This is a genomic window from Spirosoma endophyticum, from assembly GCF_900112365.1.
Lineage (GTDB): Bacteria > Bacteroidota > Bacteroidia > Cytophagales > Spirosomataceae > Spirosoma > Spirosoma endophyticum.
Genome location: NZ_FOLQ01000012.1, coordinates 1 through 50,681, shown reverse-complemented (window position 1 = coordinate 50,681; position 50,681 = coordinate 1). Strand labels below are relative to the sequence as shown.

Genomic DNA, 50,681 nt, shown 5'->3' with positions numbered 1-50,681 from the left:
ACTCTTCAGCCTGTTTTTATACGACCTGGTGGCTACTAAACGAATTTCCTATATTATTACTAAAGTAGCCTCATTACTCAGTATTGGTGTCTTGTTTAGCGTATTTCCCGACTCCCATAGCGATGTTCGATTGGTTGGGCTCATTAGTTTATGTGTTGCCCTAACTCATTGCATCCTGATTTATCAATCGAGTGAGTTTGAGGCCTTCTATCTGCGTTTTGCTCGTAACTTTCCCTATCATCGGTGGCAGTTGTACGCTCAACAAGTAGCCTTACTCAGTGTGCTATTGTTACCTGAGGGCGTATGGTTGATGGTGGCCGGAGGGTTAAAACGAGGTTTTACTGGGGCATTAATGATAGTCAGTATTTCGCTCTTATTCCGTACGCTTCTCTACCGATTGGGCCAGCGGATGGACACTTATTTACGAATTGTATTCGGCCTGTTCACTTTTTTTCTGGTATTGATCTTGTTCAGTGGCACCGAGGTGCTTATCATAGGAAGTGGCGTGGGGGCTTGGATGCTGTTGTCTGGCTATCAAAATCCACCGGTAGCATAGTTCCTTGGCTCAGTCTAGGTTGTTTGCCCTAATTCGTAGCCGCCTGGTGAATAGCACCACGCAGGCTACGAATTGAGCCTCGGTGGCTGACAACTGGACAGCTATTAATACCAGGGTTTCCTAAGACAGTGCTTTTTTACTAGTTGTCAACTTCTGTACGTAGATACGGTAAACTTAAGGATATAGAGGGCAAATTACCCCCTTATTTTGTCGTAATAGAACTCCCTCCAGTACGCCAAAGACTCCTAGATTTACGCTGGTTAACAAAAAAATGCACGACCTCTACACCGCAGTATGCAAAAACTAATTCTTCTTGACCTGTTAGCCCAAAACCAGACGACTTGTTCATTTGCCTTCGATCAGATTACCCCCCAAAATGCCCCGCTTAGACTCAATCCAGATACAGCTTCGATTGGCTTTATCTATCGGCACAAGGGCGAAATGATGAATCTGTTTGGCTTGTTTTTTGGTCTTCCTGTAGAGGTGCAAAATACGACCATGGGTCACACCGATACGGGTCAAGGGCAGGATACCGAACTTAGTAAGCGATTGGTCGAAGAAGGGTATCACCTGTTTGAAGCCTATATTGAGACGACTGCTGAGGATGCCTGGCAGGATTCAATTGAAACGCCTTTCTTCGGAACAGTCTCCCGAACCAGACTGTTGGGTCATGTGCTGTTTCACACGGCACATCATGCGGGGCAGATCTCTTTAACCTTACGTAGAGGCCAGAAATTTGACTAAGGCTTGTCGAAGGGGAGTGAGCTGTGTGCGACTGGCAGGAGTTGACCGATCGTAAACCATCCGTGTTTGATACCCTCCGAGTATAGCCGCAAATACAGGTACGGCTCTTCGTCTCATGTGGGAGCCTTTCATGAGAATTCTCTAAGAGAAGAGGTATGATTCCATAAACCAATTAATTTCACCTCAATAGGTTCGTTAATTAGTAGTCTAAGCTTTTTGAAGGAAATAACTAGAAATGTAGATGAATAGGCGTCCAACTACCTAACTATGGGCATTGGCCCTAGACCGCTCGCATATAGCAATGGTTGGTGCGCAGATAAATGTTCAAGCCGGATCCTGGTGACTGTCCATGGAATACGAATTAAATGGACCATGTTTTCACAACCGCTTGCTTTCCTCTTCCGAACTTGTTTTGCGCTGACGTGCCCCTTTAACCTGGGTGCTCCCAAAACTATAGGTGAAATTAACGCGCACCTGGCGACTTTCATAACCGCCACTCGCCTCAATGTACAGGCCGCCGAACTGACTAACACCCCGCCATTGCTGACTGTTAAACGGATCGGATACGGTGAGGATTAAGCTACCGCGTTCGGCAAGTACTTTGCGCTGCAGACCAATCGTACTACCCCAGTAGCGTCTGTTCAAATAGGTGCCCCCCCAAACCGATGGAGATGTATAAAAAGCTGAGACTTCCAGCCGCCATCCGTGTGAGAAGGTTAAGGTATGCTGCATATACAAACTAACTACGTTGGCCGTTAAGCCAATCTGTTTGCCATCGCCAAAATTGGCCCGGTTCGCCGAACGGTAAGCACTGGCATTGGCAAATCCACTCCACCATTTGGCAATGGTGAATGGGTAACTGAAGCTGAGCGAAATGACCTGCTGACTGGCCAGATTGCGCGTAGTCATAAAGCTGCGGTTGCCTTCGGTGGTGTCGGAAATCTGGACAAAAAAATCCTGCGTATCACTGAAGCTGAGCGAGGTAGTTAGTTTCTGCGCGTAGGTGTGGGAAAGCTGAACGGTATTGGTGTACTGCGGACGAAGAAACGCGTTCCCTTTCTGGTAGGTCAGCTCATCCAGTTTCGACTCAAACGGGTTAAGACTTTGGTAGGTAGGTCGGTCAATACGGCGGCTGTAGGTCAGCGACATTGAGTTTTTGGCACTGTATTTATACGTTAGCCCAGCGCTGGGAAAGGCGTTGACATACTGCCGAACCACATGGGCGTCGGCCTGCTGCTGAAAGCTGACTAACTGCCCATCGGATTGGGTGCGCTCCAGCCGCAGGCCAGCCTGTCCCTGCCACTTCTTCCCCCAGCTTTTCTCCAGCGATACGTAGGCAGCCTGGATGGTCTCGGTGTAGGTAAACTGGTTGGTGCGGTTCACATTAATCCGGTTAATGCCCTGCAATACGTCGAAAAAGGTAAAGTGATTGTCGGTCTGAACGCTCGATAATTTAAAGCCAGCGTTCAGTTTTCCACCCCAAAATCGTTGGCTATAATCTGCCTTAAAGGTTCTGAGCGTAATATCGGTTCGCGTTTCCATCCGGTAGGTTCGCTCGGATAATACCTCACCCGTTGTGGGCTGGACGTAACGATTCGGTTGCGTAGTATTGCCACCCGTCTGAAACCGGCCTAGATCGGCATCAAGGCTCAGTTCGTGCCCAGACGTATCGACAAACCGATAATTGACATTCGCGTTTCCATTTGCCCGGCTACTTATACTCTGATTATCAGCCAGTAGTAAACTGTCCGGGCCTTTAGTCAGCGTACCAATGGGCGTGCGTCCCTGAGTCAGATAATCCCCTCCATTTATTGTTCCATCCAGCAGCAAACCCAAGGTACTGCGTGAACTTAGCAGCCAGTCGGCGCCCAACCGCGCTGTGTGCGTCACTGTACGCGCCGTGGTTTCGCTTTTCTGATCGAAATATTGGCCATTTTGTTGGCGGTATAGGCTCAAAAAAGAACGATCGCGCGCATTTCGCTCGCTATAGTTTGCAAACAAAGCCAGCTTGGCCGTTCGATGGTTTAGCGAAAGGGATCCATTATATTTTGGATAATAGGCACCCAGGGCAAACCCAAGCGTACCAGTTCCGTTCGTACCACGCGTGTTGGCACTCAAAGACGGTCTTTTTTTGAGTCGGATGTTCAAGATCCCGGCGTTACCTTGTGCATCGAAACGGGCGGAAGGCTGGGTAATGATCTCAATAGCATCGATATCCGTGGCCTGCAACGAGCGTAAGTACGCGATCAGATCGGCCGGACCCAACGGAGAGGGCTTGCCATCAATAAAAATACGAACGCCATTCTTACCCTGTAGGACAATATTGTCGGATGGGTCAACCTGTACGCCAGGCGCTTTATGAATGAGTTCTAACGCCGAACTGCCTGCCGCCGTCAAGCTACCCTCGACGTTAAGAACGATTTTATCCGGTTGTACATCAATCAGGGGGCGAGTCGCCTTTACCTTTACCTCGTTTAGCGAATGAGACGCTTCCGTCAGTACGGCTGGCGGCAATAAACTCGTTTGGTCAAGTGCTAGTATCGTTGCGTCGGAGATCCAGTTGTTGTAGCCAACGCCGGTCAGATGGACTTTATAGGAGGCTGCTGGCAGGTTCGTAAATTGGAACATGCCTGCCTGGTCGGCCACGGTGGCTTTGATGAGTGAAGAATCCGCGGCCGAATGAAGCGTTGCTGTGACAAACGGAACCGGTTGTCCGGCAGCGTTCACCGCCGTTCCACGAATTAGGGCTTTTTGGGCCATGGCCGTACCGATGCTCAACAGCCAGCAAATGCTTATAATTCTGATCATGGACTTGAATGGTTGATGGTTAAAAGTAGCAGGAGCCTACATCGGGTCGGAGCCCTAATCGGTGAAGCGTCGAATCCATCGCCCAACGGCTAGGCATAGCATTCATCGACGCATTTGACCTTTCGTCGGAAAAGGGCGGGAGGTAATCTGGTATGTACATATATTTAGGGGTATGAATTGGTATCGAATCACCCACCTGGGAATTACCTATCGTCAGATCGTCCTGGTAGCGGTCTTGTACGGCGTCTCCATTTTACTCTACGACGGCGCCATTACTATTAGCGGACGCATATGGTCGAAACAAAGTGCGCTGGCTGATTTCATTACCGGTGTCCCCCGCATCCTGGTCGATTATGGCGTCAAGCTTACGTTCACCATTCCAATCTGGTACTTGTTGTTTGTGCGACTACGACGATGGCCGCTCATCAAACGCGTTAGTTTACACTTTGTGCTGTTACCATTGTTCGTGGTGATTTGGCAAGGGATATGTTACGCTATATCGGACACGTTGAAGATTGGCCGCCTGCGTGGCGATGCTCAAATCTGGGATACGTACATCAGCGCACTATTTTACCTAGTGCAGTTCGGTGTTTTTCACGCGTATGCCTATCACCGGGATCTGCAGCGCCAGTACATGCTGGAAGCGGAACTGCGTCAGTTAGCGCTCCAAAGCGAACTGTCGGCGTTGAAGGCCCAGCTAAATCCGCATTTTCTTTACAATGTCTTTAATACGATCAGTGCCTCGGTGCCTCCCACGCAGGAACGCACCCGGGAATTGCTGGCCGAGCTGGCCGATTTGTTTCGGTACCAATTACAGGCCAGTCGGCGGGATTTAGTGCCCGTACGGGATGAATTGGCGTTTGTGCGCAAATACCTTCACCTGGAAAAAGCGCGTTTCGGGAAGCGATTACAAGTTACGGTTCAGGTCGGAGCGGGGGTATTAGATTATCTGATGCCCCCCATGTTGCTGCAGCCACTGGTCGAAAATTCGGTTCGTCACGGTATTGCTCCGCTCATCGAAGGCGGGGAAGTCTGCATTCGAATTGAGCGTCGGCAGGAGCATCTTCATCTGGAAGTGTTAGATACGGGCGTGGGCATGAGCGGATCGGAAGCGAATAGTCAGGGCGTTGGGCTAGCCAATACCCGAATGCGGCTTTTCAAAACCTACGGGAGCACGTTGCAGCTAACGGTTAATCAACCGCGTGGCGTCCAGATTGCGTTTGACATTCCCCTCATTGAACCACCTAGCGCCGAGTGTCCAAGGGAAGGTAGATCGGTACTACTAACCACCTAAGGCCGATGCAGAAAGTGATCCTTATTGATGATGAAGCCGCAGGCCGTACGCTGATCCGGGAGTATTTGGAGCTATACCCGAATCTAATCGTGGTGGGTGAAGCCAACAATGGGGTGGACGCGGTACAGCTTATCAATGAGTTCCGACCGGATCTGATCTTTCTTGACGTCCAAATGCCGGGTCTGTCGGGTTTCGACGTGCTCAAATACCTGGATGAGATTCCTCAGATTATCTTCTCAACGGCCTACGATCAGTATGCCTTGCAGGCCTTTGAGGTGCACGCGGTGGATTATTTGCTCAAGCCCTACACCCGGGCGCGTTTTGCGCAGGCCATCCTGCGCGTAACGAACTCCCGGATGGGAAACCTGCAGAAGCTTCAACCCCTAGCGGAAAGTTTACTGACAACGGCTACCTTCCCCGAAAAAATCCTGGTACAGACTGGTAACCGGCTCATCACGGTAGCCGTATCGAGTATTTTACGCATCGAAGCGGAAGGCGACTATGCCACCCTGGTGACGACGACTGGCCGCCATTTAAGCAATTACGGGATTAGTGCTCTAGAGACGCGGCTGAACCCCCAGCAGTTTCTACGGGTCCATCGGTCCGACATGATTAACCTTCATTACGTTCAGGAAATTCAGAAGTACCCCTCCAGTTACGACGTGATTATGCAAAACGGGGATGTGGTACGGGTAAGTCGGTCCTACATGGATAAGATCAAAGGATTAACGTATTAAATGCTATTAAATACAGTCGATGCCATGCCTATAAAATTGGTTTGCTTCTTGCTTTTGGCGGCCACCACATGCGGTGGTCAATCGATACATGCCGGTATTGGCCGTTTCAAAATTGGTAAAACTCCGTCAACCATCCTCTACGATTTATTAAGCGAATCCAGTGACAGCCTACATAAAATTATCAGCTTGAGACAAGTCCAGTCGGGTGATTTTACGGTTTATGAGCTACTCAAAGACAACGAATCGCTGACCAGCTCTGACCCGTATGGCACGTACTGTCCAGTGGCTAAGATCCTATTGCTCAATAAGTATCTGCTGGATAATATCTCATTGACTAACGTAGTATTGTCTTTCTACAACAACGTGCTGGTTAGTTTCCAGTGCGATTACTCAGCCGCTCTAGAACGGGCTTTAATGGGAAAATATGGTCAGCCATTTACTAATAGCCAATCGAACAATAGTAACTGCGATAGCCAACTGGATGTGGTTCGTACAATGGAGTGGAGCAGCGGCTCGTTGCTAGCTACTATTACTTACCGAATCGCTTATGACCCAGCCTGTTCAAAGCAGACAACTGGCCAGTTCCGAGTCTGGGATACTGAATTAGTCAAACAACTTATGGCCTGTAGCGATTCCGAGCAGCTTAAACGGATCAACCAGGTAAAGCCCCGCTAGACCCATTTTTGGACGGATTTATGAAGTCATTCTGTTGGAAAATTTTAGGGAGATTTTAGCCTGTGGTAACTCGACCGGTCCGCCGGCGCGGTTAAATTCATCCGGGGCCGCCCATGCGGTCGTACTTCTGGTTTTCATGCCGGTCCGCCGGGCGGTTCAATAAGTTAGACCATGCTTAACTTAATGTCTAGTCAAAAATATAATTTACAATTTCACGGGAGAGATAATTTAGACAAGCGAGCAAATTGTTGTACTGTAGACCACGAAAATAGCTCAGAAAATGCCCGAATTATAGATACTCCCCCATCTCATTTTGGAGCGTTTAATGATATAGTGAGTCTACTCGCTTACTGCCCCTAGTTTTTGCAGGAGTTGGACTATTTCAGCGATTGACAAAGCTGACGATAAGCGGGCGCCTACAAAGCCGTCGGGTCTTACCAGTAACGCATCCCCAGTAATGGTCGAGGTCAGCGTCTGCCAACTGTGCATTTCTTGTTCATCGGCAAAGCTATAGACCGGCAAAAGTAGGCCCGTCTCACGCGTGCATTGCGCGGTGATTGCGTCCCAGGTGCTCAAGGGGCCGCTGACCACCAGAATAAACCGGCCCTGTATCCAGTCCAAAGTCGATTGCTGCTTGGTCTCGTCCAACCATTGATGCGGTAGCCGGGTGCCCGGCTGACCCGTAAAGTAAGGTACGTCTTGATCAGCAACTGGCTTCCCGCTAATAGCCTCACTGGTATAAACGTAATTAGGCAAGCCAAGCAGGTTTGCCACTTGGCCTACCATCTTCTGCTCATCGACGAGGCCGTCAGGGGCGGCCATCTCACCTGACAACCGGGCATAGAAGGCCCCAACCGACTGTCGCTCAGTTTGATAAGTGGTTAAGAGTCGCTTATCCCCCCCATCCAGCAGGACGGCCCTTAGCTTCCAGGCCAGGTTGTGCACATCCTGTACCCCCGCATTGGCACCCTTGCCGGCGTAGGGGGTCATCGTATGGGCAGCATCGCCAGCCAGGAAAATGCGTCCGAATTGCATTTCCTCCGCCACGCGTACCGCTAAAGGCCAGGGCAGCACGCTCAAAATGCGAATGGATAGATCCGGTAAGCCAATCAGCCGCTTCAGTAGGGCAACAAGTCTTGCTTCGGGATAATGGCTTACCCCTTCGCCTAGTTCAGGATGAAACTTTGAGTGAAAAGCCCATCGGGTACTATTGTTAATCGATAATAAAAAGCCGGTTATCTCGGGCTCTCGTACCAGAAATTGACTGAATTCTCTACCCTTCACCAAGTCGGCCAGATCGGCCTCAAAGTAGATGTTGAGGAAGTTGGCGATCGTGCCAGCCCCTGTAAGGGAGGCATGAAGTGTCGTCCTAACCAGACTGTTTGCGCCATCAGCGGCAACCAGATAGTCGGCAACTACGGGCAAGTCCTGGTCATTCTCTCGGTTACGGATCACCGCCAGTACATGCTGATCCGTTTGGGTAAAGCGGATCAGCTCATGATTAAACCGTAGATCACCCCCTCGCTGAATGGCAGTCTCAAACAAGACCGCCTCACTAATGTCCTGAGTACAGCGGCAGATGGATTCAGGCGAACCTGCCGCCCAAGGCTGCAGCTGAGCTAGCCCACCCAGCCCGCCCGGGGGCGCTTTTGCGGCTGAGGCCCGGTTATTTAAGGCATCGACTAAAGTGGTCCCCTGTAAAATACCCCAGGCTTGAGCCATCGCTTTTCCCGCATCGCGCAGCGTATGGCTCAAGCCCAACTCCCGAAACAGTTCCATGGCCCTGACATCGATGGTGCGTGATTTGGGCTGAATGGCCGTGGTGCGATGCCGCTCGACCAACAGAAAGGGAATACCTTGTTGTTGCAAAAATAAAGCCGCTGAAAGGCCAGTAATACCTCCACCGATCACTAAAACGGGAATTCGGATGGCGTTCAAATCGTTCCTCAAGTCAACCATGTTGTTCCAGGGTAGTTTACTTGTTTTGGGCAAATGTAGCGGCGGATGAGCGGTTGGCTGGTGCATAAAACGGAGTAAAACCTACCCGATCGGGAAAAACGTAACGGCGAAAAGTTTACTATGAATCAACTTAAGCAACTCCCTATTGACTCCCTGTATCAGTATGAGCCAGGGTCTGAGCAGTTACTGGCTCCCTGCTTTGGCCAAAGGAGAGGTGAAGTTCGTCTTTTTAGGGGCGAGCAGTTTACCGTGATTGATACGCGCTTCCTGGCCCAACCCGGATCTGCCCGTTGGAGTCATTACAATCAGCGCCCATTGGTCGAGCTGAACTTTGTACTAGGGGGCTATCTGGCGCAAACTCACTCGGGCTTACTTCAGCGGCAGGCCTACGTCACCGGTTATCATAACTGCTTGTTCAATCCCGACTCGATGGAAGAGAATGAATTAGCCTGTGATAAAGCCTTTCAGATGCTGAGCATCCAACTCGAACCCGGTGAAATGATGCGCTTATTAATGGCCTACGCGCCAGAGCTGGAAACAGTAGCGCACAAGCTGGCCAAACGCACCCCGTTTGTCTGCCAATCGCCCATCCTTGACTTGCCCGAGCCCATTAAGTACGCATTAAGAACGATATGGCAAAGTCCCTCTAGTCCAGGGCTGAAGCAGTTGCACTTTGATTCGGTTATTTTGCGGCTGCTTGGTTACCAGTTTGCCCAACTGTTGGGAACTGAACAAGCGCTGGCCCCAGCGGTTTTAAGGCGGCGTGAAACAGACAAACTTTATTACGCCCGGGATCTATTACTGGAACAGTTAAGTGCCCCGCCCCGGCTTTCGGAGCTAGCCAAGGCTTGTGAGCTGAATGAATTTAGCCTGAAAAAGGGCTTCAAAGAACTATTTGGGACCCCTGTTTTTGGCTTTGTTTTGCAACAGCGGATGGCGGCCGCTCGTATAGCGCTTACGAGTGGGGAGAAAAACATCAGTGAACTTGCGTATGAGCTGGGTTACGCACACCCCCAACATTTTACCCGGGTCTTCAAAAAGTACACCGGTGTCACGCCTAAAACATTAAAAAAGAGCTAAAAGCGGTCAATCAGCCTGCCTCATAAAATGCCCGATTTTTAAAGCAGATACATGAAAACTTCCGTCGTCTCACCTGGAGGGTTTATATAGTTTAAGTCAATAAACATCTGCTGGTTAACAGGCTAACGATTTTTCGCACTTTACTTCCCAAAGTACGAAAGCTATGTAACTAGGCTAGATAAAGTTGGTTGAATTTAATCCAGCCCTAATGCTAAATATGGCCTTAATTCGTTACAATATCCAACTGAACATGCACTATGAATCGCTCCTTGTTCTGGCTGGCATTACTGATCGTAGCGGCTCCCACTTGTTTCGCCCAACGGGTAATTTACTCGAGCCAACTGATTTCCCAATCCTACCAGGGACCTGCCATCAAGAAAATTCGTCCCCCTGGACGATTTTCCTCAACCCTTACCGTCAAGTATACCGATGGCCGCAAACAGGTTGTTCCCAGGGACAGCATCTGGGGCTATGAAGACGCGCGCGGTCGGTTGTATCGCTATTACAAGCATGAGTTCTACCGAGTAACGGCAGTCAGCGACTTGGTTCGCTATGTCGTCACTCGCTCGAATGGCCGGGGGGTAGTCAATACCCGTTATTTCAGTCGAGACTTCGACAGTGCGCTGTATTGGGGTAAGGCCAAGGCTCGCCGTGATTCGAGCCAAGCTCATTAATGGCTATCCCACGAAAACCCATTCACTTGGGGTGTTCTTCTTTCGAAGTCTGTTTCGGGCTCGTTTGGCCTTACTAACCTTCTTTAAACGTACTGTTTCAACAAACGCCCCATTTAAGAAGCATATTCATGAATGTTGCTTCGGAGCGATTAATTGAATTCACAAACTTCGACCTTTGCTGACCTGCCTTTTTTGTGCCAGCTAAAATGGTCGAATTCTATTTATTCCGCTATTTTACCATCGCTAGCGGCCAGCGGTTGGATTCGCTTTTACGTCTTAGCCAGTAAACCTTACTAAGCATGAAAACGATCCGAATTATTACCCGACTAATACTTCTACCTATTGGCCTCAACTGGCTGAGTGCGGGCTGTGGCACCCAAAAGGATGACCAAGTGAGGGCGGCCAATGACTGCCGCATTCAGCATTCAGCGAGCTCTTTTCACAGCCAAGGCAATGAGGGGACGATTCAACTCGATTACGCCTACGATGCTCAGGGGAAGCTGACCAACAAAACCAAGATTAGTCAGAGCAGCTCCTCGACGGTCGCTAGCGACAAAACGACCACTACCGACACCTATACCTACGATGCGGCTGGTTTTCTGACCCGTTCGGTGACGGACATCCAGCAGCAATACATGTTTGTCGGAAAGCCATCCGAGTATCACTACGTATCGACGAAAACCTATTCCTACACCAATGAGCGGTTGGCTGCCTACGCCCAGACAGATGTCACTTATGATTCCCATATCACCAGCGGTCCGCAGCCACAAACCAGTGTCATGACGACTTCGTACACCTATGATAGCTCGGGCCAGCTGATCAAGCAAACCAGCAGCAATGAGGAAAGTATTACCTATCAGAATGGGAAAGCCTTTACCCTGACCAGTGGCTATCTGTTCGAGCGACAAGATGGCCTGGTGGTCAAAGCGACTTTTCCTGGAACGGATAGTCGTGGAGCCGTCCGCACGCTGGTGCAGGTGAATGAGTACGATACGCACCGACGCTTAATGAAGCACCAGGAATACATCAATGATAGCCTGAGCACCTATTACACACAAGAATGGCAAACGGGCCAGCCGGCTGAATCAAGCCTACCCACTTTTAAAGGACATCCTACTGTGTTTTCGCTCTTCGGGGAGCCGGGTTTGTTGACGCGCTACCGGGCTTATTCGGTCAATAACCAACACCAAATCGTCCAGTATACTGAGCAAACATTCACGCATCAACTCAACGCAGCGGGCTACATTATAGGCACAAAACAGATCAGCCAAGCTTTAACCAACGGGCCGCAACAGCCTGATTTGAGTACGATTAGCTATACCTACACGGGTTGTCAATAAACACGTGGGGAAAAGCGGTCATCAGGTATGTGGGTACAAAAAACCAACCTAATTAGACGTTATAAAACGAACACTATCCTGAAACTGATCCATTCAGTAAGCAACTATAGAAACACTCATTCGTCTCAAGGAGGAGGGTTAGGTGAGACGGATGTAAGCATTTGGTTCCGAGCCGGTTTTCGTAGTACACTACATAGCAACCTGATCCTGCAATCGCTAGATCATTTATTCAACCGTAACCACTAGGATAAAAAGCTGACCAGATCCGTACACATAGAGTGGAATACGGATCTGGTCAGCTTTTAGTTAGCCTTTTCAGCAGCGTCCTCTGATCGGCATTCTACGGCTGGTCAAACTCCAACCGGTTGGGTATAACCGGCCAGTTATAGGGTTTTAGCTGCCGGGCACACCACACATCAAGGGCCGTAATGGCCACCACCTTGGCCAGCGAAAACCCGACCGCTTTCCGAGTGACCGGGTTGTGCTGATAGGTCAGGGCCAGGGCCACCATGTCCAGGGCATCACCGCCCACCCGCGCCCACAGCCAGGGGGCGGTGGGCTTATTCAGCAGCAGAATACCTAGCCTAGCTGCCAGTTCACGGGCCCTAAACGCCCGGATAAGATTCGGGTGGGAGGTCCCTAAAAACGTCGCTACAGGGCGGGGGGCCAATACTTCGACCAGGCCCAGGCCGATACTAAACCAGCCCAGGCCACGGGCTACCTTTTCTTCGTTCATCAACTTCGTTCGTTTACCATCCATCTGCTTATTCCTTGGCGGGGCTCACCCGTACGACAATCGATTTGGAGATGGGGGTGTGACTTTTCTCGGCCATCTCATCGATGGGAATCAGCACGTTGGTCTCCGGGTAATAAGCGGCCATACAGCCCCGGGGAATATCGTAAGGCACCACCAGGAACCGGTGGGCACTACGCGTCACCCCATTGTAGCGGCTGTGCAAATCCACGGCCTGCTTTTCGGCTAAGCCCCGCTGGGCCATGTCGTCAGGGTGCATGAAGACCACCCGCCGTTCTTTGTAGACCCCCCGGTAGCGGTCCTCGTTTTTGTAGACCGTCGTGTTGAACTGGTCGTGGCTGCGAATGCTCATTAGCAGCAGTTCATCCGGCTGCAGCTCATGATGGGTCGGGGCGTTGACCGTAAAGTGGGCTTTGCCGTCACTGGTTTTGCTGAAATCCCGCTTTCGGGGGCCATTGGGAATATAAAAACCGCCGGGCTGGCGAACTTTTTGATTATAGTCCTCAAAGCCTTCGACGGTCTGGGCAATCAGGTCTCGAATCCGGTCGTAATTCTCCGTCAGGCTTGCCCAGTCCACGGTCGATTTTTCCCCCAGCGTGGCCTGAGCCAGCCCGCACACAATGGCTACTTCGCTTTTCAGATGGGCAGAAACGGCCTCCACGACCCCGTGCGACTGAGCCACTACCCCCGTGGTACTTTCGCAGCTCACAAATTGCGGGCCCGAGGCCTGTACGTCCTGGTCGGTGCGACCCAGGCAGGGCAGGATCAAGGCCGCTTCCCCGTGAATCAGGTGGCTACGGTTGAGCTTGGTGGAGACGTGCACCGTTAGTTTACACTGGCGCAAGGCTTCACCCGTATAGTCCGTATCCGAGACGGCCATAGCAAAATTACCCCCCAGCCCAAAAAAGACCTTTGCCTTTCCATCGTGCATGGCTTTCACCGATTCGACCGCATCGTAGCCCTTCTCCTCCGGCACGCTAAACTGGAACACACGCTCCAGCGCTTCCCGCAACTCGGGTTTGACTTTCTCCCAGACACCCATCGTGCGGTCGCCCTGCACGTTACTGTGGCCGCGAATGGGACTGGTCCCGCCCCCTTTGATGCCGAAACTGCCCTTCAAGAGCAGCAGATTAACCAGTTCCTGAATGGTAACCACCCCGTTTTTATGCTGGGTCAGGCCCATTGCCCAGCAAATAACCAGCTTGGGGGTGTATTTAAATAAATCGACGGCCTCTTGGATCTGGGCCACGGTCAGCCCGCACTGAGCGGCTAGCTCGTTCAGCTCAAACTGGTCCAGGCTCTTCACGAACGCTTCATAACCTGAAGTATAGGTAGCAATGAACGCCTGGTCGAGCACTTGGCCCGGTGTTTTTTCTTCTTCTGCCAGTAGCAGCTTGCACATCGCTTTCAGCAGGGCCAGGTCCGAGTTAATGCGTAGCTGCAGAAATACGTCGGCTAGTTTGACGCCCCCCAACAGCATATCGCGCGGACTCTGGGGATATTTAAAGTTCAGTAGACCCGCTTCGTGGATGGGATTGACGGCAATGATTTTGCCGCCGTTACGTTTCATTTCTTCCAGGGGTGTCAGCATCCGGGGGGCCGTAGTGCCCGGATTCTGGCCCATAATCATCACTACGTCGGCTTTTTCGTAGTCCTCGTAGGTGACTGAGGCTTTTCCTAAACCCAGCGTATCCGTCAGCGCCACCGTAGTCGACTCGTGGCACATGTTGGAGCAGTCGGGCATGTTATTGGTGCCAAACATCTTCACAAAGAGCTGATAGACGAAGGCGGCTTCGTTGCTGGTGCGGCCCGAGGTGTAAAAGATGGCCTCATGGGGCGAGTCGAGCGCGTTAAGCTGGTCGGCAATCAGCCCAAAGGCGTCATGCCAATCGATGGGTATGTAGTGAGTGGCACCAGGCCGAAGCACCAGGGGCTGGGTCAATCTTCCTTGCTGGCCTAACCACAAATCGCTTTTTTTCGTTAGTTCAGCCACCGAGTAGCGCTGAAACAGCACCGGCGACGCTGTGTGTTTGGTCATTACTTCGTCGGCGACTGCTTTAGCTCCACTTTCGCAGTACTCGGCGATTGGCGAGCGCTGACCATCGGGGTCGGGCCAGGCGCAGGAGGGACAGTCGAAGCCATCTTTCTGGTTCAGATTGACCAGCGCTTTCCAGCCCCGGGCCAGGCCCGTCCCCTGCAAGGTATGCGCAAAGGAGTCCACAATGGCGGTCATCCCAGCCGCCGTAGTTTGGGGTTTCTCAATCGCCAACTCACTGGTCAGTTCTTCAGGAGGAGTATTTTGCTTCATGTCTTGCTAAACGGTTAAAATTACTCAATAGCCCTACCGCCCCCCTGACTAGGGGGGCAATAGGGCTATAAATACGCACGGGACGTTTCGATTAGTTTACGTCCTGAGGATTCTCGGCTGCACCATACATGTTTCGTCGAAACTGAGCCGAGGCCTGGTAGGTGGTATTGCGAGCCCGCTGAATGGCCCCCAGCGGCCGATGAGCCGAAAGGCCATGCCAGGGGCTGAAGAACATCTTATCTTCGACCACCGTCGTCTTCTGGTCGCCCCAGGCAGCCTGGGACGGAATCGTCAATTTGCCCACCGGCAGGTAAGGACTTTCGGCCTCGGGCCACTCTACCGAAGCATCTTCCACCGGCATCTTGTCAATATTTGTGCATAGCTGCACGCCAAATTCCCATTCTCCCCCCTGAGTGGCAAAAAAATCCTGCAACAGATGGCGCAATGCATTCTCATCGCTGTCAATGTCGATGGGTTGGTCTTTGAGCGAGGTCAGGTTCGGCGTGTTGGGGGTTAGCGAAAACTTGGCCATGTACAGCCCGTACAAAAAAGCGCCCTGCGAATAGTAGGTATCGCCCATCGGGTGGGTCGCCAGTTGGCCTCCCATGCCGGGCATCACACCCTCAACGGAACCCGTCACTTTTTCGACCACTTCGCCCACGGCCCGCAGCGTTTTGGAAATGCCTTCTTTGAGACCCTGGGCTTTATTGGTCAGTAAATCGAAGCGTTTTAGACCACTCAGGAAATCCTTTAACTGCTGGGGGAAGATGGGGCTGTTGACCAGAATAAAATCCTGAGTCGTCAGTTCATCGGCCCCGGGCAGGTGCTCGCCCTCCACACCGGCTACTTTGATGGAAATACCCCGGGGCGTCGAGACGCTGTCGGGCAACACATCCCCGGGCTGGGTGGAAATACGGGCCACGATGGAATAGGTGCCCCCTTTGGCAAAGAAGCCCTGAGCCAGGTAGGGTGGTAAATCATCATAAACTTGCAGTTCGCCTTTCAGAATGGCATGCCCCTTCGCGTGCACGCTCCGGATGGCATGGCCCTGGGCCTGAAAGGTTTTCTGTTGGATCTCGGCCATGGTGTCGATGATCTCTTGAATGGTTTGGGCCTCATCGAGCTCGGGCGCTTCATATAAGGGATCATAGCGCAGTGGGTTGAAATTAGCGGGCACTTGGGTCATGGGATACTAGTCAGTAGGTTTAAGAAAACTGATTTAGAACGAAGACGGGGAGTAAACTAAACTGGCAATAAAAAGCCTGTATACATACGCTTCCAACCGCCAATAAGATTCATATCCATCGAATAAATAGATAAACCTAAATCCATCCTGACTTCAATGCCTCGTACCCCCATGAGCTGCAAATGGTCTTTGCTGACCACGCACAATCAGGGGATGTTTTAAATTGGCCGGTTAACCCGACCAATTCATGGATCAACTTAACGTTGGAACGATTAGTGGCAAAACCTTACTATAAACTCGTTCGACTGAAATCTACCCTGACGGCCATTACGAATCATAATGTTTATAACTAGTGACGCAGTGAGAATTTATCGGCACCGCGACGGCATGCCGTACGATTCGGCACCGCGACCCAACGTTGGATTAGCGGCAGGCAGCTACTCAATTTTCAGCCGGAGTACTTCGTAAGGCCCTTTACGGGTGGACTTGCCACCATTGTTCTTGGCCATGTGCTGAATGTGCGAGGTCGTCAAGTACAAATACCCGTTGTAAATAGCATAGCTGTCCGGCCACATTAACCGGTTTTTGTCCGTCAGCAGCACTTGTTTGGTTGGTCTAAACGGAGCGGGCGATAATGCTCCCGGCACCCGGTAAAGCGTGTAGGCCTGATCATCGCCCAGGTATAAGTTCCCCTTATCATCGGTAATCATGCCATCCGTCGACGCGAGCCGGCCTAGATCCTCTACCTTAGCGGACAGTTCTTTAGGCGTCAACGCGGCGTTACGAAGGTGTTCGGTGTTGATCCGATACAGTTTATTGTCACTAAGGGGCTTATAATACAAATAGGCAAAATCGGGTGTAAGCGCCAGCCCATCTGACTGGAATCGGACGGGGCCTAAATTGTCACGCAATTCGCGACCGTCAATGATGAATGTATAGCTCGGATCAGCCTTTACCGATGGGGCATCCTTGAGTACTAGTCGCGCCTGACCGCTTTTGAGGTCAACTACTACAATACCCCCCAGTTTTGATTCGGTCAGGTAAGCCACCTCGTGGTTCGTGTCGACCCGAACATCATTGAGGTAACTGTTTGAGCCCACAATGCCTTTCATGGGAAAAACCTTCTCGACCTGATTGGTCGCCAGGTTAATACAAACCAGTCGATGCGCATCCCCCACAACACCATTTTGCTTAGGACTGGCCGCGTCAACGACCCATAACCGGTCTTTGGCATCCACGTGCACGGATTGGACGCAAATCCATTGATCAGGACTAACGGGCTGGCCTTCCCGCCAGGTGTTGTATGGCGCCGTCGGGTAGGGTTTTACGGAACCGTCTTTGCCTACTTCGGCAACGGCATACCGGTAGGTGTCCGTCCAATAGGGGTAATTCACAAACACCCGCCCCTGTTTGGAAACCGCCACACCGGTTATCTGATAGGTGTTATCCCCAAAGACGGGCTCCAGCCTGGGAGACTGGGCTAAAGCTAATTGACTTAGTAAGAGTAGTAAGAAACTAATTTTGTGTATCATTTTTCGGCAGAATAGGAGCGGCATAAATTGGCTATTGTCGGTGATTGATTAGGACTGCTCCACTTAACCAGTCTGGTGGCTTTTGGTTGCTAAAAACAAGGCAATGATCGTCAGGTGCCTACGTCAATTTCCCCGATTTCCATCCTTGCCTAAACATCCTTCACTATCCCTGGTTATTCAGCATTAAACCACAAATCAGTGTTGATGAAAAAACGCGCTACAATTCCATTAAATCGCTGGGTAGCTGGCACGTTTCTGCTGGCCGTCTTTAGTTTGTCCGCCTGTAACCAGAGCAAAAAATCGGAGGCTGGTGAAACATCCGATACGACCCAGACCTCGCTGGTGGGCGATAGCGCATCTGGTGGCCCGGGTGATCTGACTCCCAAAGGCGCTAAACCCGCCTGGGCACCCGATATCACCCCGTCAATGCAGGTTGTCATCGAAAAGCTGGGCAGCTATCAGGCCAAGCCCATTCCTCAGCTGTCGCCCAGAGAGGCCCGGATGAATCCTACGCCCACGATGGCGGTCATGGCGGTTATGAAAGACTACAATATCGCTATGCCGGAGCCCAAGGTAGATACGACCGGACAGGCAATTCCGGTGGGCGGTGGCCGGAGCATCCACGCCCGTATTTATACCCCCAAATCGGGCAGTGCCCCCTTTCCGGTCATTGTCTACTACCACGGTGGCGGTTGGGTGATCGCCGATATAGATACCTACAATGCCTCGGCACAGGGCATGGCCGAACAAGTGAGTGCGGTGGTTGTCTCGGTAGGCTATGACTTGGCTCCAGAACACAAATTTCCGACCCAGCATAACCAGGCGTTTGCCACCTATGAATGGGTGCTCAAAAATGCCGCGTCAATCAAAGGGAATGCGAATAAGGTGGCCCTCGTTGGCGAGAGTGCGGGCGGAAATCTAGCCGCGAATGTCAGCATCATGGCCCGCGATAAAAAGATAGCCATGCCCAAGCATCAGGTGCTAGTATATCCGATTGCCAACAACGATATGAGGAGCGAATCATACACCAAATACGCGGCTGCCAAACCACTCGATAAACCGATGATGGGCTATTTTGTGAAGCAGACGCTACCCAGCGAAGCGCAAAGTAATGATCCGCGCATTTCGTTGGTGAAAGCCAACTTAAAGGGGTTGCCTAGCACGACGCTGATTGCGGCCGAGTTGGACCCCTTGCAAAGCGAAGGGAAACTACTGGCCGATAAGCTGCAAGCGGCCGGTGTTTCGGTTACGTACAAGCTTTATACTGGGGTGACGCACGAGTTTTTCGGTATGGCGACTGTGCTCCCTGAAGCCAAAGATGCCCAGGCATTAGCGGCTGACGAACTAAAGAAAGCACTGAACTAATCGTCTCGTTACCAATTACCTGAATAACAAAACAGCCACCACGTATCTCGCATAGTGGCTGTTTTTATGGATTATGCGATCTTTACCAACAGATGGATCGACTAACGCTGGTAAACGATCTCACTGGTTTTCTGATCAACCCGCAAGCTGTCGATTTTAGTGTCTTCGACCAGCGGCCTGCCGCAGCGGTTGATTTTCTCGCAAGGCAATCACAAGAACGAGACAATCAGTGGTTTAGATTGGCTAATTTGAGGTGAAACCCTCTATCAGATTGCTGTAGAATCGACTCGTCAACCTCGTCGAAATTTCAAATTAGCCACTTTCTTCCGTCTCATTGAGGAGCGTTTGGTGAGAATATGTAAAATAAGGGTTGCTAAACAAATACGACCAGTACAGACTCGATTTTTTATGATTAATTAAGCCACTCCTTGATTCGTTGAGCGGTTGCCAGTGGCTCTTGGGAGGTGATATCAAGCGTCAATAATGGCTTTTGGCCTAATTCACCTTCCCGCGTATTCATCCGATAATTCGTCTCAAAGTAGAGTAGCGACGATTCCGACGAGGCAACATCTCGTTTTGAGGGCTTACAGGCTAACCGATGCGCATCTCGATTTCGCTTCAACCGTTCGGATAGATCGGCTTTTAGTTCGACATAGCTCACGGCGGCTCCTTGCTGACGAAACACGTCAGCCACTGTGTCTATGTAGTCTGTATCCGCTGGTTCGTTTAAATCCCAGACATAGGTAAAGATCAAGCCATCCAGATCACTGGTAGCTATTTCCTCAAAGAACGCAAAACGAATCCGCCGATCCAGTCGCTCGAAAGCGGGGGTGCCAAAGTCAAAAAACTGATGGACCAGATCTAAAGACATATGATTGTGAAATAACCGTAACGTCGTTATTTTTTCTAGTTCCTGGCCAACCGTCATTTTGCCCACGGCGGGTGGTCCGAAGAGAATGACTAGTTTCATAGCAAGTCAATGATGCATATACTACTTGATTCACAATCTATTTACTCAGCTTCAGGAGAGTTCATACGGTAAGGCCACGATGGGGTCTAGTTACCCATGAATATTTCCCTACGGCAATCATGTTTAGTCATTTTTAAGAGCATTGACGGGATTCATCAAAGCCGCTTTTATACTCTGATAGCTCACCGTCAGCATCGAGATACTTAGAGCCCCCACGCCCGACAACACAAAAACCCACCCTGAAATTTGGGTACGGTAGGTGTAGCTTTGCAGCCATTCATGGAGAAAATACCAGGCAATAGGTGAGGCCAGCACACAACCCAGCAAGACCAGCCCAACAAAGTCTTTTGCCAGCAAGGCCCACAAGGTCAGCACCGTAGCGCCCAGTACTTTTCGAATGCCGATTTCTTTTCTACGCTGCTCAGCCATAAACGAGGCCAGCCCAAACATACCCAGACAGGAGATAAAAATGGCCAGGCTGGCAAACAGCGTAGCTAGTTTACCAATCCGCTCTTCGGTGCTAAACTTTTTACGGTATTCCTCATCCACAAATTTGTAGGCGAAGGGCGTCGATGGATCATACTGCTGGAAGATACCGGCAATCTTAGTCAGCGCGTCGCTGATAGCCATCGTCGGGGTGAGTCTAAGCGTCAGCACACCCGCCGAAGCATCGTATAAGACAAAAAGCGTAGGCTGAACATGCCCGAAGGGGCTGTCCTTAATCATGTCGTTGATGATGCCAACTATGGGTAGATCACGACCGTTCCAGTGGATCATCGAATGCAGGGGATCTTTCAGACCCATCAGTTTCAGGGCGGACTGATTCACCACCACCGCTAACGAATCGCGGCTGAAAGCGGTTGAAAAGTCACGTCCAGCGCTCACTCGCCAGCCGATAGTCCTGCCAAACTGGTGTGACACTTGATTGGTCATGAATAAGGGATGTAAATCGGGTGATTTGCCGGGCCAGGAGACGTTGGTCACCCCCGTCTTATCCGCCGTTACGGACATGTTAGAAATGGCCATCTCCTGGATTGCCCCCGTCGCCAGCAAATCGGTTCGCAAGGCGTCGAAATGGCCCATCAAGGCTGGTGTTCGCATAGGAATCTCCAGGAGTCCCTGACGGCTATAGCCAGTTGGACGATTTTTGGCGTAGTCAATCTGGCGCAGCACAATGCAGGTGCCAATGATGAGTGTCACCGAGACCGTAAACTGGAAGACGACCAGTGCTTTACGCGGCAGGCTGCTCTGTTGACCGGCGCTGAAGGAACCTTTTAGGACGCTGATAGGCTGAAAGGAGGACAAATACAGGGCGGGGTAACTAGCGGCAATCAGACCGGTGATCAGGCTAAACCCTACCCCGATTGCCCAGAAGTAGGGATTAAACCACAGAATAGTTATTTGCTTGTCAGCAAGTTGATTGAAGAAGGGCAAACTAAGCTGCACCAGCCCGAGCGCCACGACGAAAGCCAGACTGGTGAGCAAGAGGGTTTCTCCCAAAAACTGGGTAATTAACTGGCCGCGTAGGGAACCCACCACTTTGCGTAGGCCTACTTCTTTGGCCCGCTGCTGGGAGCGGGCCGTACTCAGATTCATAAAGTTGATGCAGGCCAGCAGTAGCACAAACCCACCAATCAAACTAAACAGCCACACAACTTGAATCAGTCCGCCCGTATTGACTCCATTGTCAAAGTTGGAATACAAATGCCATTGGGTCATCGGATGCAGGAAGAATTCAGGCTTATAAGGGGGTGGATTCTCCTGCTTCATGCGAATGTCCTTAATCTTGGCCGAAGCCTGTGCCAGGGAAGCCCCCTCCTTTACCTGAGCGAAAACTTGATAGGAATTCTCATCCCAATTATCTCGTGCGCTCTTGGCGCCTTGATCGATGCGCAGAAACAATGGCCAGGGGGCCAGATAGTGTATGGTGTTGAAGCTACTGTTGATCGGAAAATCCTGGTAAACGCCGGTTACCCGAAGGCTCACCTTGTTATCGAGCCGAACCAAGTGGTTCAGTGGATCTTCTGACCCGAAGAGCTTCGTTGACAATGACTGAGACAGGACGATCGTGTTTACATCCGTTAAATTCTTGATTGGACCCGTTCGCATCCGGACGGACATCATGGGCAAAAAATCAGATTCGACGAAGCGGCCCGTTTGGGTAAACCGGTTTTCACCCGTCGCTAACACAGCCTCCCGCTCAGCGGTCGCGAGAGCTAGCCGGTCAAAGTCAGGATAGTGGCTCCGCAGTTCCTGAGCCAGGGGAATCGAGGCCACATTGTAAGCGGCCTTCTGTCCATCAAACTGAACGATCTGCCACACCTGGGCAATGTGGTCCGACTCTTTAGGCTGTCGATCAAATGACAACTCATCATAAATCCAAAGCCCAATGAGCATGGCGACCGCCATTCCTGTAGCTAATCCAACAATGTTGATGGCTGAGAACGCTTTGTAACGCAGCAGATTGCGCCAGGCGATTTTGAGATAGTTGCGGATCATAGCCGGTTGCCAAGTTGAGTGTTCAGAATAATTATGTGACTGTTTGTTTATCGAGCTGGTAAAAGGTCGAATTAGCCGCAGAACCGCTAGCGTATACCGCCAGCGGGCTCTTGAGGGACCAACGGTCTTTACCCAGTAAGTATGCATCTCCAGCAGGTCACCTTGCAGCTCATCTTCTAAGCCGACTGGACTGAACCGGTTTAGCAACCAGTTGACCCAATGGGGCGGATATGGGTTGCCCTGCCTACCCTCGGTTAAGCGCCCCATAGCTGTTGGATTGGGGTTGGAATCTGCGCCCACAATTGAGCCCGAACCTGCCGACTCTCGATCAGGACCCGGTGGCCAGCGGCTGTGACAGAGAATAGGCGTTTTTGGCGGCCTCCCCGCTCGGCGGTGGCTCCGCCCATCTGCGAAGCGACGAAGCCTTTCTCTTCGAGTCGCTGGAGAGCGGTATGGACCGTGGGAAAGCTGATGCTTCGTCCCATTTGCTGGTCAATAGTCTGGGTGATTGAAGCGCAGTACGCCCCTTCTTGCAGCGCGGCCACCGTCAGTAAGACGACCTCTTCCAACTCCCCTAGAAAGCCTCGTTTCATGGCGAAAAGTGCCGGATTCCCGGTGTTATAATAATTAGTATAGCTTTTGCCGTACAAATACCTAACCAATTTTCAAAAAGTGACTTATTTAGCTAAATTGGGGCATGGTGAGGGGTTGGCCAGCGCTATTTTGTCCAAAAATGGACAGACTCAAGTACAGAAACGGACAGTGTTTTAATCGCTTCTTAAACGCCCTATTTACGGATCAAATCAGTTGGTCCGTCTCAAGTAGGAACGTTTTACTAAGACAGTGATTTTTACTATCTCTCCAGTGGTCCCCACCACTAAGCGCGGTACCCCCGCAACGGCCGGTACGCCGGAGCGGAACCTTGCCGGGACCAGTAACTGAACCGGTTACAATAATAAATTATACAGACGCTGCCGAGCGTTATAAAAGCCAAAAGCCCACTTGATGAGTCAATTACTTGGTCGAGCGGCCAATAAGTTGATAGAAATGGTCTCGATACGTGTTGGAGATTGGGATCAGGACTTGCCCTATTTTTAGGCGGTCCCGCTCAATGGAATCGATCTTATCCAGGGCTACCAAATAGGACTTGTGAACCCGGCAAAAGCCATGAGCTGGGAGTAATTGTTCCAAGTCGCCGAACGTTTCTAAAGTCATAATCTTTTCCCCCACCAGATGAATACGACGGTAATCACGCATGCCTTCAATGTATAAGATCTGATCCAGGTCTACCTTTTGAAGGCGATACTCGGTTTTGATAAATACAAATGAGGGATCCGCTTGAGCTGACACTGTGTTCAGCACCGACTGAGCGCGCGTCACCGCTTGCAAAAAACGCTCGAAGCTGTAGGGTTTTAAAAGATAATCGGCCACCTGTAAATCAAACGCTTTCAGGGCATACTGGTCGAAAGCCGTCGTTAAAATAACGGCGGGTCGTCGGGGTAAAGCCTCTAGTAATTGGAGCCCCGATAAACCATCCATTTCTATATCTAAGAATACCAAGTCAATGGATTCACAGTGCAGGATAGGGATAGCCTCTACGCCGTTGTCGACCGCATACGCCAGCGTGAGAAATGGAACCCGCTCGACATAGTCTTTTAAGCGCAGCATGGCTAAGGGTTCATCTTCAATCAACAGACAGCGCATGGGATGGTAGCGATATAGTTAAGGAAACGGAATACAATCGATCCGTAGACTCAATAACTAAGGTGTGAGTATGGGGGTACAGCAAAGCCAATCGTTGTCGTAGCAGCTTTTGACCTAGGCCCCCGTATTCATACGATACCCGTCGATCCGGATCAATCACATTCACACAATGAAAGTGAATCTGAGCCTCATCAATCCGAAACTGAATACGGATCGCCTCCGTCACTTTCTTGTTGGTGGTATACTTAAAGGCATTCTCCAGGTAAGGCATAAACAACATCGGCGCAATGAGCACGCTTCTCGATTGACCCTCGATCTGCAGGCTTATATACTGCTCATTGGGTGTTCGAATCCGTTGCAACTCCACATACTTCTCGATACTGGCTAACTCCTGGGATAAGGGGATCTGATCGGCCTGAGTTTCGTACAAACTAAACCGCAATAAGTCGGATAATTTATTTAAATACAAGGACGCCTTTGCCGCATCCCGCTCCATCAGAATATCAATGTTGTTCAAGGTATTAAATAAGAAGTGAGGGTTGAGTTGGGATTTCAACCAACTTAGCTCGGTCTGTAAGGCTTGGTTGGCCCTGCGTTCTCTGAGATGAATGTCCGTATACCAGGTGATCGCTCCCCGCATCGCCGTGCCGATCAGCCCATTGATGATCGCCAGTAAGCTGAAACCAACGGTCAGCATGAGCTGATCCTGAAGTTGAAAGAAGAGGAAGTGCGTTTGATGCAGCGTCAGGTAGAGCAGGATCGTGGTAGCTAGTGACAGGAGCAGTGTTGAACAGATGGCTAGGCTTATACTGATCAGAAGACCCAGGGCAACAAAGCGCCTGACGCGCCGAGTGGTTAGATAACGAGGAACTAACCACATATAGAAAGCATAAAAGCTGCTGAGTCCGATGAGCAGAGTTCCCACTAACATAGTCACCCAGTCATCCCAATCGGCAAACACCGATTGGTCGGTCGATTGCGATAGGATAAACAGAAAACTAACCAGAAAGCTGTAGAGCAGCCAATAACCCAGGTGTAGCAGGCGGATTATGGCTTTGTTCATCGCTTTATGGCTAAAAAATAATTGGCAATCGTTTCGAGTTCCGGCAAGTTAATACGGACGCCACTCATATTCGCCGTGATGGCGACGACCAGATCCTGAGCGGGATACACTAACAGGAAGGTTCTTCCCCCATCAATTAGTCCCCCGTGGTGGATGATCGTTCGCGCTTGGTGGTCCCTACCCACCCGCCACCCCAGTCCATACTGCGTATTGGTGCCATCCAGCAACCGCTGTGGGGTCAGCAGGATGGCTACCGTTTCTTTCTGAAGCGTAACGGGATGAATCAGCTCCGCGCCTACCTTAACCAGATCCATTGGCGTGGACAAAAGACCACCTCCGGCCCACTTATAACTATTATCGACGAAGGCGGCATTCACCCATTTCCCCTGTCGGTGTTCATAGAAGCGAACGCGATTGAGGACGATGCTGTCGCTATAATCGGCACCTGTATCATTCATCTTCAAGGGCGTGAAAACGGCTTGCTGCAGGTATGACAAGTAGTCGGTATGGCTTGCTCCCTCGATGACCGCGCTCAATAAGGAGTAGCCATAGGTGGAATACTGGTAGGCACTTCCCGGCTGGAACAGCAGACTATCCTGTTTAAAAATGGTTAGTCCCTCCTGCACGGTGGCATAGCGTTTAGCACAAGCCAGGGGGTCCGTATCCAGATAGTGGCGAATCCCGGCCGTATGAGTGGCTAACTGACGTGGGGTAATCGTGAATTTTTTTAGGGGGAAGCCTGGTACATACTGCTGAATGGGCGCATCCAGGTCCAATCGATGCTGTTCCACTAATCGGCCAATGGCCAGCGAGGTGACGGATTTAGAGACCGAACCCAGCCGGAATTTGGTGTGAATGGTCACGGGTAATCGGGCTTCCAGATCGGCGTAGCCAAAGCCTTGGGCCCACAGGATTTTATGCGTGGTGCCCACACAAACCGATAGGCCTGGAATGTCTTGACGGGCTTGAAGCGAATCAAGATAGCGTTGGGCCTGCCGAATGGCGTTTAAATAGGCTTTATCCCGGATTGCCTCAGTAATGTGAGGGGGGATGGGTTGGCTAAGGGCTGGAAACAGATAGAGTAGTCCTATCAGCGTAAGGAGATAGTGCATAAATACCAAGTTTGATAAATGGTTGTATCAAAATTGGTCTAGCCAGCTGTAAGCCAGAAAAATAGTCTGCCAACTGGGTCATGATGTCTGCCAAAGGGGTAGTTTGATCGATATCATCCATTGAGTTTTTAGCCCGTAGGCACCTTCTCGATACGACTCCAAACTCCGTGTATGCGTATGCAGTTCGTCGTCCTCGGATCAACGTATTTTGTCACACGATAAACTATTGTTTAATTGGTACTGCCATTCTCCAACGTTACAGTCGATCATACTAAGACGAAAAGCGCCAATGGTGCTCGAAAGGAGCGTTTTGTGCGAAACTACATACTGGCAATTAACGATACGTTTTGTCAAACCAAGGTTAGGTACCGCTTTTCTTTTGGTCGGCAAAATCGGTATGGTATAGTTTGTTGGGTTTGAGATAAACCACATTCTTTTGAAAATCTAAAACCGTATTAAACCCTTTTAAAATATCGTTGCCTAGAATATGGATGTTCAGTCCGTGCATCGGATTCGCGTGTTGCATGACTTGAACCGGGACATGTTCCAATGTAAAACTGCCAATTTTCAACAGGTCTAAATCAGACGTAATAACCGGAACTTCATTGCCACTAGCTCCATGCATGATGACTGTATTGAGCACCTTCATATCACGGGTAGGAAAGTGCGCTTCTTTCAATAAATCACTATCAAGCATAACTGTTCTGGTATACCCTAAATCAAACAGAAACCAGTTTTTAGCTTTGGTTCCACTTTGCTGAAGTTCACTTTCTATAAACGGCTTATTGTCGATATAGCGCATTTTAAAGGTCTGGTAATCCTTATCGTGTCGAATTTGCTTCGGCATTTTAGAATGAACAATCAGTTTATGGTCGTCATAATTAAGCTCGACAATCATGCCGTCAAAGTTGTTCCACCCCAACAGTCCGTCCGTCTCGTGGCCGGCCATTTCGATGTCATGAACTTTACTTGTATACAGTTTGCTACCGATTTGTAGGGTATAATCCGTATTGTATAGCGTTGGCCTGGCTCTAAATTTACGCTTCAACGCATCATTGGTAAGTGCTACCTCATTTGCCCCGGTATCAAAATTAAGGACAAGTGAATCCTTGCGGTCAAAGATGACCCTTAAAAAATTAGTGTTAAACTTGTTGACAAAGAAGGGAATCGAATCATGAATTTCAGGCGAGAGCTTAGCTAAGTTCTTTGTTTCAATATTCTGAATTTGTGTGACACAAGAATCTTTGTCATTGAGCAGCACAACAAACTCCCTCCTCTGTCCGGGTTTGATCGTAAAGATGAGTGAATCACTATCGGTTTTAAATGTCACCGTTGTCGGTTTGGTCAGTTTACCAACCGTAAACACATCTCGTTTTACTTTCGGGTTGATGTGCCATCGATACACGGAATTACGTTGATCGTATTTCACGTAAATAGTTGCTTGATTAGAATGTGCCTTAATAATTGGTGTTGCCTTTTGGGCAAAGCAAGCACAAGCGTTTAGGGCAAGAAGCAACGTCAAAATTGTCTTCATATAGGTAAGGTTATTTTAACTATCATCTACCAATTTCGGGTTGTCGCCGGTAGGTCGTCTAAAAATAAGCGAATAGACGTTGTATATAGCTTATAAGTCCTATACTAGCTCTTCGCTTACGTGAGCCATTAACGAAAATTGTTTTATGATGACCATTTGCGGGGACATTTTGTACGCCTGTGGGTTTCCCCATCGCCAGTTATCCCCCCTATTCGCTTGTGCTTGGATACTCGGATAGCTAGGATAACGTAATCAATAATCCGTGTCATTAAACGCCCAGTAGTGGAGGCATAGGTTTAATTTTGTAGATTATCTGAGATTAAGTAAATTGACAATGACAAAATCGGTTTGGGTTTGCTTTAGGTGTCAACTCAAGTTGTGCCTTATATTGATCACCTCCCCTTATTCGCTTTTCAATGAGTTGACTGGAATCGTCAGCGCAGCTTTAACGCTTTGAAAACTGACTGTCAGTAGAGCAATACCAATGGCCAGCAAACCTGCTCCGACAAATACCCACCACTCCATCTCAATCTTATAGGCAAAGTCGGCTAACCATTGATTCATTGCATACCAAGCCAGGGAACTGGCAATGACAACGGCGATCACGATCAGTTTGAGAAAGTCTTTTGACAGTAGAGCCACTAGACTGGCCACCGATGCGCCCAATACTTTCCGAATACCAATTTCTTTGGTCCGTTGCTCAGTAGATAGTAATACAATTGCAAACAGGCCCATGCAAGAGAGCAATATAGCAATACTAGCTGCAATCCCGTACATCTGGGATTGGCGTTCCTCCTGTTGATACCAACGATCCGTATTTTCGTCTAAAAAGGAAGCCATAAACACTGATTTGGGCGCAATCTGTCGCCATGCGTCTTTAAGCGTTTCCATCACGGGTAGCATTCTCTGTGGTGTGGTCCGAATTAGAATATACTGAATCGGGTTGCGGGATTGCAAGTGCAACGTCATCGGTTCAATTCGATTTTGTAGCCGGTACAGATGAAAGTCATCAATAACACCGACAACCTGATACGGATTGTCATTTTCGCCTGCTTTGAAAATCATACCAACTGGGTTGACCGACCCTAGTTTTTTGGCCATCGTAGTGGTAACTAGGACGGCTGATGTAGAATCGGTGGCAAAAGAAGAGGCGAAATCGCGGCCAGCCCGAAGGCGTATACCTAATGTCTTCAGATAATCATAATCGACCCGTACCCAATCAGTAACGATCTCCTTACCGTTGAACATGAAGCCCATACGGCTCTGTGACTCACCTCCGTCCAGACCACTACCAATGTTTATGGCCGTACCGCTGACCGCTATAACGTTGGGATTACTAACCAGCCGATTGCGGAGTTGAGCTAAGGCAGCAGCTCCGTTTATATCATCACCAACGGGGAGACTAATCACTTGCTCCTCAATAAAGCCTAATGGCTTCTCCCGCAGGTAATGTAGTTGCCGAAGCACAACGAACGTACAGATGATCAGGGTACAGGCTATCGAAAATTGAGTGATAATCAAACTGTTTCGCAGTCCACTTGCCTTGCCACCGGTAAAGACTCCCTTTAGGGTATGAACCGTCGAAAAACTGGCTATCCGCAGGGCTGGGTAGCCGCCTGCTAGCAATGTAATGAGTCCTAATCCGGCCGTTATCGCCAGTATCGTTAGTGGGTTAGTTAGTAGAGCCAGTGAAAGTTTGGCGTTAAACAGCGTATTGAAATAAGGCAATAGCCAAGTCGCTAGCCCTACACCCAACACTAAGCTTAGGCCACAAATCAGTAAGGCTTCACCCCATAATTGCACGAACAATTGACTTTTCCGCGCGCCCAGGGATTTGCGTACCCCCACTTCCCGAGCTCGAGTGAATGACTGGGCGAGCGTAAGGTTGATAAAGTTGATCGCGGCAATCAATAAAATAACTACACCAATAGTTAACAGTATGTATAAATATCGCCTACCAGTCTGCTGACCGGCTGTTAACTGCGTGTTGAAGTGAACATCGGTGAGCGGTTGCAGCCCCACGGTTACCACACTGCCTCGTTCATCCGGTCGGGCTCCATTTTTTGTCAGATCACGAATCAATTCCTGAAAGTAGGCGTTGGCAAAGGTCCGGAGCCTTTTGTCAATCGTTGTAGGGCTAACGCCTGGCTTTAAACTTACATAAGCCGTGTGGTTTCGATTATTCCATTGACTTTTATTTTCGGCATAATTTGGCTGATTTTCAATGCGGATAAAGGCATCATATTGCATGGATGCGTTTGGGGGAGCATCCGCCACAATGCCCGTAACGATGAACGTCTTAGGATCCCCAAATCCTTTAATCAGTACGGATTTGCCTATTGGATTCTCTGTTCCAAAGACATCCTTTGCCATAGTTTCACTAATGACTATGTTACTTAGGTTGTTGAGCGCCGTGCTGGGGTTCCCCTGTCGCATTGAGAACGAAAAGAGCGTAAGTATATCTGGATCGGCACAGCGAATGTCTTTAGTTAATTCTTTAGTACGGTAGTATATCTTGCCACGGGATGCGATGTAGCGAGTTGCCTGATTGATCTCGGGGAACTCCGCTTTCAGGGTGGGTAGGAATGGATAAGGGAGGGATGACGCTTTATAAGTGCTTTCAGCCTCATTAAATACTAGGTAAGGTCGAAAGATGTAAGCAGCATTTTTATAGAAGCGGTCATAAGAATACTCGAAGTAAGCCGACAGTAAGAGCAGTATACTAGCGGCAAATGCCACCGACATACCTACCAGATTGATTGCCGTGTGGTTTTTTTGCTTCCTAAGATTTCGCCAGGCGATTTTGAGGTAATTGCGGATCATAGCAGACTGAAGAGTAGGTGGTTGAGAATAATGACAGGCATGTTTGGGCGTCGAGCTAGTGAAGGGACGAATCAGCCGCAGCACGGCTAGTGCATATCGCCAGCGAGCCCCCCTTAAGCCGATGGTTTCGACCCAGTAAGCATACATTTCGAGCAGGTCACCTTGTAGCTCATCTTCCAATCCGGGTGGGCTGAACCGGCCCAATAAACCCTTAGCCCAAGCGGGAGGTTCAGGAGGACCGACGTTCGATTTCTTTAAGCGCTCCATAACTGTACGATTTCGGTCGGAATCTGCTCCCAAAGTTGCACTCGAACTTGTCGACACTCTAGTAGGGCCCGCTGGCCCGCGGCCGTAACGGTGAATAAGCGTTTTTGACGACCGCCCCGCTCGGTGGTGGCCCCGCCCATCTGAGAAGCGACAAAGCCTTTCTCTTCCAAGCGCTGTAGCGTGGTGTGGACCGTAGGAAAGCTAATGCTTCGGCCCATTTGCTGGTCGATCGTCTGGGTGATCGAAGCACAATAGGCGAGCTCTTGTAGAGCCGCCTCTGTGAGCAAAACAACCTCCTCCAACTCGCCTAAAAATGCTCGTTTCATAGCCGAAAGCGCCGGTTAGCCGCTGCCTTTGTTATTAGTATAGCCTTTGTCGTACAAATATCTGACCAAACTTTAAAATATGGCTTATTGAGCAAGAAAGGGGTATTATGAGTGTGCAGCCGGTGATGGTGTGTCCACTTTTGGACATACACCCGTACAAAAACGGACAAGGTTTTAGAGAGACGATTTTTGAATAGGTGTCACTTCACCTAATAACCCACGAATTGATGGCAGTAATATCGTGAACTTAAGCTCTTAGTAGCTTTAGACCTTGTGCTTCGTAGAAGGGAAAATTGCCATCGTGGCTAATCAAGATCAAACGCTCAGTAATGGCCTGACTAATCAGAATATGGTCGAAAGGATCATTATGTACTGGTATCAGGGCTTCCAGTTTCGCTAAGTGGACGATCCGTGATGGGAGTAGTTTCACCCCTAGCGTTTCGCGTAACGCATTGGCAATTTCGGCTATAGTAACACCATTTAATTGGAAGTCAGCCCGCTTTAGCTTAGCCTTGATGATAATCTCATGCAGGCTTTCATGACTGACGTAAAATTCATTCGTGCGGTTTTGGAGAATAGTTCTGATGGAGGCTGGTAAGTCTGGCGAATCGGTTAGCCACCAGATAATAATATGTGTATCCAGTAAATATTTCTTCATTTCTTAATCGTCACCCGCAGGTCATCTTCCCAAGCCGATGACTCGCTGACGATTTTGTCCTTAAATAGCCCTAGCCCTGCCTTCATATTAGATTTGGTGCCCAACTGGCCACTGGCAGAAGACTTCTTGACCGAGGTTTTAGAAACTTTTGATTCTGTTGCCATCACGTTTAGGGTTTCTTGACAAATATAACGTTTTTGAACCGAAGTAAAGTTTTGCAAACATCGGCGCTTTTTAGACCGGTCCACCCCCACATGCTCAGATAATGGCTTTGACGAATGTATGTCTACCCAAGACATACTGACCATTTCGGCCTAAATTAATGAGGGTATAATGAAATGGAACACATTCGAATATTTAGCCTAAAGCTATTCGTTTTATAAGTTCAATAGCTGTCCAACTCAATTAGTAGCATACATAGTGGCAACTACCGAGCAAATTCAAAATTAGATATAACTACCTGCTTTTCCGGGCTTTTTATGTTCCCTGAAGCTGAGGTGCCAATCTCAAAAAACTCAGAATAAGCCGTACGCCGTTTGGGTAAACCCCGTTGGTCATACTCGTAGGTATAGGTCGTTATTTCTTTATAGCCACCAGTTGGATAAGTAAATAGTAAAGTCTCCTTAACTAGAAGGTTATAACTTGGTTTACCATACAGATTTTGATACGGATCAGGTATGTTTGGTTTCGTCAAATCGTACTCATATATCACTAGACTTGTAAAACCTAGGTTGTTACTGCTTTTTACTTGAATAATATTGTCATTCAAAATAATGGCTCCATTAGTCCGGTGCCCATTCTGGTCATATGTGTTACCGTTAGCAATATACCCCTCTGAGTTTAACCTACTAGGTTCTAATGGATATCTATCTGAGTGTGGGGTTACTGTTTGAGCAGTGTATGTGTACGTTGTTACTGCGCTACCGCCACCAGTTTCAGTAGAATGAATAGAATCTAAATCAACCCCTTGACTTTTGACAATCCGTTTTTGATCATCGTACTCGTAGGTAGTTTGAGTAATACGCGTAGGATATAAAGTAGTATTCAGAAAAGAAATGGAATCAGGGGTTGGGAAAGTAACATGATTTGATACTTTATACTCCCCGTAAGAAACCGATGTCGATTTTAACAATAGCAGGTCAATACTGGCTACCTTAGGTAAGGGAGCCTCCTGATTACACGACAGTAGACTAATCAGCAGAAGCAGTGTTATGGGTTTAAAGGGGCCTATCTTGTTTGCCAAGTCACTCATACCTGTTGTCCAATCACGCATAGGTTGCCAAAGTACGAAACTTCAAGCTAAATGCTGTTTCTGAAAACGCCCCAATTTTGGAGCAGATACATGAGACAACATTCATCTCACCTAGTAGCGTTTATATAAGACAATACAGTTTTTTATATCTGTCAAATATAATCCGTCGCATACGATTGCCAGCCAGTATGGCATGCCTGCACACGATAACTTTTATTCATTTATCGGCACTCGGCATCTGGGCGATTTCAGAGGAAAGTCTGTTGTTTTTTCACAACTTCAAGATTGCTTCAGTATCAGGAGGTAAGTTTAATGCGTAAACTAGGCTAATGTTCCTTAATGAACAAGACTTTATTGGTGAGCGCTCTGGCATTACTGGCTTTGATCAATGTAGATCGAAAAGCGATTGGTCATGCACTTGGAATACTTATCCAACTGTGCTATGAACTGACATTGAGGTGCCAGAGGCTACCAACGTGTTAGTAGCTAGTTTCTTTCCGAGCGTAAAAAAGGAGAGAAAGAAGACCGAAATGATGCAGGACTGACCCATACTAGAAAGTAGTTGTCTTTGGTCATCGACGTCAAAGGTAATGTTCCAGGAATGGAAACCACTCTCAGGGCATCAGTGTTGGCCGCAGCTCTAAAGGATTTTGTTGCCAAACACCACACAGGAGAGAAAATTAATGAGGTCGCCGAAATTATTGATGCGAAAGTCATGAAAATTTACGAAGCAGAAGTCGATGAGAAAGACTTAGTAGCCGGCGCTACGGATCTTTCGATTCAGTAAATCAAGTTAATGATCTGAGTCATGGCCTGCCAAACTAGGCAAAATAAGCAGGCCAAGCCTTTGTATTTAACCAGCTAATAAGGGCATCCACCAGGCCGGCAAGGGTATTCAGTCTATTTGTTTTTTATTCATCAACGTCCAGCACCATGTTTAGGCGATCTGGCAACTTCAGTTTTTCATTTTTACGGTATGTGGCTTAAAATTACGGTAATTCTTCTTTTGTCAACCTCAGGAATGGTGTTGGCTCAGTCACCTGTCGGAGCACCTGCTCAATCTAGTGACCCATCATCCACCTCAATTGGGGAGATTGGCCAAAAAGGTAATGCAAAAATTTCAGGTTATGTCGTAGACTCCACGTTGACTAGAGCGGTTGAATACGCCACTATCGCTGTTTATAATTCGCTCACTAACAAACTCATTGATGGCACTGTAACGGACGATATGGGTAAGTTTACGCTCATCAAATTAGCGCCGGGTACTTATAGAATTCTAATTTCCTTTTTAGGCTATAACGCCAAACCCATTGACAACCTGGTGCTGGCCAAAGGGCAGAGTAAAGACCTCGGTGTTGTCAGGCTTAGTACCAGCACGCGCACACTGGGTGAGGTTACCGTAGCCGGTAAGAAAGCCCTGGTGGAAGACAAGGTTGACCGGCTAATCTACAATGCCGATAATGATGTAGCGGCTAAAGGGGGGGATGCTATTGACATTTTAAGAAAAGTGCCGATGCTCTCGGTCGATCCGACGGGTAACGTCTCCTTGCAAGGTAGTACTAGTGTGCGGGTGCTGATTAACAATAAACCCTCCTCCATTCTAGCCGGTAATCTAGCCGATGCCCTACGGCAGATTCCGGCGGATTTAATCAAAACGGTGGAAGTTATTACGTCTCCCTCCGCCAAGTACGATGCGGAAGGAAGCGGAGGAATTATCAATATCATCACCAAAAAGAACACGCTTCAGGGGCTGCACCTCGATGTGGACGGTGGAACAGGTAACCGCAATTCAACGCTGGGAGTAAATGGCAGTTTCCGAAAAGGAAAACTGGGCCTTAATCTTAACGGCAATGGTCGAATCATTTATAATCCGTCCGCATCTGATCTTAATCAAACAACCTTCTTGGCATCCGGAGCCACACCGGTTCAGACCCGTCAGCGAATCGACGCCTTCGACAAAGGCACCTTTGCGCAGTATGCCTTAGGTTTGGATTATGATTTGGCGAAAAATCAATCGCTAACGGCCGGGGTCCGGTTGGGCATTCGTAATTTAAGCCAGGATCAACATCAACGAACCAATATACTCTCCAGTGAACGCATCGCTGCTCCTTCTAAACGGGATGTCAATACGCAGAATCTATCCAATTCAATTGACGTCAACATTGACTACCTGCATACCTACGAGGGATCTTCGAAAGAGTTAAGCTTTTCAACCCAGTATAGCCGAAATAATTTGACCAACAACTTCGAGGCAAATAATCTGGATACCCTAGGGCTTATCCAGACCCGGCAGCAAAACCTAAATGATGCGACCAACCAGGAATTTATTCTTCAGGCTGATTACCAAACCCCAGTTAGTAAAGCACTCCAGTTGGAATTCGGTGCCAAAAACACGCTTCGCCGGGTAACCAGTGATTACAACTACCTGTTGGCGGGGCCGGTAACCGACTTTGTCGTTGACCCCAACCGACCGTCGGGCTTGCTTAATTATGATCAAAACATCGCCGCTGCGTACTTGTCCACCACGTTTACCCTGCCCGGTGGGGTGGTCCTGAAGCCGGGGTTACGCTATGAATACACCAGTATTCAAGCCCAAACCGGTGGGTCCCAGATCGGAGGATCATCTATGGGTAGGCCAACTCCCATTTCGATTCCAGACTACGGGCGCTTATTACCCAGCATCAACGTGGGTAAAAAAGTGGGGGAGAGCAGCAGCCTTAAAGTTGGCTATACGCGTCGTATCCGCCGACCGTTTATTGACGATCTGAATCCCAACTTTAATACGGCCAATCCCCTTAATATCCGCGTGGGAAACCCCTATCTGAAACCTGAAACAGTCGATCGGATTGAAATCGGTTACAGCACCCAGCTTAAGAAAACATACCTAAACTTTTCGCTGTATACGCGACTGAATATCGATGATATTCAATCGATTAGTCAGCGTTCGGACACTCTAGTGGGTGCCGTCGTAACGCGGGTGACTAACCTGGGCAAAGAATACAATTATGGCACAAATTTGTTTGCCACGATTAATCTGACTCCGCATTGGAGCGTCAATGCCAACCTGGATATTATGTATCGCTTTATTCAGGGTATGGCTTTGGACATTAATGGTCTGTCGACCACCATCAGCAATCAGGGATTTCGTTGGGGTGGAAGAATGGATACCCAGGTGCAATTTGATAAAGGGTGGGTTTTACAGGCCAATATTGGTTACCGGGGTAAAGACATTGCCTTGCAGGGCTATCGAATTGGCTTCGCCCAGTATTCGCTGGGAGCCCGGAAAAGTTTTACCAATAAACGAGGCAGCATCGGCCTAGTGGCGGAGAATTTTCTGACTCAAGGGATGGGCTTCACTTCTGTTCTAAACGCTGCCCAGTTCAACCAGGACTATCGCCAGTACATTTACAATTCCAGTGTTCGGGCCACCTTCAGTTATAAATTTGGTAGCCTGAACGGAGCTAAGGTGAAGAAAAACAAATCCCTCAGTGAGGAAAATTGATTGCTTAACCTGTAAAGAAGTTGCGTACTATCCGGAAACGTATGCTACTGATTGAGTTGGACAGTTATTAAAATCAGCGAAACAAGCCCTCATATTGTACATTTCCGTACCTCACTTTCTTGTATGGATACCAGCGAAGCTTGGGCTTTCGCTTACGTTGATGCATCTGATGAGGGCCGGGCCGCCGGTGCGGTTAAATAGTTCAATGAAGCATGCGGACGGACTGTATTGTAGGCATTTATTGCTCTCTCAACCGCTTCTTCTGCTGTTGAAAAAGAAGTGAAACCACGAGCTAATTTACAATCATCTTTCAACGAACGAAGCACCCGTTCAGCCATCGCATTCTCATTTGGATCGCCTGATTCGGTCATGCTAATCGTGGCATTTGCTTGCCGTAAGCGTTGTACGTATGCCCACGAACAGTACTGCACGCCACGATCTGAATGGTGAATCAAAGGCTGACTGATGTCTTTTCGAGCTGATAAGGCCATTTTCAATGCATTGAGCGCACCCTGCGCATGCATGGTCTTCTGAAGTGACCAGCCCACTATTTTGCGGGAGAAAGCGTCCATAATCACATACAGATAAGCAAAATTGGCTCCAACAGGAATATAAGTCAAATCACTGACCCACAGCTCATTAATCCTAACCGGCTTTAAATCCTTAGCCTTGTTAGGATATTTATAGTGTGGATGATTGGACTCCGTTGTGGCTACTTTACTAGCCTTCTTTTTCGCCAACATGCCATGCTCCTTGAGCAACAAATGCAAGCGATCTCGACCCAGTTTGATACGGTGACGAGACAAAAATACGTTTAACTCGCTATGTAGTTTATGGGTACCCATACCCGGTACTTCACGCCGTATTCGCCTGACTTCCTGTAGGATAGCATCAGTTTGAAAACTCGTTCTTTCTTTTCGCCTAGTAGCCGCGTACCAAGCTTGACGCACTCTGCCAAACAGCTTACAGATTAACTCCATGCCCACTAAAGGGTAGCGACGAGTTAATTTTTCGGCCGCTTGGCGCCAGGCTTTTTTATGATAGGGATATTAAACCGCGCGGGCGGCCCCGTGTTCTTCCGCGATCTGGATAACTGTCTGATAAGCTTCCGTTTGCAGACGTAAAAACTGGTTCTCCTTTTCCATTTCGGCCAGTTTCTTCTCTAACATTTTGACATAATCAGCATCTCGTTTCATGGCTTTACGACGATGTTTAGGATATAACAGGGGAAGTAAGCGGTAGCGAAAGTAATTGCGGTTAAGACGGCGCAGCTCCGTCCTGGAGATGCCTAGGGTTTCTTCCAGCTCGGAGGCTTGGACTCGTTCGGCCCGATAAGCTTCGACAACTTTCCAACGGAATAGGTGTCGAGTTTTCTTTTTCTTATAGCCTAATAAATCATTAAGATACGTATTCATACTGGATTTTGACTAAAGTTTCCAGTAGCATACGACACTTATGTTAGTCGATTTTTTAAAGATTATGCGTGTCTTATTTAGCCTTAGAAGGATTTCTTAGTTATACAGAAAACAATAATGAGAGCAATGGCAAAAACGCCAAATGCACCAGCAAAAACGTAGCGATAGAGCTTTACGCACTTTGCTTTTTGGGCATCCGTTAAGACGAAATCAAATTGGTTAATGACTGAAGGCCTTAGAACTTGTCGGTAGAAAAAATAAGGTATAGCCCCTGTGAGTAAAGAGGCTTGGACAAAATCGAGATGTAAAGGGCCTACCAGTTTTGCCAGTACCCCTCCCGACAAAACGAGTATAGCCATGTAGTACAAGTACAGTGCAGCCAAGAATCGCCAGAAACCAGTATCCTCCGCTAGTTTAGGTGGCATTTCTATAATAGCATCCAAATAAGCTCCCTGCTGAAAGTCAATAAGAAAGTGCTTAAGACTGACCATTATTGGTTGTTATATAAGTGCATTTATGTTAGCTAAAGTAAGAGATGCATAGCTAACTACTTATGAATAAGCCGTTTCATAAATCGCCCGAATTAATGAGCAGATACATGAACACTTCGTCTACTGTAGCGGGAGCCTATTCATAAACGTTTCCTTGTCTCATTTTGGAGCGTTTCTACGAGACACTAACTTTTTACAATCTGTCCAACACTAGCCGTAGCATACGATGATTGTATAGCAATAAATTAGTCGTGGTTGTGTGCCGGTAGTATCCTTTTGATCAACACAGTTCAGCTAATACCGATGCATTTGAACGTTTGATAGCTTTAAAATTAGATATGTCATCATGACCGAAGGTCATTACTGTATTGCTTCGGCTTTTTACCTATGTGCCTTTCAAATATTTTTGTAAAATGTCCTAGATTCTCGAAACCCATTCGATAGCCGACTTCTGATACAGATATCCGCTCTTCGCGCAAAAGCCGCGCGGCTTCTTTCATTCTTAAATGTTGATAGTATTCATAAATGCCCACTCCGAAGACCTGCGTGAATATTTTACGGAGTTTCAGCTCATTCATACCGGCAATCTGTTTCAATTCTGCGTTGTAGCTGGGCCGGCTTAGTGAGGAAACCATCTTGTCCCTGACCTGGTAGACTGCGGAAATGTCCTTTGCATTCAGTCTTAATCCACCAGATCTTGCCCGATTTTTTAAACTAGTGAACAGATGATAAAGCAATTCTGTGGCTTTCATCTTGTAATAAAAACTTGTCATATTGCCCGGTCCCTCCCGCTTGACGAGGTCGTTGACGGTTCGCAAAATGTCGTCGGTCATCAATTCTTCAATCCAAAAGTTGTTGGCGCTGTCGAAAAGGTACCCGAAGTGTTCAGCCTCTTCCTTTAAAAAGCCCCTCAAATACGCCGCACTGACACTGATGGAAACGTGCGACACGCGGGTGTTTTTCTTAAAATGTAGTGTTTGGCGGATCGCATAGGGAAAGATCCGAACATAAGGCGCCTCGATCGGTGCAGTTGACTCGGACATATCCGTTCCGCCTTCTCCATTGTCTGCAATTATGTTGTGAAACATGAAACCAATACCGTCCGTCAGATCCGACTGGCCGGTGACCCGGGTGAAGTCGTCTTTCACCAACAATGTTCCGAAGTGAATGGCCATATCGGGCAAAAAGGTGAATCCATTGAAATAGATCACCTGAAAATGCTGCAATACATTCTCCAAGATCAAACCCAGCTTATTCAGAAACTGCCGGATATCACTGCCGTTCAGTTCGTCGGGATTATTATTCATTTTTTTCGACTAAAAAAATTCATTTATCGAACATTTTGCTTGCAAAGCTACAATTAGTTTTGCCGTGTAAAGTATAGTATTTGATAAAAAAACATACAGATACCCATGAAAAAACGAGTGCTGATTTCTGGAGCCAGCTTTGCCGGATTAACGCTGGCCTATTGGCTAAATAAGTTTGGTTACCAAGTAACCGTAGCAGAATTAGGCAACGACCTGAGAACAGGTGGCTCACCGATTGATGTACGTGGAGACGCATTAGAAATCGCTCGCGAAATGGGAATTTACGATCAAATCAAAATCAGTGAGTACCTCCATACGGACGAGATCGTGGATGCCCGGGATCAAACACTGGCCAAATTTGCGATTAATCATTTACCGGAATATCTCGGCGATATTGAGATACACCGCGGTGTGCTGGTGAATATCATTTATGAAGCGATTCCGAAAGATGAAGTGAAAATCATGTTTGGCACCAGCATATCCACCTTGACTCAGCACGAAGATCATGTTTATGTGACCTTTGAAACTGGGCAGCGCGAGACTTATGATTTGGTTTTCGGAGCAGATGGTACGCATTCAATGGTTAGAAAACTTGCTTTTGGCCCAGAGGAAGCGTTCAAGAAGTTTCTCGGCGTATATTTTGGATTTGCCGCCACAGAAGAGATACAAACAGGCCGACCCGGAGCGACGGGTATTGTGTATCGGGAGCTGGGGAAACAGGCGGTGATTTATGAATTTCTAAATGGGGTGAATACAATACTGGTGTTCAGAGCCCCTAAGCTGGACTGGAATTACCGGGACCGCGAACGGCCAAAGCAAATTTTAAAAGAGTACTTTGGTAGTAACAATAATTGGAAGATCCCGCAGATTCTGGAAGCCATGCTGGTGGCTGACGACCTTTATTTCGATGAAGCCTGTCAAATCCACATGCCGAGCTGGACAAAAGGACGCGTCGCTTTGCTTGGCGATGCGGCATATGCACCAAGTTTCTTCACGGGCATGGGAACCACACTGGCAATGCAGGGTGCAACCATTTTGGCTAAACAGCTCAATGCGCATGACAATCATCCAACTGCTTTTGCGAACTATAATAACGTTTTCAAACCGGTTGTTGAAAGCGTTCAGGCGCGTGTCGATGACTCGCTTAAAATCCAGTTACCCGAAACAGAGGAAGAACTGGAAGCGTCTTTTGCCGCTTGGAGCAAGAGTGTGGAATAGGATACAAAGCGGCTTCGTCGATTTGAATGGGGCCGCTTTTCTTCATAATATATACCGACAACTAGGTCACATTGAGGTTCCCGTTACAAATGGACGAAAAATAGAGTAGTGGCTGAACCGTATTGATAGGCAGTTGGCACATAACACATTGGACATTTATCCTGCTACACAGCAACAGATTAGTAAATGTTACATACTAGTCTGTCTTCTTTTGATCAACACAGTTCAGCCACTACCCCCTTTAACATACATCAGATAAACGAACGCCCCTTTGTTTCACTTTGGGGAGCCTTTTGAGCGACATGTACTCAGCTGGCTAACTGCCGAGTTGGTGACTTCGTCAGGTTCACCTGTGGCTCAAGTAATTACCGACTCAGTACGCAGCAACTATATAAGTAGTTTTGAGCGCCCTGCTACTTCTTGCTCAAAAGAAAACCAGTATGAACCCACTCCTTTGTAGTCTATGTATTCTGTTGGTCAGTGCCGGGTGTGCTAGGCAACCTAGCCTGCCCCCAAACAGTCCATTCAATGTGACCAGTAGAATCAACGATTCCACCTGGTATGGTACCGGTGAACTCTTGCGTATCAAGGAACCCAACCAACAACTCAAGGATGTTCGGCAGTTGAATCTGCTAGTGTTCACCGATATGGATTATCCGGGTATGGGCGGTGGGCCAAATCCGAATACAAATACAGGTTGTGTAAACGGTGAATGTACCCGGACCCAGATCTTGATGATTTATAATATTCCTCTAAAAAAAGGCCGCACGAGCCTTGCCAGGCTAAATAAGCGCAGCCTGATCAGCAACGAACAAGCTAACCTTTCTTACGTAGGCAATTCCGGCGGGTTACTGAAGCGCTATATCAACAAGGGGGTAAAGCCAAGCTGGGTCAGGGTGACGAGGATCGATCAGACAACCGGTGTAGTAGAAGGGCGTTTTGCTATTTCCCTCAAGGAGGATATGACTGTCTATAACCGGCTAGAGAACGGTATGTCGGAAACGGCTCGGTTCGCCAGTGGCCTATTTCGGATTAAACTCAAAGATGTACTCTTGAAGTAAGATACCCTTGCTCGGCTAGTAATGATCAGTGGCTCTTTGCGAACGCACTGCAACATTTGCTAGTAACCTACATCACTATACTTGCTGATTATTCTTCTAAAAAACGGTCGATTTGGGTAGCTATAAATGAATGTTTCCTCGTCTCTTTTAGAAGCATTTATTGAGATCATTATTCTTACTAACGGTTAACTCCGCATCTTATTTAAAGAGCACCGCTTCTTGAACTCTTCAAATAAGATGCGGAGTTGAAGACGCCTATACGGCTTGGACAGCCAATTGCGTGCTTACGGCTATCCGATTCCAAGCGTTAATCACCACTACCAAACTGATAATCTCGCCAAGGGTCTGATCGTCAAAAAACGCCCGTGCCTGATTGTAGGTTTCATCGCTTACCCCATGCTGATGGATAAGGGTGACCTCTTCTGTTAAGCTCAGGATGGCCTGCTCTTCAGGCGTAAAAAGACGGCTCTCCTGCCAAACGCTCAGCAGAAAAATGCGTTGCTGATGTTCGCCAGCTTGAAGGGCTTCTTGAGTATGCATGTTGATACAGAAGGCACAGCCATTGAGTTGCGAAGCTCGCATGGTGATAAGATGCTTCTGAATGGCAGTAAGCTTTGAACTAGTGAGAACCCCGGACAGGTGGTACATCGCTTTCCACACACCGGGGAGTGTTTTTTCAATATTTACGCGTTGTTGCATAGCTTTTTTATTTGGTTTGACAAAGCTCGCAACTGCGGGGTGCGAATTTGCTTAAACCAGTTTAAGAACCACTTCGTCCCCGAAGTTCACTTAGATATTCGGGGGTAAAGCCCAAGAAGGAAGCCAGCAGATACTGTGGGATACGCTGCACAAACTCGGGGTAACGCCGGACGAAATGATGGTAAAGTGCTTCTCTAGAATAGCCATAGAGGACCATGATGCGGAATTGAGCGGCTGCATGGGCACGCTGGTGCACTAGTCGGAAATAGCGCTCTAACTGTGGATGTGTTTGAAGCAGCTCCTCCTGTGCGCTATAAGTCAGGCTGAGTGCTTGAGTAGGTTCTACCGCCTGGATATAGAAACTGGATGGGCTTTGCGTAGCGAAGGAAGTATAATCGGCTAGCCACCAGTGTTCAAGAGCGAATTGCACGGTTTGCTCCACCCCTTTTTCATTAATAAAAAACATTCTCAGGCAACCTTGTAGGACAAAATAGTTAGCCCGGCAAATGGCACCCTCGGTAAGCAAGTTCTGTTTTTTAGCTAAGGTTATTGGCACAAAGAATTGTTCAATAGCTTCATGATCAGTAAATGAATGTTGGAGCAACTTTTCGATATGTGCTTTTAAAATTGCAGACATGAATAAATTGATCGTTGTATGGGTAGACATTATGTTAGCCAAAGTACGAAAGTCAGGCTACATACTAAGGGGTTATGTATCTTTTATAACGCCCGAATTAAGAAGCAGAAGAAAGTTCTATCGTCTCATTTGGGAGCGTTTTCTTAAGAATAGATTATTTTGTGCTGATTTATTTGAGGTTGCTTATATTGGTGAACCTATTTACTACTTAGTTAACAACTCTGTTTTAATGAACAAAGGTAAGTTAGTACCTATTCTCGTGTACTTTGTGGGTGCCTTCAGCTTAACCTTCGCCTTTAGTCAGCTCCCGAAATGGACTATAGGCACATTGGACTGTACAGATATCTTGTGCGGGTGGGGACCGCTGTTTAGTGGACTAGCTTGTTACCAATTCTTTAAGGTACCTAATCAATATGCCATCTCGCTGAAGGGGGCCAAACCGTATTTGACTTGGGGAATCGTCGGTTTAGCCTTACTGCTTCCTTTTTTGACTATCAATACAATAAGTAAAACGACAATTCTTTCCTCAGTAGTCAGCCAGTTTGTGTACTCATTCGGCGAAGAATTCGGCTGGCGTCATTACCTACAGAATGCGACGGCTGGTTTGAATGCTTGGGGGCGGTATCTGCTGATTGGCAGTTTATGGTTTTTGTGGCACTATTCCTTTACCAAAGATCCTGTGCAAGCGATGACCGGCCAGTCGATACCGGCGTTGATTGGGATTCCTTTGTCTGTTGGCGGGCTGTCAGTATTTTCCTTTATTTGGGGTGATTTAGTGATCAAGACGCGCTCCATTTTATTACCTACTGTCGCTCACTATCTACCGAAAGCAGGGGGTACTGTTTCTTTGAGCGTAGTAGTCGCACTTTTAGTTCTAATTCAAGTAGGCTGGAAACGGTTAACAAGCACTGAACCTACCCCATTACTATAATTCTTGCAAGACTGGGCTCGTTAGCCTTGCCTCGTCCGTCTTTTCAAACGTCCACTTTACTAGGCTGAGCATGAATGATTTTTCGTCTCAGTTTGGGGAGCGTTTTTTGAGATTTTATAAAATAGAATTACAATCTAGAGATTATCCATCAAGGTCAACAACATCGTTGAACGCTAGCTAGCACTATGGTCTATTGGGAGAACTTTGATAGCCAAAAGTAAAAGTAGTAATTTGTGGTAAGTACTGATTGACCTGACTTGAGACTTCTAAGCAGTTCCGGTTGTAGATAAGTCTGCACCCCTTAAAATCCATTGTTCATTATGCTCTTCAAGGCAATCAACCCTCAAAATCAGACCCTAAAGAAGTATATTCAGTATATCCTTTTCAATCAAGGCTTTGATGCCACTACTCAAACCTCATTTACGTCATATCCCAATCATAATATCTGTTTAGGCATCATCCAGGGCCAGTTAATTCAGCAAGCCAACGGCCAAAAAGTTCTGCATCAACGTCCACTAATCAGTTCTTATATTTCGGGCTTGTACACTAAGCCTAACACGCATTATGTAATGGGCTGTCTGGATGAGATTTGTATTGATTTTACCGTGGCAGGCTACTATCGTTTTTTTGCTCTTCCAGCCAAACAATTTGTGCTGGATGGCGATGTGCTTTCTGAAGCGTTTGGTTCCGGAGCCATTCCATTCTTTGAAACGGTTTTCCAGCAAGCGGACCTGTCAACTCGCTGCCAGCTCATTGAGCAATTTTTGCTACAAGTCATCAAGGCCAAACCACCTCATTTTGTTGAGCAGGTTATCAACTGTATTGACCACTACGGATTTACGCGGGTGGCCCAAATCAGTCAGTATTTCAACTGTTCTGAAAAAAAGCTCTATCGCACCTTCCTCGCCTACTATGATCTAGGTCCTAAAGAGTACCTACAACTGCTTCAGTTTCGCCGATGTCTCTGGTATATGACCCGACATCCACAGCTCAGCCTGGACGAAATTGCTTTTCACAATAACTACTTTGATACGCCTCACTTGGTCCGCGCCTTTCATCAATTTACCGACCACCGACCTACCTCATTGAGGCCGCAGATAGTGAGCGTTGATGGGCAAGTGCTCATTACCAGCTTGGATAAAGGCAGTCATCGCCCATAAAATGACGAATGGGTGTCCGATTTGTACAGTAAGCCCAGCCTGATAGTCCCTATTTTTGCGCTCAGATGTTGTAGTGTTCATTAACCCAATGTCAACTAGTAACCTCGTCCATTTGCTATCATTCTCAATGAAAATAACCTTACTATTTTTAGGTTGGCTTTTAGTCATCAACTACTATTCGTTCAGCCAATCCTTACCCGGCACCACACCTGGGGCAAAAATTACAATACAGCTCGATTTTGAGAGCGCTAAAGCCATTACTCGTTTATTAACTAAAACAACGACGACAGATACGGAATTAAATCAGGTCGCTAAGCTGTATGGCAATCAGCAACTGATTGACAAAGTGACCAGTTATGATAAGACCGGGACAGAAGCGATGTTTAAGCAAACCCTACGCGAGTTGATCGAAACGGGGACTGTCAAAGGAAACGATCCCTTTGATTGGAAAGCGGCTAAAACCAACGTAGTAGCCGTTCAGCACTTGATCAGTGAGATTGAAGCTAAAGGCTCCTTTCCGGATGATGTGAAGAGGTGCATCTTACCCTACTGCCCGCCTAACAGTCAGGTAACTGCTCGTGCTTGCTTTTTAGTGGGTGGCGGAGCACTGGGTTTTACCATTGGTCATGATGCGACCTTTAATGTCGCCCTTCAGAAGATCGGTGATGATTATGAAGGGTTGGTTTATTTAGTGGCTCATGAACTATACCACACGATTCAACAGGTCGGCCAACGAGCTCGAAAAAAAGAGACGCTAGTGGGTGATCCACCGAAGCCGGTAGCGAATGCGTACATGTTGCTCTCAAACTTATGGTCTGAAGGGACAGCTACGCTGGTAGGCGATTTTACCGCGATCAAAAAGCCCAAATTATTAGCCACTCAACAGCAGAGTGAATATCAACGTAATCGCCAGCGCTCGCGTCAAAATTTTGTTTTATTTGAAAGCTTACTTTTTTCAGCTTATCATGATTCTACGGCGAATCCCAATCAATTATATAATATCGGGTTCACGGTAGCTTTTGACCAAACGGCTTACTACACGGGTTATCGCATGGCTAAAGAGATTGAAGCGCATAAAGGGAAGGCCGTTTTGGCGGCCTTGATCAACCAAAACCCAATTGAATTTTGCCGAGTTTATATTCAGCTCTATCAAGAGTATCCCGACAAAATCAACATTAGATTTAGTCCGGCTACCGAAGCGATCATTGCCAAGATGCACCCTTGGAGTAATAAAATTTGATGGGTCCCTAAGCAGATTCATGCCATCACGTCACACCAAACACCCCGCTCAAGAAGCAGCTAGATTGATGCTCTTTTGTCTCAACAAGATGCGTCTTGAGATCATAAGCCGACGATCCGTTACAATGTAGAAATGCCCTTTGCCAATCTAGTGGAGGCCTGAATGAGCAAGCCCATGCCCCTTCTACTCACTTTACAGAAGTGAACATGAGTGTCCGGCCAGTTTGAAATCGTACACTCATCAGCCACTAAATACTTGTCAGAGGAGAGTTGTCCGGTTTTATGCATTTGGTATGATACTTGACACTCAGCAGGCAGGCGCTTAACAAGAGTTAAATCGTTAAATCAGTGTCAACTATGATGCTCAAAACCAGCTATAAAGGCATTGATCCGATTGTCTGGCAAGTCAATAGCTTCGGCAAAAATTGCCGTAACGTGGCCACCCAAATTACGACCTTTTTTTACTCTAGGTTAAGCCCAAGAATTACCCAGGCTATTGCCTTTTGTTCGCTGCTGCTGCCTTTAGTTATTGCCTCCCCTAGTGTTGGCCAGAAACTACCAATCCTCAAATCCCATACGTATACTATTTCCATACGCGATGGGGATTATTTCAGGAAAGGCGTCTGGACTATAGACCCCAAAGTAAACCCCGATATTTATGAAGCCCCAATGGCCATCAACGAGAAGGATAAGCTGGTCACTTTCATTACCGATCTTGATTCACTTCAACTCCGAGTGGAGCGAGACAAAACCTACCCGTTCGTCATTCTTATCAATGAAAAAGATAGTGCCTTTACCCAAGTGAAGGCGGTCCAATCAGCGGTTACGTTTACCAAAGCCTATATAAAAGCGCACCAAGGAAAAACATTTATTGAAGTACCGGCGGTGTATGAATTGGTCAATATCATTATCGCGTTGACCAATACCGGTAAAAAAATGGATGGATTAGTGGTTAAAAATACCGCCTACTATCAAGACATACTCAACCGGTTTAGCCCTTACGAGCAAGAGTCAGTTGTGAAGAAAATTGATTCAGTGTTGTCCAAGAGTTATATGGAGTATTTTTCCATTAAGACGAATGCCTATTCGTTTGACTTTACGGCTAAGGGAAGAATCGAACCCAGCGCGGTCTACGACCGGTTCACGAGCACCAATACGCTTAGACCCTATCTGAACGACTTACAGCAATTCGCTGATAAATCTAAGTTTGCGACATTCTTCAAGCAACACCAACCGCTTTATAATCAACTTATTCGTGCCTACCGCGATTCAATGGGGATAGCCCAAATGCAAACATGGCTGGAAAAGAACTTTCCGGGAATTACATATAATTCGTATAAAATTGTGTTTTCCCCGCTGGTGGGGAATAATCAGTCAGCCAATTGGTTTGAGTACAATGGCTTTAAAGAAGTACAGGCCCATATAAATTTCCCCTATCGAGATGAGCAAGAAAAAAAGGAATTTTCCAGCCAGGCCCTTCATGTTAAGGACGGCAATATTGCATTTACCGAATTGAACCACAACTTCATTGGTCCGGAAGGACAAAAACCGGGCTATCAAAAAGGGATCAACGATGCTTTTGTCGATTTAAGTAGCTGGACAAGAACTGGTTCCCCCGCTGAACGTGGTTACCATAATGCCCGGACTTGTTTTGATGAATACATGAATTGGGCTCTGGTAAGCCTACGTTATATCGATTATGCCCCGCCCCTTGAGCAGGCTAAGCTGATCGCCAAAATGGAAAAGCGCCAAGTGGAAGTGAGAGGGTTTAAGAAGTTTGCGGAGTTTAATCAATTCCTTATTCAGTTGTATAAGAATCGGAGTAAAGGCCAGGTAGTGGCAGATTTGTACCCTCAAATTGTGGCGTGGTTTGTTAATAATAAGTGAAGAAAAGTTGTATAAAACTTATAACCGTTGTACTGGCCCTTATCTCATGTAAGCAACCAGAGGATAGCCGTAATCAGTATCATTAAACGCCCCATTTATGAAGCATACGGATTGGGCAGCCTTTAGTTTCCTCCTGCCAAGCTACGTATCAATATACCCTTGCTAGCTATGAGACGTTGTCTGAATTAAGGGAATAGGCCCAACCGGTAGGCTATTGCCTACATCCACAAACAGTTTCATCAACGCTTGATTGATGTAGTAATTACTACGCCCAATCTTCTGTTTATGCACAAAGCCCTGCTCGCTCAGTAAGTCCAGATAGCGCGTGGCCGTCAGGCGCGTCACGTGCAAGTCCGCCATCAGAAAATCAATCTTGGTGTAAGGATGCTGAAACAAGTTGTTAAGCAAGTCCTGACTGTAGAGCTTGGGCAACCGCTGCCGCAGCGTGTGCTTGTAGTGCAGCATCAGCTCTCGAATAGCCTGTACCAGTACAATGGTTTGTCGGGCCGTTTGTTCCACCCCATCCAGCATATACAGCAGCCAGCCCTGCCAATCCTGTTGGTCGCGCACGGCCTGTAGACGTTCGTAGTAGCCGCTCTTATGCTGAATAATGTACCGACTCATGTAGAGAATAGGCAGATGGAGCAGGTCTTGCTGCACCAGATACAGCATATTGATGATTCGGCCCGTACGCCCGTTTCCATCGTAAAAGGGGTGGATGCTTTCAAACTGGTAATGCACAACCGCCATCTTTACCAGCGGGTCGGCATCGAATAGGGTGTCGTCGTTGATAAACTCTTCGAGGTTAGCCATCAGGCTTGCAATCTGGTCAGCTTCCTGCGGGGGCGTGTAGACGACCTCTCCGGTTTGTCCGTTCCGGAGCGTTGTGCCAGGTAACCGTCGAAAACCGGCATTATTCTGCTCCAATTCCTGCTGAATGGCGATAATGTGTCGTAGAGTGAGAAGCTTTTGTTGCCGCACCAAGGCAAATCCTTTTTTTAGGGCACTAGCGTAGCGTTGTACTTCTTTGGTTGCCGGACTGGTAAAGGTATCGGTGAAGAGTTCAGCTCTAAACAGATCGTCATGGGTTGTAATAATATTTTCAACGGCCGACGAGTCTTTTGCCTCCTGAAGAGCCAGCGTGTTGATCAGGATCGATTCATTGGGAATCGTAGCCGCCACGCCTTTGAGCTCTGCCAGATATCGATGTGCGGCAGCCACTTTGCGTAGCACTGGGCGGGTTTCCAGATCAACCTGGGGTGGTAAAGGCGTTAGAACGAATGTCATAAAAGCGACAGCAACGATAAAGCACTGAGCACACGTGCATAAAAAGCGGGGTTTTCTATGCACATGGTGTGCAATATATATAGAAAATGCTGTGTTTCTATATATATCCTATTCGTTGCACTCGATTGTTTCTAGTATAGTGGTTGTATATGGTTCACTCAAACTATTCAATCTGCTTGGACAGGTGCTCATTCGACTTGGGCTCTTTATGCGCCTAGAAATACGTAGTAAAGGTAATCTTGTAGCCAATGGGCGTTAGGGTATGATCATTCCAGTCTTCGGATACGTATTGTCTCAAGTAGGAGCGTTTTTTTGAGACAAAGCATTTAGAATAAGTAATCCTCGCTTATTGGTTTGCATTAAAAGCACTGAAGTTGATGCTTAACTTTCCACCCACATTCGTCAAACAGCGATTCAGGGCATAGGCTAAATCATCATTAGTCAAATAATCCTCGGGCCTCAACCACCCCCCTTTCAGATGTCGCCATAAGGTTTCGGCAAGGTTGAGATGGGGACAGTAGACAGGCAGGAAAAACAAATATAGCCCTCTGGCTTCCCAAATCGGCCGCATCATTTGGATGTAGCCCGCTGTGTGAATCCGGGCATTGTCCAACACAACCACCGTCG

At 48.0% G+C, this 50,681-nt stretch carries 43 protein-coding genes; 17 read left to right on the top strand and 26 right to left on the bottom strand.

Going from position 1 to position 50,681, the window contains the following annotated elements; genetic code table 11:
• Both BM202_RS24240 and BM202_RS24235 read left to right on the top strand, forming a co-directional pair.
• A partial coding sequence (locus tag BM202_RS24240; protein WP_218160597.1) for a hypothetical protein occupies nt 1–556 on the top strand: 556 nt, incomplete at its 5' end.
• Nucleotides 557–850: 294 nt separating this feature from the next.
• Nucleotides 851–1,300, top strand: coding sequence for a DinB family protein (locus BM202_RS24235; RefSeq protein ID WP_093831015.1), 450 nt, complete (start codon nt 851–853; stop codon nt 1,298–1,300).
• Nucleotides 1,301–1,678: 378 nt separating this feature from the next.
• On the opposite strand, the gene BM202_RS24230 is transcribed toward BM202_RS24235, so the two are convergent.
• The gene (locus BM202_RS24230) at nt 1,679–4,108 is read right to left on the bottom strand and encodes an outer membrane beta-barrel family protein (protein WP_093831013.1); all 2,430 of its coding nucleotides are present in this window, start codon (nt 4,106–4,108) and stop codon (nt 1,679–1,681) included.
• A 172-nt stretch (nt 4,109–4,280) separates the two neighbouring features.
• Between BM202_RS24230 and BM202_RS24225 the strand changes: the two genes are divergently transcribed.
• The 3 genes from BM202_RS24225 to BM202_RS24215 are packed head-to-tail and all read left to right on the top strand — an operon-like array spanning nt 4,281 to nt 6,814.
• Complete coding sequence (locus BM202_RS24225) at nt 4,281–5,402, top strand: sensor histidine kinase (protein WP_093831011.1); 1,122 nt, start codon at nt 4,281–4,283, stop codon at nt 5,400–5,402.
• A gap of 5 nt (nt 5,403–5,407) precedes the next feature.
• Nucleotides 5,408–6,139, top strand: coding sequence for a LytR/AlgR family response regulator transcription factor (locus BM202_RS24220; RefSeq protein WP_093831009.1), 732 nt, complete (start codon nt 5,408–5,410; stop codon nt 6,137–6,139).
• Complete coding sequence (locus BM202_RS24215; protein ID WP_093831007.1) at nt 6,140–6,814, top strand: hypothetical protein; 675 nt, start codon at nt 6,140–6,142, stop codon at nt 6,812–6,814.
• Between the two features lie 339 nt (nt 6,815–7,153).
• Here the strand turns inward: BM202_RS24215 and BM202_RS24210 are convergent, their stop codons facing one another.
• Entirely contained in the window at nt 7,154–8,773 is a 1,620-nt protein-coding gene (locus tag BM202_RS24210) for an FAD-dependent oxidoreductase (protein WP_177236670.1), read from the bottom strand.
• A gap of 120 nt (nt 8,774–8,893) precedes the next feature.
• Here BM202_RS24210 and BM202_RS24205 point away from each other — a divergent pair, with 120 nt between their 5' ends.
• The 3 genes from BM202_RS24205 (at nt 8,894) to BM202_RS24195 (ending at nt 11,867) form a co-directional block, all read left to right on the top strand.
• Nucleotides 8,894–9,853, top strand: coding sequence for an AraC family transcriptional regulator (locus BM202_RS24205; protein ID WP_093831003.1), 960 nt, complete (start codon nt 8,894–8,896; stop codon nt 9,851–9,853).
• A gap of 257 nt (nt 9,854–10,110) precedes the next feature.
• Nucleotides 10,111–10,527, top strand: coding sequence for a hypothetical protein (locus BM202_RS24200; RefSeq protein ID WP_093831001.1), 417 nt, complete (start codon nt 10,111–10,113; stop codon nt 10,525–10,527).
• Between the two features lie 299 nt (nt 10,528–10,826).
• Entirely contained in the window at nt 10,827–11,867 is a 1,041-nt protein-coding gene (locus tag BM202_RS24195) for a hypothetical protein (RefSeq protein WP_093830999.1), read from the top strand.
• Nucleotides 11,868–12,207: 340 nt separating this feature from the next.
• Here BM202_RS24195 and BM202_RS24190 read toward each other — a convergent pair whose 3' ends face one another.
• The 4 genes from BM202_RS24190 to BM202_RS24175 all read right to left on the bottom strand — a co-directional run bounded on the left by BM202_RS24190 (nt 12,208) and on the right by BM202_RS24175 (nt 17,647).
• Nucleotides 12,208–12,603, bottom strand: coding sequence for a hypothetical protein (locus tag BM202_RS24190; RefSeq protein WP_093831248.1), 396 nt, complete (start codon nt 12,601–12,603; stop codon nt 12,208–12,210).
• Between the two features lie 28 nt (nt 12,604–12,631).
• Entirely contained in the window at nt 12,632–14,929 is a 2,298-nt protein-coding gene (locus BM202_RS24185; RefSeq protein WP_093830997.1) for an FdhF/YdeP family oxidoreductase, read from the bottom strand.
• A 91-nt stretch (nt 14,930–15,020) separates the two neighbouring features.
• A complete protein-coding gene (locus BM202_RS24180) occupies nt 15,021–16,115 on the bottom strand; it encodes a catalase family protein (protein ID WP_093830995.1) in 1,095 nt (364 codons plus the stop codon).
• Between the two features lie 437 nt (nt 16,116–16,552).
• A complete protein-coding gene (locus BM202_RS24175) occupies nt 16,553–17,647 on the bottom strand; it encodes an L-dopachrome tautomerase-related protein (RefSeq protein ID WP_093830993.1) in 1,095 nt (364 codons plus the stop codon).
• A gap of 204 nt (nt 17,648–17,851) precedes the next feature.
• Between BM202_RS24175 and BM202_RS24170 the strand changes: the two genes are divergently transcribed.
• A complete protein-coding gene (locus BM202_RS24170; RefSeq protein ID WP_093830991.1) occupies nt 17,852–19,012 on the top strand; it encodes an alpha/beta hydrolase in 1,161 nt (386 codons plus the stop codon).
• 412 nt (nt 19,013–19,424) lie between these two features.
• Here the strand turns inward: BM202_RS24170 and BM202_RS24165 are convergent, their stop codons facing one another.
• The 12 genes from BM202_RS24165 to BM202_RS24115 form a co-directional block, all read right to left on the bottom strand.
• The gene (locus BM202_RS24165) at nt 19,425–19,982 is read right to left on the bottom strand and encodes an AAA family ATPase (RefSeq protein WP_093830989.1); all 558 of its coding nucleotides are present in this window, start codon (nt 19,980–19,982) and stop codon (nt 19,425–19,427) included.
• A gap of 123 nt (nt 19,983–20,105) precedes the next feature.
• Nucleotides 20,106–22,748 carry an ABC transporter permease gene (locus tag BM202_RS24160; protein ID WP_218160596.1) on the bottom strand — a complete coding sequence of 881 codons (2,643 nt, stop codon included), beginning with the start codon at nt 22,746–22,748 and terminating at the stop codon, nt 20,106–20,108.
• Nucleotides 22,736–23,074 carry a PadR family transcriptional regulator gene (locus tag BM202_RS24155; protein WP_093830987.1) on the bottom strand — a complete coding sequence of 113 codons (339 nt, stop codon included), beginning with the start codon at nt 23,072–23,074 and terminating at the stop codon, nt 22,736–22,738. Before BM202_RS24155 ends, BM202_RS24160 begins: the two co-directional genes overlap by 13 nt.
• A 421-nt stretch (nt 23,075–23,495) precedes the next feature.
• Nucleotides 23,496–24,185: a LytR/AlgR family response regulator transcription factor gene (locus BM202_RS24150; protein WP_093830985.1), complete on the bottom strand. Its 690-nt coding sequence runs from the start codon at nt 24,183–24,185 to the stop codon at nt 23,496–23,498.
• Nucleotides 24,166–25,248 carry a sensor histidine kinase gene (locus tag BM202_RS24145; RefSeq protein WP_093830983.1) on the bottom strand — a complete coding sequence of 361 codons (1,083 nt, stop codon included), beginning with the start codon at nt 25,246–25,248 and terminating at the stop codon, nt 24,166–24,168. Before BM202_RS24145 ends, BM202_RS24150 begins: the two co-directional genes overlap by 20 nt.
• Entirely contained in the window at nt 25,245–26,360 is a 1,116-nt protein-coding gene (locus BM202_RS24140; RefSeq protein ID WP_093830981.1) for a serine hydrolase domain-containing protein, read from the bottom strand. Before BM202_RS24140 ends, BM202_RS24145 begins: the two co-directional genes overlap by 4 nt.
• Nucleotides 26,361–26,721: 361 nt before the next feature.
• Nucleotides 26,722–27,894, bottom strand: coding sequence for an aspartyl protease family protein (locus tag BM202_RS24135; protein WP_093830979.1), 1,173 nt, complete (start codon nt 27,892–27,894; stop codon nt 26,722–26,724).
• A 402-nt stretch (nt 27,895–28,296) separates the two neighbouring features.
• The gene (locus BM202_RS24130) at nt 28,297–30,984 is read right to left on the bottom strand and encodes an FtsX-like permease family protein (protein ID WP_218160595.1); all 2,688 of its coding nucleotides are present in this window, start codon (nt 30,982–30,984) and stop codon (nt 28,297–28,299) included.
• The gene (locus BM202_RS24125) at nt 30,972–31,310 is read right to left on the bottom strand and encodes a PadR family transcriptional regulator (protein WP_093830977.1); all 339 of its coding nucleotides are present in this window, start codon (nt 31,308–31,310) and stop codon (nt 30,972–30,974) included. The genes BM202_RS24130 and BM202_RS24125 overlap by 13 nt, the downstream gene beginning before the upstream one ends.
• Before the next feature lie 247 nt (nt 31,311–31,557).
• A complete protein-coding gene (locus BM202_RS24120; protein ID WP_093830975.1) occupies nt 31,558–31,968 on the bottom strand; it encodes a type II toxin-antitoxin system VapC family toxin in 411 nt (136 codons plus the stop codon).
• Complete coding sequence (locus BM202_RS36735) at nt 31,965–32,132, bottom strand: hypothetical protein (RefSeq protein ID WP_177236669.1); 168 nt, start codon at nt 32,130–32,132, stop codon at nt 31,965–31,967. Before BM202_RS36735 ends, BM202_RS24120 begins: the two co-directional genes overlap by 4 nt.
• A 263-nt stretch (nt 32,133–32,395) precedes the next feature.
• On the bottom strand, nt 32,396–33,241 hold the full coding sequence (locus tag BM202_RS24115; RefSeq protein ID WP_143100739.1) for a hypothetical protein: 846 nt from the start codon (nt 33,239–33,241) through the stop codon (nt 32,396–32,398).
• A 547-nt stretch (nt 33,242–33,788) separates the two neighbouring features.
• On the opposite strand from BM202_RS24115, the gene BM202_RS36730 reads away from it, so the two are divergent.
• Both BM202_RS36730 and BM202_RS24105 read left to right on the top strand, forming a co-directional pair.
• Entirely contained in the window at nt 33,789–34,007 is a 219-nt protein-coding gene (locus BM202_RS36730) for a hypothetical protein (protein WP_177236668.1), read from the top strand.
• 189 nt (nt 34,008–34,196) lie between these two features.
• Nucleotides 34,197–36,722, top strand: coding sequence for a TonB-dependent receptor (locus BM202_RS24105; RefSeq protein ID WP_093830971.1), 2,526 nt, complete (start codon nt 34,197–34,199; stop codon nt 36,720–36,722).
• 152 nt (nt 36,723–36,874) lie between these two features.
• Here the strand turns inward: BM202_RS24105 and BM202_RS24100 are convergent, their stop codons facing one another.
• The 4 genes from BM202_RS24100 to BM202_RS24085 form a co-directional block, all read right to left on the bottom strand.
• Nucleotides 36,875–37,702 (bottom strand): IS3 family transposase, encoded by an 828-nt coding sequence (locus BM202_RS24100; protein ID WP_093830969.1) that lies wholly within the window; start codon nt 37,700–37,702, stop codon nt 36,875–36,877.
• A gap of 69 nt (nt 37,703–37,771) precedes the next feature.
• Nucleotides 37,772–38,137, bottom strand: a complete 366-nt coding sequence (locus BM202_RS24095; protein WP_093830967.1) for a hypothetical protein — start codon at nt 38,135–38,137, stop codon at nt 37,772–37,774.
• A gap of 83 nt (nt 38,138–38,220) precedes the next feature.
• Nucleotides 38,221–38,628: a hypothetical protein gene (locus BM202_RS24090; protein WP_093830965.1), complete on the bottom strand. Its 408-nt coding sequence runs from the start codon at nt 38,626–38,628 to the stop codon at nt 38,221–38,223.
• A gap of 344 nt (nt 38,629–38,972) precedes the next feature.
• On the bottom strand, nt 38,973–39,935 hold the full coding sequence (locus BM202_RS24085) for a helix-turn-helix transcriptional regulator (RefSeq protein ID WP_218160594.1): 963 nt from the start codon (nt 39,933–39,935) through the stop codon (nt 38,973–38,975).
• Between the two features lie 105 nt (nt 39,936–40,040).
• Between BM202_RS24085 and BM202_RS24080 the strand changes: the two genes are divergently transcribed.
• Together BM202_RS24080 and BM202_RS24075 are read left to right on the top strand one after the other, a co-directional pair.
• Nucleotides 40,041–41,153 (top strand): FAD-dependent monooxygenase, encoded by a 1,113-nt coding sequence (locus tag BM202_RS24080; RefSeq protein WP_093830963.1) that lies wholly within the window; start codon nt 40,041–40,043, stop codon nt 41,151–41,153.
• A gap of 530 nt (nt 41,154–41,683) precedes the next feature.
• Nucleotides 41,684–42,214 carry a hypothetical protein gene (locus tag BM202_RS24075; protein ID WP_093830962.1) on the top strand — a complete coding sequence of 177 codons (531 nt, stop codon included), beginning with the start codon at nt 41,684–41,686 and terminating at the stop codon, nt 42,212–42,214.
• Nucleotides 42,215–42,469: 255 nt separating this feature from the next.
• Here BM202_RS24075 and BM202_RS24070 read toward each other — a convergent pair whose 3' ends face one another.
• Nucleotides 42,470–42,913, bottom strand: coding sequence for a carboxymuconolactone decarboxylase family protein (locus tag BM202_RS24070; protein ID WP_093830960.1), 444 nt, complete (start codon nt 42,911–42,913; stop codon nt 42,470–42,472).
• 61 nt (nt 42,914–42,974) lie between these two features.
• On the bottom strand, nt 42,975–43,550 hold the full coding sequence (locus BM202_RS24065) for a Crp/Fnr family transcriptional regulator (protein ID WP_093830958.1): 576 nt from the start codon (nt 43,548–43,550) through the stop codon (nt 42,975–42,977).
• Between BM202_RS24065 and BM202_RS24060 the strand changes: the two genes are divergently transcribed.
• From BM202_RS24060 to BM202_RS24045, 4 genes are all read left to right on the top strand, one after another.
• A complete protein-coding gene (locus BM202_RS24060) occupies nt 43,549–44,481 on the top strand; it encodes a CPBP family intramembrane glutamic endopeptidase (RefSeq protein ID WP_093830956.1) in 933 nt (310 codons plus the stop codon). The two genes, BM202_RS24065 and BM202_RS24060, sit on opposite strands and share 2 nt — an antisense overlap.
• A 320-nt stretch (nt 44,482–44,801) precedes the next feature.
• Nucleotides 44,802–45,641, top strand: a complete 840-nt coding sequence (locus BM202_RS38300) for an AraC family transcriptional regulator (RefSeq protein WP_245776762.1) — start codon at nt 44,802–44,804, stop codon at nt 45,639–45,641.
• 127 nt (nt 45,642–45,768) lie between these two features.
• Nucleotides 45,769–46,881, top strand: coding sequence for a DUF5700 domain-containing putative Zn-dependent protease (locus BM202_RS24050; RefSeq protein WP_093830954.1), 1,113 nt, complete (start codon nt 45,769–45,771; stop codon nt 46,879–46,881).
• 356 nt (nt 46,882–47,237) lie between these two features.
• Entirely contained in the window at nt 47,238–48,767 is a 1,530-nt protein-coding gene (locus tag BM202_RS24045; protein ID WP_245776761.1) for a DUF4932 domain-containing protein, read from the top strand.
• 162 nt (nt 48,768–48,929) lie between these two features.
• Here BM202_RS24045 and BM202_RS24040 read toward each other — a convergent pair whose 3' ends face one another.
• Both BM202_RS24040 and BM202_RS24035 read right to left on the bottom strand, forming a co-directional pair.
• Nucleotides 48,930–50,054, bottom strand: coding sequence for a Fic family protein (locus BM202_RS24040; RefSeq protein ID WP_093830950.1), 1,125 nt, complete (start codon nt 50,052–50,054; stop codon nt 48,930–48,932).
• A gap of 346 nt (nt 50,055–50,400) precedes the next feature.
• The coding region (locus BM202_RS24035) for a transposase (RefSeq protein WP_177236667.1) at nt 50,401–50,681 on the bottom strand (281 nt) is incomplete at its 5' end.

Coding starts and splice junctions, on each gene's coding strand:
- BM202_RS38300 (WP_245776762.1), top strand. CDS start 44,802: ATGCTCTTCAAGGCAATCAACCCTCAAAATCAGACCCTAAAGAAGTAT.
- BM202_RS24195 (WP_093830999.1), top strand. CDS start 10,827: ATGAAAACGATCCGAATTATTACCCGACTAATACTTCTACCTATTGGC.
- BM202_RS24170 (WP_093830991.1), top strand. CDS start 17,852: ATGAAAAAACGCGCTACAATTCCATTAAATCGCTGGGTAGCTGGCACG.
- BM202_RS24060 (WP_093830956.1), top strand. CDS start 43,549: ATGAATAAATTGATCGTTGTATGGGTAGACATTATGTTAGCCAAAGTA.
- BM202_RS24140 (WP_093830981.1), bottom strand. CDS start 26,360: ATGCACTATCTCCTTACGCTGATAGGACTACTCTATCTGTTTCCAGCC.
- BM202_RS24155 (WP_093830987.1), bottom strand. CDS start 23,074: ATGAAACGAGGCTTTCTAGGGGAGTTGGAAGAGGTCGTCTTACTGACG.
- BM202_RS24050 (WP_093830954.1), top strand. CDS start 45,769: ATGAAAATAACCTTACTATTTTTAGGTTGGCTTTTAGTCATCAACTAC.
- BM202_RS24150 (WP_093830985.1), bottom strand. CDS start 24,185: ATGCGCTGTCTGTTGATTGAAGATGAACCCTTAGCCATGCTGCGCTTA.
- BM202_RS24095 (WP_093830967.1), bottom strand. CDS start 38,137: ATGAATACGTATCTTAATGATTTATTAGGCTATAAGAAAAAGAAAACT.
- BM202_RS24145 (WP_093830983.1), bottom strand. CDS start 25,248: ATGAACAAAGCCATAATCCGCCTGCTACACCTGGGTTATTGGCTGCTC.
- BM202_RS24070 (WP_093830960.1), bottom strand. CDS start 42,913: ATGCAACAACGCGTAAATATTGAAAAAACACTCCCCGGTGTGTGGAAA.
- BM202_RS24165 (WP_093830989.1), bottom strand. CDS start 19,982: ATGAAACTAGTCATTCTCTTCGGACCACCCGCCGTGGGCAAAATGACG.
- BM202_RS24040 (WP_093830950.1), bottom strand. CDS start 50,054: ATGACATTCGTTCTAACGCCTTTACCACCCCAGGTTGATCTGGAAACC.
- BM202_RS24185 (WP_093830997.1), bottom strand. CDS start 14,929: ATGAAGCAAAATACTCCTCCTGAAGAACTGACCAGTGAGTTGGCGATT.
- BM202_RS24235 (WP_093831015.1), top strand. CDS start 851: ATGCAAAAACTAATTCTTCTTGACCTGTTAGCCCAAAACCAGACGACT.
- BM202_RS24090 (WP_093830965.1), bottom strand. CDS start 38,628: ATGGTCAGTCTTAAGCACTTTCTTATTGACTTTCAGCAGGGAGCTTAT.
- BM202_RS24105 (WP_093830971.1), top strand. CDS start 34,197: ATGTGGCTTAAAATTACGGTAATTCTTCTTTTGTCAACCTCAGGAATG.
- BM202_RS24125 (WP_093830977.1), bottom strand. CDS start 31,310: ATGAAACGAGCATTTTTAGGCGAGTTGGAGGAGGTTGTTTTGCTCACA.
- BM202_RS24085 (WP_218160594.1), bottom strand. CDS start 39,935: ATGAATAATAATCCCGACGAACTGAACGGCAGTGATATCCGGCAGTTT.
- BM202_RS24065 (WP_093830958.1), bottom strand. CDS start 43,550: ATGTCTGCAATTTTAAAAGCACATATCGAAAAGTTGCTCCAACATTCA.
- BM202_RS24045 (WP_245776761.1), top strand. CDS start 47,238: ATGATGCTCAAAACCAGCTATAAAGGCATTGATCCGATTGTCTGGCAA.
- BM202_RS24215 (WP_093831007.1), top strand. CDS start 6,140: ATGCTATTAAATACAGTCGATGCCATGCCTATAAAATTGGTTTGCTTC.
- BM202_RS24180 (WP_093830995.1), bottom strand. CDS start 16,115: ATGACCCAAGTGCCCGCTAATTTCAACCCACTGCGCTATGATCCCTTA.
- BM202_RS24120 (WP_093830975.1), bottom strand. CDS start 31,968: ATGAAGAAATATTTACTGGATACACATATTATTATCTGGTGGCTAACC.
- BM202_RS24100 (WP_093830969.1), bottom strand. CDS start 37,702: ATGGAGTTAATCTGTAAGCTGTTTGGCAGAGTGCGTCAAGCTTGGTAC.
- BM202_RS24160 (WP_218160596.1), bottom strand. CDS start 22,748: ATGGGGCGCTTAACCGAGGGTAGGCAGGGCAACCCATATCCGCCCCAT.
- BM202_RS24205 (WP_093831003.1), top strand. CDS start 8,894: ATGAATCAACTTAAGCAACTCCCTATTGACTCCCTGTATCAGTATGAG.
- BM202_RS24080 (WP_093830963.1), top strand. CDS start 40,041: ATGAAAAAACGAGTGCTGATTTCTGGAGCCAGCTTTGCCGGATTAACG.
- BM202_RS24200 (WP_093831001.1), top strand. CDS start 10,111: ATGAATCGCTCCTTGTTCTGGCTGGCATTACTGATCGTAGCGGCTCCC.
- BM202_RS24175 (WP_093830993.1), bottom strand. CDS start 17,647: ATGATACACAAAATTAGTTTCTTACTACTCTTACTAAGTCAATTAGCT.
- BM202_RS36735 (WP_177236669.1), bottom strand. CDS start 32,132: ATGGCAACAGAATCAAAAGTTTCTAAAACCTCGGTCAAGAAGTCTTCT.
- BM202_RS24230 (WP_093831013.1), bottom strand. CDS start 4,108: ATGATCAGAATTATAAGCATTTGCTGGCTGTTGAGCATCGGTACGGCC.
- BM202_RS24225 (WP_093831011.1), top strand. CDS start 4,281: ATGAATTGGTATCGAATCACCCACCTGGGAATTACCTATCGTCAGATC.
- BM202_RS24135 (WP_093830979.1), bottom strand. CDS start 27,894: ATGAAGACAATTTTGACGTTGCTTCTTGCCCTAAACGCTTGTGCTTGC.
- BM202_RS24220 (WP_093831009.1), top strand. CDS start 5,408: ATGCAGAAAGTGATCCTTATTGATGATGAAGCCGCAGGCCGTACGCTG.
- BM202_RS24210 (WP_177236670.1), bottom strand. CDS start 8,773: ATGGTTGACTTGAGGAACGATTTGAACGCCATCCGAATTCCCGTTTTA.
- BM202_RS24115 (WP_143100739.1), bottom strand. CDS start 33,241: ATGCGTGATTGGACAACAGGTATGAGTGACTTGGCAAACAAGATAGGC.
- BM202_RS24130 (WP_218160595.1), bottom strand. CDS start 30,984: ATGGAGCGCTTAAAGAAATCGAACGTCGGTCCTCCTGAACCTCCCGCT.
- BM202_RS24190 (WP_093831248.1), bottom strand. CDS start 12,603: ATGAACGAAGAAAAGGTAGCCCGTGGCCTGGGCTGGTTTAGTATCGGC.